Below are 50,295 nucleotides of genomic sequence, written 5' to 3' on the forward strand. Positions count from 1 at the left end.
TTTGTTATCGCTTGAGCCCGGGTTTTACAGCCTTTCTGTTACGGATGCAAATGGTTGTTTGGCCAACTTCAGCTTTGAGGTAGAATTGGCGAGTGGGCTGAACGATAGCTCAACTATACCATGGAGGCTTTTTCCGAACCCCACGGCTCAAAAAGTTTACGTTGAGCTCCCTGCAGGCGAGCCTGCGTTATTGAGGTTCTTTGATGGGACCGGGCGGTTAGTTTTTGCCCAAAAATCATCTGGAGGAGCCGGGCGTTATGCTATTAACCTGGAGCAGCTTGCACCGGGTATGTACTGGGTGCAGGTGATAACAGAGGATGGAGTGCATAAGGGCGTGAAGCGTTTGATCGTCCGTTGATCCTGCTCAAACCCTACTTGTACCGGGGGGAGGAATGGCCTCCTACCGGCTATACTCCGGGCAGCGCACATCCCCAAAGTAATAGAGCAAGCCAATGCCCAGCGTGATGAAAGTGTCGTTGTTGTTGCTGTTGCCCCGCTGCGTGCCTTCCCGCCCGATTTGACTGTTGGGAGCGCCTTCTATTTCGATGGAGCGGTCGGACAGAGCCACCGCCAGCTCACTCCGGAGCTGCCGGATGTCGTCTTTGTCGGCATAGACGGTGCTGACATCATCCAGGTAGTCGGTGAAGAGGGAGCGGGCGTTAATCTCAAAATTCAGGCTCCACTCGTAGCTCAGGTCTATTTTAAAGCCAAACCCATAGGACAAGCCACCGTTTACGCTGTAGTATTCCTCGCCTTTGAATTGCCCTTCGGTACCCAGGGGGCGGAGCTCTACCATTTCTCCCTGATACTCCGTCATGGGGTTAAAATGGAAGATATTGAAACCCGCAAACAGGTAAGGGGTGAAAAACTCATCCGGGTCGCCGTGGTTGTAGGGCAGAAAGTTGAATTCAAACTGGAACGTACCATCGATGATGTTACTTTCGAAGCTCAGATTGCGGGCCCGCTCGAAGGTATTGGGAGAGTCCGCATCGGAGGCGGAGACTTGTGCAAAGTTAGCCGAGGCCTTAAAGCACAAGCGTTTGTTGAAATTATAGCGGGCAATCAGGCCACCCGCCAGTCCTGGCTCACTAAAATCGTAATCCGTATTCAGATCACCCAGGTAAAAGGAGGTGCCTGCCCAGCCACCAGCTTCCCAGCCCTTTTGAGCATGAGCAGTAGTGGTGCAAAGGATGGCGAAGGCCAGTACGGCCCAGGTATATGTTTTCACGATGTTCATGTTATCCAACGCTAAAGTTTGTCTTTCCTGTAAAGGAACGCAAAGGTAGGAAACATGGTATATTTAAATGGAGATTAAATGAATTATCGGCAGAGGGACGCCAGGGATACTCCCAATACCCTGATCTGTTAAAATTAGCGGATCAGGGCATTGGGAGGATAAATTCAGGGGGACTAGATGCTACCGTACGATCGGCAGACGTACCTGCGAGGGGTACTGTGCAGAATGATGCACCTGATTGCGGGCTTTGACACCTTCGGTCTCATCCCAGTTGTTGCCACCGGTGTTGAGGTTGCGGGTGAAGCGGGGGAAGTTGCTGCTCGATACCTCGATGCGGATGCGGTGCCCTTTTTCAAAGTAGTTGCTGGTGGACATAGGCGTAAGGTCAACTTTGTACACCTCGCCCTCTTCCATAAACACTTCCTTGTCGTAGCCCTCCCGGTAGCGCACGCGCTGTATGGTCTCGTCCAGGTTGTAAGCCCGCCCGTCCGGATACACATCGATGAGCTTGACCGTGAAGTCGGTGTCTTTGGCATCAGAGGAGACGTAAAGGGTGGTCTCAATAAAGCCGCTGATTTCCATACCTTCTTCCAGGGGCGGGGTGGTATACACCAAAATATCCTGCCGGGCTTCCAGTTCCTGCTGATCGAAGGCACCACCGTCTATAGCACCACCAGTACAGCAAACGTTGCCGCCTACGCTGGGCACCGGGTTCATCGGGTCGTAGGTGAAGGCATCGGGCTGATCAGCTGCGTCGGGCATTTGGGTAGTCAGCACACCGTTGCCGAAAAGGCTGTTGGCTTGCCCCTCACTGTCAAGGTAGTAGGTGGTTGGCTCCGTCGATTGGGGCGGCCAGGTCTCGGCGGTCTGCCATTGGTTGCTACCCATAGTGTAGTAGCGTACTCTTGGCATTTGGGCCGGGTCCTTGCTTTTATCATCCTTCAGCCAGTAATCGAACCAGCCGTAGATCAGCTCATCGTAATTGAGGCGGGCGTCGCCTACACTGCGCTCTCCCACAATCGTGTTTTCGGTGGCTCGGGTGTAGGCACAGTGGAGCACCGGGGCGATCACCAGATATTGATCCTCACCGACTTCCGGGTTTTCGCGTACGTGGTTGAACAGGGCGAGGTTGGGGCTGATGGACACATCATACCAGGAGGTAAACCAAAAACTGGGCACCCCAAAGTCCATGGTATCGTGGTACAAGCCGCCTTCAAACCAGGCCGGGTCGTTGGGTTTGCGCTGTATCATATCGGTGTAGACGCCCTTTGGGCCGTCCACATTTTCGATGATGTCTTTCACCGGGAGGTGCCTGAAGGCCTCCTTCCAGTCTACATCAGGCGGATCGGGTACGAGGTCGAAGAAGCGCGACATACGGATGAGTTCTTCCTGCGTTGCGTCTTTGGGGAAGGTGGGGCGCACTCGGCCATTCTGCACCCAGTACAGCCAGGAAGTAAAGAGCATCTGCTGGGCGCCGCCCCGGTACCAGTTGCCCTGCTCGTAGTAGTCGCCCACCGTGCCAATACCGGCACCATAACCCTGTGGCACCATAGCGGCATGGGAAGGATGGTCGAGGGCAGCCACCGCCATTTGCCACTCCGCCGTGGAGGAACAGCCGAGGGTGCCAATTTTCCCATTGCACCAATCCTGATCGGCCATCCAGCTAAAGGCATCGTAGCCATCAGTCAGAGGGACGCCAAGGATGTCCCACTCCCCTTCTGAAAAATAGCGGCCGCGCTCGTTTTGGACCACGTAGGCGTAACCGCGTTTGACCGCTTCCATCGCGCGTTGTACCTGGCGCTTATTCAGCTTGCCCTCTGAGTAGAGGTTGAAATTATAAGGCGTGCGGGAAAAGATAACCGGTACGGGCTCGTCGGTTTTGGGCCGGTAGATATCGGTGGCCAGGCGGATGCCATCGCGCATAGGCATCATGACTTTTTGCTCCACGATGGCGATTTCCTGCACTTCTGCCCAGAGGGCATCAGCTTCGTCCTGGCTAAAGGCAGGCAGGGCAATGGCAAGCAGGCTCAGGAAGAACCAAGCCTGTAGGATGTGTTTTTTCATACTAATCAATGGTGTTGTTGGTCAAAAGGAAAAGGTACGGAATCTACAGGATTTCGTACTTCAGGGCATTAAAGTCCTCAATATACGCCAGTACATTCGGCAGGTGGCTAAACTCGGCGGGCTTGTGCGTTGTGGTGACGACAATTACCGGGCTCCCGGCATTGTGGGCCGCCTCGGCACCCGTGGGGCTGTCTTCAAAAATAACGCAGTCTTTAACAGGGATGTCCAGCCCGGCAGCGACTAACTGATAGATTTCCGGGTCGGGTTTGCCCTTGGTGACATCACCGGCGTGTTTCACTGTGGCGAAGTAGTCGCGCAGCTCCAGGTTGTCCAGTACAAAGTCCACGTTCTCCTGGGGCGCAGCCGTACCGATGCCCATAGGCAGTTCCGCCTCCCAGGCCTCTTCCAGAAAATCCGACAGCCCCTCGATCAGTTGCAACTGCTCCTGAAAGACGCGGCGGTATTCAGCTTCCTTGTCCTGCGCGTGGTAGTGGCGCTCTTCGTCATTGAAGCGGTCTCCAAACAGGCGCAGCAGGATTTCCTCGTTCACTCCGTGGATTTCCCGGCGGACCTGCTCCAGCTCCATTTCCATACCAAGGCTACGGAGTTTGCGCTGCCAGGCTTCGTGGTGCGCCATCATGTTGTCGACCATCGTGCCGTCCATATCGAAAATGAGGCCCTGAGCAGTGGTTTGATATAAAGTAATTGGCATGCTTGGTTTTTGTGGTGAAGGTAGTGTTTTCTTAGAGCAAAGGTTTAGTATCCAAAATTGAGCTTTTGCGCTTGTTCAGCTAAGGCATCCAACGCTTCTGATTGTAATTCTTTTTGGTGTTGCTGGTACGCTATAATAGCACTCAGGCTGACCCTTCTATGAGTACCCACCTTCTTAAAAGGCATTGCTCCATCCTCTAATAGTTTAATGAGGTGCGGTCTTGATATCTGCAGTAAATCAGCCGCTTCCTGAGTGCTAAGCTCTACATCTGATGGCAAAAGAGAAAAAGGCTTGCCTTCAGAAATCAGGGAAAGCACCTCCTGAAGTACCTGCAAAGCTTGTTTGGGTAGCTTCAGTTGTAGGGATGGCAGGCCCTGTGCATCAACTGATAAGTCAGTCGGAGAATCTGCTTTTTTTTCCAGTGCTGATGTGATTGCTTTCGCAGAAAACGCTGCCATCTGACGTTCTTCCTTGGATAATACCGGATAGGTTTTACTCATATTGGAATCATTTCTTCAATATAAACGAAATAATCGAAACATAGTTCCATTTCCATGACCGGACACTACTTTTTTGACTGAAAAACCGTATTTTTAAAAAGCCAACCAAAACTCAAATTATGAACCGCCGCGACACCAAATACCTGATCGCTTATCTGCTGCCCCTGTCCGCCTACACTGCCATCTACGTGGGGGGCATCTGGTCTTTTGCCGCCATCTACCTGGGCTTTATTGTGATTCCTGTGGTGGAGTTGTTTGTGCCAAAGTCGCCCGAAAACCACCCGCAGGCCACAGAGCCGGAGCGTGCCCGGGCGCGGTTGTTTGACTACCTGCTGTATTTCAACGTGCCTTTGGTGTATGGGCTCGTGGGCTACTACCTCTACACGCTGTCGCAGGGCGGGCTTGCCGGCTATGAAATCACGGGCATGACCTGTAGTGTCGGTTTGATTTTGGGCACAGCGGGCATCAACGTGGCGCATGAACTGGGCCATCGTGCCGACCGTTTCGAGCGTTTTTTGGCGAAAGCCCTCCTGCTACCCGCTTTGTACACTCATTTTATCATTGAGCATAACCTGGGCCACCACAAACATGTGGCAACGCCCGAAGACCCGGCTACGTCCCGGCAGGGCGAGCTGATTTACATCTTTTGGTTCCGATCGGTCATCGGAGGTTACTTCAGTGCGTGGCGGCTGGAAGCAGCACGCCTGGAAAGGAAAGGGAGGCCCGCTCTAAGCCTGCAAAACGAGATGATCCGGTTTACAGGACTACAGCTGGCTTATCTGACCGGTGTCGGCTGGGCTTTTGGCTGGGCGCTGGTGCCTTTTGCCATCGCTACGGCAGTATTTGGCTTCCTCATGCTGGAGTCGGTCAACTATATTGAACACTACGGCCTGCAACGCCGGCAGCTCGACAGTGGGCGGTACGAACGGGTAGGGCCACATCACTCCTGGAATTCTGACCACGAGCTGGGGCGCATTTTCCTGTACGAGCTGACCCGCCACTCTGATCATCACTACAAAGCTTCACGTAAATATCAGGTTCTCCGGCATCAGGACAAGAGCCCGCAGCTGCCTACCGGCTATCCGGGGGCGATTCTGCTGTCGCTTGTGCCTCCGCTTTGGTTCCGGGTGATGGACAAGCGGGTAGAGCAGCACAACCGGCAGGTAGGGGGAGAATAGCGGCCTCATTCCTGAGCAGCGCCTTTCAGGGGCAGGCTGACATGGAAGGTCTCGAAGTCCTCCCGCTGAATATCGAAGCCTTTGCGCTCGAAGAGGGTAAGCATGCCTTTGTTAGAAGCGAGTACGGTGGCGTAGATTTCCCGGAGCTTCATGTCCCGCCCAATTTCGATGATGTAGTCGGTCATTTGGCTGCCCAGGCGTTGCCCCTGCCATTCGTCCGCAATAAGAATAGCGTACTCGGCAGCCTCTCCCCAAGGGTCGGCGATGATACGCACCACGCCAATCATCTCTTCTTTCCCTTCTTGCTCTATGAGCGCCACGATGGCCATCTCCCGGTCGTAATCGATTTGCGTAAAGCGGGTCATTAGCTCGTGCGTCATCTTCGGTACATAGCCAAAGAAGCGGAAGTAAAGGGACTCTTTGGAAAGCCGGTTGACCATCTCCAGCTCCATGGGCTCATCCTCAGGGCGGATGGGGCGCAGCAGGACTTCCTGCCCGTTCTTTGCTTTGATGGTGCGTTGGTACCGGCCCGGGTAGGGGGGCAGTACAAGGTGGGCGAAGGGTTTGCGGTCGGCCCGGCTCACATCAGGATCAAGGACCACGTGTGCGTCTAGCATAACCCCCTCCTGGTCATCCATCACAAATGGGTTGATGTCGATCTCCTGGATTTCCGGGAAGTCCATCACCAGATAGGCAAATTTGCACAAAGTGAAGGCCAGCAAGTCCAGGTCCACTCCCTTGCGGTTGCGATAGCCTTTGAGCAGCGGGTAAATCTTGGTGCCTTCAATCATGCGTTGTGCCAGGGCCATATTCATAGGGGGCAGCCCCAGGCGGGTATCCTGGTAAACTTCCACTGCAATACCGCCTTTTCCAACGGCGATCACCGGGCCCAGCAGAGGGTCCTTACGCGAACCGATCAGCAGCTCAAAGGGTTTGTTGACCATGCGCTCCACGACTACGCCGCGGATATCCGCTTTCGGGGCCTGCTTGCGTATATTATCCAGCGTTTGCCGATAGGCCTCCCGGACTGCTGCTTCATCTGTAAGGTTGAGCTGTACCCCGCCAAGATCAGATTTGTGATAGATATCAGGGCTGGCTACTTTTAAGGCCACCGGGTAGCCGCATTGCTTTGCGAATGCCACCGCTTCTTCTACGGAATGCGCGAGCTGATAATTCGTGACCGGCATTTCGTAATAGGACAGGAGTTCTTTGGCTTCGCTTTCCATAAGCTGTTGCCGGCCCTCTGCCAGGACTTTCTTAATCAGGGCCAGCGCCTTTTCCCGGTCAGGCTTGAACTCCATAGGCTCTTCCGGAGGTGTTTCGTACAGCAGTTCCAGGTTGCGGTTGTACTCGTGAATACGCAGGAAGACATCCACGGCGCTTTCCGGGTAGCGATAGTGAGGGACTTTGCCCTTTTCCAGGATTTCCCGCCCTTCGGCCACCGCCTGCTCGCCCATCCAGGTGGCCAGCACCGGCTTGCGCGAACGCTTACCGGCCTTTGTGACCGCCTCGGCAATGGCTTCGGGGTCGGTATTGGTCTGATAGGTGAGAATGACGAGCACGCCATCGGTGTTTTTGTCCTTTAGCATGATTTCCAGGGCCGTCTGGTATACTGATGCGGAGGCATTGCCCCGTACATTAACCGGATTGTTGTGGCTCCAGTTTACCGGCAGGCTTTCGCTCAGCTTTTCGTAAGTCTTTTCAGTAAGCTGGGCCAGTTCGCCCCCTTTTGCCACCAGGTAGTCGGTGGCTAAAATGGCAGGCCCCCCGGCATTGGTCAGAATAGCCATGCGGTTGCCATTAGGCCGGGGCTGCATCGCGAGCGACTGAGCACTGTTGAACAACTGCGCAATGGTGGAAACGCGGATAATGCCTGAGCGCTGAAAGGCCGCAGAAAAGACCCGGTCGTTGCCCGCCAGGGCGCCAGTATGCGAACGCGCAACCCGGCGCCCTTCCCGGCTGCGCCCGGCCTTCAGTACGATGATCGGTTTGTGCCGGGCAAAGGCCCGGGCAGCACTCATAAACCGGCGGGCTTCCTTGATGGTCTCCATATACACCAAAATACAGGTGGTATGGTTGTCGGTCCCGAAAAAGTCGATCAGGTCAGCAAAGCCTACGTCGGCCATTGCGCCTACGGAGACAAAGTAACTGAACCCGACATTCTGCTCCATGGCCCAGTCGAGCGTAGACATGCCCAGGGCCCCACTCTGGGAAATGAAAGCAATATTGCCCGGGTTCGCGATACGGGAAGAGAAACTGGCATTCAGGCCCAAATAAGGATTGATAAAGCCCATGCAGTTGGGGCCTAGTACCCGTATGTGGTGCTCACGGGCAATTTTTTTGATGCGCTCCAGACGGTGCAGCCCTTCTTCATCGGTTTCATTGAAGCCGGCAGAGAGTATAGCAATACCTCCCACGCCCGCCTTCCCACACTCTCGCACAATGCGCAGGACTGCATAGGCAGGGGCGGTAATGATGGCCAGGTCCGGCGCTTCAGGCACATCACCAATATGGTAGTAGCTCTTCAACCCGAAGACCTCCCGGTGCCGGATATTGACCGGTGTAATTACACCTTTGAAGTCACCTTCCAGGAGGTTGCGCATGACCGTAAAGCCGATGGAGGTAGATTTATCAGAAGCACCAATAACAGCGATGGAGCGGGGTTGGAATAGCTTTTTGAGTTGCTTGCGCATGCATTAAAATTTCCAGTAAGAACGTAAATTGCCCATAACGGCGTGCACATAAATTTCAAAGGTTTCCCAAACCCGCATACCTGAGAGGGTCTCTTCTTCCTGATAGGGCATATCAAGCCCGTTCATGCCAGCAAGAAAGTTGAACAGGCAGCGGGGCATCTCATCGGTATTGTAACCGCCTTCCAGAGTAGCAAACATATTGCTGAAACGCTTGCGCAGCCGATGCCCGAGCTTGTAATAAAACCCTGCGGAGGCTTTCAGGTCCAGCAGCATATCGCGTTGGTGCATATCGAAGCCTGCGGAAAGCGCCAGCACATCGGGCTGGAACTGCTCCAGGATGGGGAAGAAATAGTCCAGCGTCTCGCTCAGGATATCGTCTGCAGAGCCGGGCGGCAGGGGTACGTTGATGTTGAAACCTTTGCCCTTGCCTACGCCAATTTCTTCCACGAAGCCGTGGCCCGGATAAGCCGGGTATTGGTGCATCGACCAGTAGAGCACCTGATCGGTGTTGTAAAAAATTTCCGAGGTGCCGTCTCCGAGGTGGCCGTCGAAATCAAAAATGGCCACGCGCTTGCCTTCTTCGACCAGCCGCTGCGCTGCGATAGCTACGTTGTTGAATAGGCAAAAGCCACTGCCCCGGTTGGGGTAGGCATGGTGCCCGGGTGGGCGTACCAGCGCAAAGCCATTCGTATCGGCGGCCATGACAGTAGCGCCTACCGCAAACCGGGCGGCTTCAAAACTCCCGGGAGAAGTGGGGGTGTCCCCATCCAGAGCCTGCCCGTATTCGCAGGCAGATTTGATGCGCTGAATGTGGTCTCTGGTGTGCACCAGCGACAAAAAAGGCGCCCCGTCAATGAGTTCCGTTTCCGGTAGCTCGCCCATCACCTCAAACCGTTTTTTGTTTTCCGGGTGTAGCCCGGTATCGTGCTCCAGGACCACAGGGTGGTAAATCAGCTGCATAGGCTTTGTATCGGGTTGCGGTGAGTGCGCGAAAGCGCCGGAGGTGCCATTCATAGGGGCTTGGTTGTCTTGATTTGAGCTGCCGCCAGGTTCAATCCTTTAAAGTAGTGGATTTACCACTGGTTGCCAAATAATTCCCGAAAATCTGAGTCTGTTAGTAAACCGATGATCTGTTCCTCACGAACGATAGGCATACAGCCTATTTTGTGCTGTTTCATCAATTGGGCGGCTTCCTCCAGAGGGGTCTGTTGTGAAACGGTGATCAGCGTTTTGGTCATAATATCACTGACCGGGTCGTGGTCATCTCGGCTGGCAGCGGCTTCTATATTAGTGCGTGTGACCAGTCCCTTCAAATTGCCATGATCGTCTTCAATGGGTAAATGGCGCACCTCCTTCCATTCCATGATGGCCTTTGCCAGTCCGATAGGCTCTTGCTCATGAAGGGTGTAAAGGTCAGTCTTCATCACCCGGCCAATCGTGGTGGCTTCTTTTTTGACTACGTAGACCTGACCGGCATCAATATCGGGCCAGTCGTGGATCGGGATATCGGCTTCCTGACCCTGTATCATGGCATCTGTGACTTCCCGTACGGCTACGCCCGCACCGAAACGTTCGGCGATATTGCGGAAGTTTTTGATGGTCCAGCAGGCCCCATTGGCATAGGCGGATACCCGGCGCTCAATAGTGGACAGATAATACCGGGACTGCTCATCGGAGAAACCGGATTTCTGCAGCCCTTCTGCGGCCAGGGGCAGCAGCTCTTCGAGTATAATCCTTCTTACCGGACGGTGCTTGCCATTCCACCCTAAGGAGGCATGCAGGCTCGACCGTGCAGCCCGGTAGAAATTGCTTTTGGCATGCTGGAAAGGCACCGACTCGTGCAGGTTAAGGTAACGGGGCGGCATCCCTTTCATCAATCCAATCCAAAATGCGAAGTTGGCCATCTGGTCTTTTACCGTAGGCCCGGCAGGAATATAGCGATTTTCCAGCCTCAGGTGAGCTTGTTCATCGTCCCCCACACCATAGCAGGGCCGGTTCCAGCTGTAAATGGTGCCGTTGTGGAGCCGCAGGGCTTTTAGTTGTGGCGTGCCCCCGGCATCAAGGGTGGCCAGAGCATCCTCCTGTATGTCACCGGTAAGGATGAGCGGAAAGCGGGTAATGTTGTCCTGGAAGAGCTGAACGGGGGAGTCATCCAGCCAGCCCCGCCCAAAGTTGACCCGGTTATGCCGGTCGCGGATCTGATTGGCAGAGCGTCGGGTATCAATGCTCTGCTGAAAAAGAGCGATCCTGGTTTCGTGCCAGAGCTCCCGCCCAAACAGGAGCGGTGAGTTGGCCGTAACTGCCAGTACCGGAGCAGCGATGTACTGCGCCCAGTTGTAGGCTTCTGAGAAGGATCGGGGGTCTAGCTGCAAGTGCAACTGCCAGCTGGTGTTGGCGGCTTCGTACATCACGGAGGGCATTGACGTGGTCAGTTCATCGGCGCCGTGGATGTTGATTTCGAAAGCCCCGCCCCGCAATTGGGTCAGCCCCTGATTGAGCACATCAAACCGCTGTAGGGGCGTCATATGCTCAAGGTCGAGATGGTGCCGCTTTATGGTGGGCAGTATGCCTGTGAGGATGTGCTGAATGCCCTGCGGTGCGGCGACTTCTTTGAGTTGTGCGAGGAGGTAGCGTAGTTGAGCTTCTGTCTTTTGCAGCGCACTGCCATTGAGTTCGAATGGCGATAAATTGGCCTCCAGGTTAAATTGTCCGATTTCAAAAGTGAAATCTTTAGGCAAATCGGGCAGCAGGCTGAAGGCCAGCGAAGAAGGGTGGCGGGCAGCATCGACCATACAGAGCTCCTGCTCTGCGCCAATGCGTTGATGCCCTTTTTCGAAACGATCTTCTTTGATCATACGCTCGAGGGCCTGCACATCTTTGATGAGGTTTTGCAAATAGGCGGCCCGGTTTTCGGTGGCGGGCCTAACGGCTAGGTCTCCCATAATACGGGGGTTTGTATGCGCAGGAAAAGAGCTGGCATGATTAAGGTTTCAGGTGTAGTGGGGCTAATGCTTAAGCATCAACAGTGGGACTTTGGTGTGCAGCGCCATGTTTTTGGTCTCGCTGCGGCGGAAAAGGCGATCCCACCAGGAATGTTGAGGTACATACATGGCCAGTACATCAATTTCAAACGACTCGATGAAGGCTTCGAGCCCATCGGTTACGTTTTGGCCTTCCAGCGAGTGGAAACTGATTTGCAAGGCCGGGGCATGGTTGTCGAAAAACTTGGAAAGCCCCGCGATGTCAAGGGTTTTCTCAACGGCGTTGTCGAGGTTGATGTGCGCGCAGCGTACAATTGGCTGGAACGGTGCCATTAGTTTACCGTATTCCCAGATATGGAAGGGATCCGCGTCACCCAGGTTGGTAGCAAAGCCGGCGACGTTGATGTCATGATAGGAAGCATGCTCGGGGACAACCCAAACGTGGCAGTGGGTATGCTCTACCACCGCAGTCGTCACACTGCCCCAAAACCGGTCTAAGGCGTTGTGCTCTCCCCGGGTGCCCATCACGATGAGGTCCACTTCGTCCCGCCGGGCTACATGGGCAATCATGCTGGCCGGGGTCCCTATCTCGACGTCAGAATTGATAGTTGGGATGCCGGACAACTGACCGGTGGCGTGCATCTGAGTCAGGCCGATTTCTACAAATTCTTTTATGGCTTCCCCGGCGGCGGCGGCTTTCTCCTTGGTGGCTTGTGCAGCCATTACGGGCAGGTCCAGTGCTTCGTATTCGGGGTAAATCACGTGCAATAACTCAATGTCTGCCTCGAATTTATCCGCCAGCATGAGTGCATAACGGAAGGCATTCTGAGCGGTGTCAGAAAAATCAGTTGGGACTAGGATTTTATTGATGGTATCCATGGCTTTTGGTTTTGGTCAGTAAGGGCAGTAGTCTATCCGTAGTACAGTATGAAACCAAGCAAACCGAAGACAAAGACCATGCTGAGGCTCAGTGCAAGGCGTGCCGGCCAGTAGCGGCCCCGCTCCGGTGCGATAAGCTGCGTGCCGGCGGCAATGAAACCGGAAAAAGCAAGGATCCACCCAATCGCAAAAAAGCCGAGAAGAAAAGCCAGGACACCCGTGGCTGACAGCCAAAGTGCGGCTTGCCCCTTAAGCTCCAAATCCTCCGGTGTATCATTTAAAATGGATGGTGCGCCGGGCTGAATGCCCGAAGGCGGTGCTAAGTTGGCGTGTTCATGGACTGGGCGCGCTTGCTCAGCCGCCAACAACATACTGTGGAAAGACAAACCCTGTTGCATAATATCAGGTTTTAGTATTGTCTTTCAAAACAGCATTTTTTCTACCGCATCCCTGATGAGAAATATCAAGCCTGCCCCCTGATTTTTGTCACAGCTGGGCTCAGCGTTTGTTGGGGGCTTTTGGAGCGAACGCAGCCCGAAGTGTAAAATCCAAGCATAGTCTTACTCTCCAATACTGAACGTCCCCCCACCTATATTGGAAGCGATACCAATCAGGATGCCCCAGTCACGGTAGCCCTGATTATCAAAACCAACGACAGCCTCTACCCGGAAGAGGCGCAGGATATTATCGAGGGAATACCCAAACTCGTAGTAGGTGCCCGAGGCGGGCGTAGCCAGGATGTTGGCAAAGAGGTTTTCTTTTATGCCCATGAGGCGGACTTCCGGGAGCTGTGTGACGAGGAGCTTGCGGAACTGATAATGGGCAGAGGCCCCTGCAAAACGGTCCATAGTGCTGAACTCGTAGTAGGGCAGGCGGCGGTAGCTCCCGGCCGGCGAAGCGGTCGTGAGCGTTAGCTGGTTGCCGGTAAAGTGCTGGTAGTCTGCAAAGCCGACATAGTTGTTGTTGAGGAACAGGCCGGCTTCTGCCCGGAGGTCCAGCCGCCCCCGCACACCAATTTCCAATTGATGCTTCACACCGAATTCAAGGTAGGTAAAGTCGGTCTGACTGCCTTCAATGCCCTCCAGCCCCTGCCGGTAAGTGAGGTGCAGCGTTGGGGAGGAGTGCTCAATAGGCTCCCGCTCCCCGTTGTAGATTTTGTACCGCTGCCAGGGGCGGGCAGTGAGGGTGGCCCGCAGGACGAATGCGCGCTCCTCCTCAGGCAGGCTGTTGCCAAGCTCCCGGCTCAGGGGGAAGTTGGAAGCGTAAGACCGGTCGTCAAAATTAACCCAGACCTGCCGGGTTTGATTGTACAGCTGGTAGCGGTTGGCCCATTCGGCAGAGAGGTCCAGGCTGATATTTTCCCTGAACTGATGCCGATGAGAAAGCCGCAGGTAGTCTTTCTCGTACAGCCGGATGAAGTTACGGTCGGTAAACAGGTTGACATAGGTGTTGAAGAAGAAGCCAATGGGTTGGTCGCCGTTGTAGCGATGAATGTACCGGCCGCCTTCCAATCCGGTATAGTGGGCTCCGTAAGAATAGCCGACTGTCGCCTTGCCGGTCAGTTTCTCCCGTGCAAAGGCATAGCGGGGCGTGACAGTAGCCGAGAAACGCCGGTCGTCTTTTTTGTAGGCATAGCCCAGGTCGCTGTGCAGGCTGAAGCCCTCTACCGGGTTGAAATAGGCACGGGGCAATAGGGCCGTATGCGAAAAGGTCTGATGTTTACCGATCTTATAGGAGTTGCCAAGGAAAATATCACCCAGGAACCCAAACTTGCCACTATTGCTTATGGAGGCCATGGAGTCGGCTTCTTCTTCAGCTTTTTCAGCCTTCGCCAGGCTATCGAGTTTTTCGTAACTGCGGGCCTCGATCTCAGTGAGAGGCACCGGCCGGATCGTAGCCCAGTAGACGGAGTCTTTTTTGTAAGCCGTGGAATCGATGATGTATTCCCGGTTTTCGACCACTTCGGGTTCTTCTTCCTCTTGCTGTTCCTGCCGTTCGTACTCCCGCATCAGTTTTCGGAGCTCTTTTCGGGTCAGCTCTTCTCCACTGCTTAGCCGTTCCTCAGGGGTAGCGGCGGTTGCTTCCTGCTTGCGGCTTTCTTTTAGCTGTTGGGCCAGTTCCTTATTGAGTTTTTCATCAATGACTGTAAAGTCGCTGTCCAGGTCCGGGTTGAGGGTGATCGCATAATTGCTTACCGTAGCCAGGTAGCGGTATTCGAAACGAAAGCCCAGAAACTGCCCCTCTACATTAAACTGATGGCTGACCGGGAGCCAGGCTTTTTCGTCAATGGGGGCGTAGATTTGCTCGATTTGGAAGGTAATGCCCTGTTGCAAGGTGCTAAGGTTAAGGCTGTAGATGCTCCACCAGTCTTCCACGATGTAGAGATAGCCTTCAAAAACACCATCCCCGTTACTGCGTGGCGTGACTTTTATTTTGTTGATGCCATAGCCACGGTCCATAAAGAAGCCCTCCAGCTCAAAACGGTAGTAGGCAAATGCGCGGGGCGAAAGGGGCGAAATGGCACCGGAGATCTCTGGTTCGTAGAAACTGCCGTTGATGTAGTTGGTAGGGGAAGTGGAGCGGTCGTCCCCGTTGCTGTACACGGAGATTACGCGTTCGCGGAAGGTAGAGGGGCGTTCGTACTCAATAATGCTAACGGATTCAGAGGTGAAAGCAGTCGCGGTATCCAGGCCCTCTTTCTCTAGCGTGTTCCGGAGGAGCCGTGGCACCTTTTTGATCCGCCCGGTGCCCTTGATGTAGACCTCAGCGGAGTAGGCGTCAAGCTGTTGCCGGTGATAGCTTGCCTTGGCAATAGCCCGCCGCATGATGGTATAGGCCGGGTTTTCTGAGCCCTCGAGCACATCCACCGCCTCAAGTTGCAGCGGCTGCTCCTGTAGGGTGACGTTGAGCAGCTCGAAGCGGGTGCCCACCGCAACAGACCGGGCTAAAGTCTTATACCCCAGAAATTGAAAAATAAGCTGATAATTGCCTTTGGGGAGCCGGACTTCGTACTGCCCGTTTTCATTGGTGGTGGTGCCGGTGCCGGTCTCTTTAACAAAAATACTGGCGTAAGCCAAGGGAGCACCATCGGGCCCGGTCACTTTGCCGGAAATGCCTCCGGTTTGTGCAGACATCAGAGCAGCAGAGCAAGCCAAAAGTAGCGTAGTCAGTAATAGCTTCATAAATCAGGGTTTGTTCAATCAATGAGGGTGCAAATAACGTACAGTAAAGATGAAAGCTCATTTCTTTTAGCCTAAACTGTTCATTCTTACGATGAGCCGGCCCGCCAAAAAAGGGCAGCTCTGCATCCATGTACCAGATAACTATTCCGGGAATCGTTTTGTTAGTAACAATATCGTATTTTACCAGAAGCATTAGTGTGGGTAAACGACGTGTTTCATGCTTCGATGCCTTAGGTTTGCTGAACGTTTGCGCGCAAGTTCTTCCGGAACAATCCACCAGTGCTTAATGAATACCTTGAATTATGGCGTTTATCAAATTTTCAAAACTGCCAAAACACCAGCAGTACCAATACAAGCCCCGCTTCTGGAACCCTGAAAAGGAGGACCTGGAGGAACGGCTGAAACAGGTGGAAGAAGTAAAATCGGGAGATGCAGAAGGCGTGAAAGCGCGGTTGTCTGGCAGCTTCCGGCGAGGATATCAGAAAGCAGAAGATATGCGCTTCCGTAAGCGGCAAGTGCAGCGCTCTAATTTCGTCCTACTGGGTGTAATTGCTTTGTTATTACTTTTTTCTTACCTGTTTATCAGTGTATATTTGCCAGAAATAGCAGCAGCTGTGGGAGAATAGCTAGCTGATTAGTGACCAAAACGAGGAGTTTCCGATATGGCTGATCTTATTCAGCTCTTGCCCGATGCTATCGCCAATCAGATTGCGGCTGGAGAAGTTATACAGCGGCCTGCTTCAGCAGTGAAGGAGCTGATGGAAAATGCAATTGACGCAGGCGCTACGGAATTGAAATTGGTGATCAAAGACGCAGGTAAAGGGCTTATACAGGTCATTGACAACGGCTGTGGTATGTCTGAAACGGATGCCCGAATGGCTTTTGAGCGCCATGCGACCTCCAAAATCCGGGCCGCACAGGACCTGTTCGCTATCCGGACGATGGGCTTCCGGGGTGAAGCTCTGGCGTCTATTGCGGCCATTGCTCAGGTGGAAATTAAAACCCGCCGGCATTCAGACGAACTGGGGACCCGTATCCTCATTGAAGGCTCGGAAGTGAAGACGCAGGAGCCTTGTCAGTGCCCGCAAGGCACCACGATCTCGATAAAAAACCTCTTTTTTAATGTGCCTGCCCGCCGCAACTTCCTCAAGTCCAATCCGGTGGAAATGCGGCACATCAATGATGAATTCCAGCGCATCGCTATCGCCAACTCCGATATCTTTTTCTCCCTCCACCACAACAACAACGAAGTCTTTCATCTGCCCGCCGGCAAACTCCGGCAGCGGCTGATCGGCGTGTTTGGCAACCCTTCCAATAAAAAGCTGGTGCCCGTAGCTGAAGAGACCGAAGTGCTGCGGCTGAATGGCTACGTGGGCAAGCCGGAATTTGCCAAGAAAACCCGGGGCGAACAATACTTCTTCGTCAACAACCGGTACATCAAGAGCAACTACCTGAACCACGCCGTGGTGTCGGCTTACGAAGAGCTGCTACCGAATGGGACTTACCCTCTATACGTCATCTTCATCGATATTGACCCCAGGCGTATTGACATCAACGTGCACCCGACCAAGCAGGAAATCAAATTTGAAGATGAACGCCTGGTATACAACTACCTCCGGGTGGCGGTACGGCATGCGTTGGGGCAATACAATATCATGCCGAGCCTTGATTTTGAACAAGACCCCACATTTTCGCAGTCGGCTCCTATCCGCCCCCGGCCCCAGCAAGAATCAACGGTCAACAGAACTGATGCGGGAGGAGGTAGCCAAAAATCAGCAGCAAGTGGCAACCCTGATGAAACCAGCCGGCATTCGAGCAACCTCAGGCACTGGCAGGATGTGTACGAGGGGCTGGATGAATTCGATACCGAATCCTCAGCACCGGCATTGACAGAGGGCAGAAATGACGAGCCACTTACTCTGGAGAGCGACTGGCAGGAGGAACAGGCCCCGGCATCCGGAGAACAGCCCCAGAAGAAAAAATCGCCTACGCAGCTGCACAATAACTATATCATCACTCAAATTAAGTCGGGCCTGATGCTGCTGGATCAGCAAGCGGCCCACGAACGCATTCTCTACGAGCAATACCTGAATGTGCTGGCTCAGCAGAAAAGTACGACACAGAAGCAGTTGTTTCCCCGTACTCTTTCACTACCCCCGGCAGATGCCGCCTTGCTGAAGGAGCTCCTGGAGCCTGTCAATCAGCTGGGCTTTGATATTCAGGAGTTTGGGGCCAACACTTTTGTCATTAATGGCGTGCCCGCAGAGCTTGCCGGTAAGCAAGACGACCTGCAGACGATCGAATCGCTGCTCGAGCAATACAAAAGCAATCAGGAGCTTAATTTGGGCACCCATGAAAATATTGCAAGGGCAATGGCGCGCAGTGCAGCGATTAAAAAAGGGAAAGTACTGGAAACGAACGAAATGCAAACCCTTATTGATCAGCTCTTTGGGTGTCAGATACCTTACCTGAGCCCTTCTGGCAGGCGGTGTTTTATTACAATGGAATTGGACGAGCTTGCCAAACGATTTGAGCAATAAAGCGTTGTTTAGTTGCTTACAGCCTAATCATTATCTACTCCAAAGCCTATGTTCAGAGTTACGGAAGTCGTCAAACACCTGCTCGTCATCAATATACTGATGTACCTGGGTACTATGCTGCTGGGAGACCCCTCTCACGGGACCTCCCTCGATTTGGTCAATGAAAAGGTAACCGATTTCTCCCTGTGGGGGCGGTACCGGTTGGCGATGTTCTTTCCTACATCGGATTATTTTCGCCCTTTCCAGATTGTAACGCATATGTTTATGCATGCGGATATCGGGCACCTGTTCTTCAATATGTTTGCGGTGTTCATGTTTGGCCCGCCACTGGAAGCCACCTGGGGCCCCAAGCGTTTTTTATTCTATTACCTGGTTGCAGGCTTTGGTTCTGTATTGCTCCATACCCTGGTTCGGGGCATAGAGATATATTGGTTTGGTGAATCCATTTTTGCGGCTAATGTTCCTTCCCTTGGAGCGTCAGGTGCTGTTTTTGGACTGTTGGTAGGTTACGGAATGCTATTTCCGGAGAACCGCATTATGTTGTTGATCCCACCTATTCCACTTAAGGCAAAGTACTTTGTGCTCATTTACGCCGGCGTTGAACTATTCATGGGGCTGGGCAATTTAAATACCGGTGTAGCCCATTATGCACACCTGGGAGGAGCATTATTTGGTTTTTTGCTGATACTGTATTGGCGTAAATTTGGATCAAGGCTGTGACTTTGGCCTAATGCTAAAAGACATTGGTCCTGAAGACTGGATAAAATGAACAGAAGCTAGTACCTTGTGAATCCCCGGGCAGGACATTTTAGCCCGTCCATAACATTAATAAATTTTAGAACCGATAAATGCATGCTACAGTCAATCTGGGACGATGCTAAGCGAGAACTCAGCCGGGGGAATATGATCACCCAGCTGATCATCATAAATGTTGCGGTATTTGTTATCATCAATTTAGTCCGCCTCTTTCTTTTTCTGGGCAACGGTGGTTCTGTACCGGAGTTGTACAGCACTATTCTGCACTTCTTTTGTATGTCTTCCGACTGGAAATTCTTCCTCACCCACCCGTGGGGCATGTTCACCAGTATGTTCCTCCACGAGGGCTTCTGGCACTTGCTTTGGAATATGCTCTTCCTGTACTGGTTTGGGCGTATCGTAGGCGACTTCATCGGCGATCAGCGTATTCTGCCGCTCTACCTGCTGGGGGGGCTGCTGGGGGCCATTGTTTTCTTTATCTCTGCCAATTTGCTGCCCTATGGTATGGGCGGGCGTTTTGCGCTGGGGGCATCAGCGGGGGTGATGGCGATCGTTGTAGCAGCGGGTACGATATCCCCGGACTACATTATGCGTTTGTTGTTCCTGGGGGATGTCAAGCTGAAGTATATCGTGGCAGTCCTGGTATTCCTGGACCTCATCCTGATCCCCAATGGGGGTAATACCGGCGGGCACTTTGCGCACCTTGGTGGTGCTTTCTTTGGTTGGTTTTTTGTGGCACAGCTCCGCAATGGGAACGATTTCTCCGAACCAGTCAACAACGTACTGGATAAAATCCGGGATTTATACACCCGTGTGACTTCCGGCAAGAGCAGTAGCCGCGGCCCCAAAGTGGTCTATCGCAACCCCAACCGGAAAAAGAGTGCCACCACACGCCGTGGGCAGGCAGCCTCAGATACCAACAACGGCAACAGCAGTGCCTATCAGGAAAAGCTGGATGCCATCCTTGATAAGATTAAAGACTCCGGTTACGATAGCCTGACCAAGGAAGAAAAGGAATTCCTTTTTAATGCAAGTAAGCGCTAGTGGATGGAGGCGTAAATATTTGACAGTCAAAGACCGGGCACCAGAAAGGGCTCAAGCGTGAAAATACTATCAAATAATTCGGTCTAGTCGCACTAGTGCTTTGTCAGAGCTCCAAACATGCTCTGATACTAAAGTATATGCACCAAACACCCTGAAATCCTTATGCTAAAGCTACTAAGATGGTTGAATATCCTATTGGTATTGCTTACACTGGCTAGCTTTTTGGCATCATGGGTGAGCCCCAAAGTGTTTTGGCCCTTATCTTTTTTCTCGCTGCCCTTCCCCTGGCTGTTACTTGCCAATCTGCTCTTTATTATTTTCTGGGCGTTGATGCGCAAATATCAGGCTTTCCTCTCTCTGGGTTGTATACTGCTGGGCTGGTCCCATCTTACTGGCTTTGTGGGGCTTAATCTCCCCGGAGATCCGGAAGGCGCTGCACTAGTGGTCAAAACCTTCAACGCCTACGGGTTCCGAAAGGAAGCAAAAACCGGAAAGCGGTATCAGGCAGAAGAGCTGCCTGACTTATTCCCCACAGAAGGGGTCGATGTATTGTGCCTTCAGGAATTCCCCACCTTCTACCCTAAGAACTACTTCATCGACTACTTTAAAAACAAAGCAGGCTTTAAGTACGCTTACGCCATTCCAAACGGCGCATTGGCTATTTTTAGCCGCTACCCGATCGTGGAAACCCACACCCACTACTTTGTTAAGCATTTCAACGGCTTTCAGTGGGCGGATATCAAAGTAGAAGGTGAATTGGTACGGGTCTTCAACCTTCACTTACAATCCAACGGTGTATCCGGGATGGCCAATGAGGTTGCCGAAAAGGGCAATCTGAATGAGAAAAAAACATGGGGTAAAATCCGGGATATGGCCGCCCGGTTCAAACGGGCCGAACAACGCCGCGTGGAGCAAACCGAGGCCGTAGTCGAATCCATCAGAAAGAGCCCGCATCCGGTCCTGCTTTGTGGCGATTTCAATGCCACCCCGCAGTCTTACTCTTATCGTCAGTTGTCTGAAGGCCTTAAAGATGCATTCCGGGAGGCGGGAACAGGCTTTGGCACCACCTATGCGGGCAAGATACCGGCCCTGCGCATCGACTACCAACTCTACAGCCCTGCGCTGAATGCGATAGACCATGATATTTGTACCGAGCGCCTTTCCGATCATCATTCTGTCGTGGTGCATTATGAGTGGCGTTCCACCAACTGACTCAATCAATAGCCCTATTCACACGACCAAAGGGTAGACTGAAGAAAAAAAACAGTTTGCCACCCAACGTTCCACTAACTTTATACGTGAAGGTTCACAGTGCCGCTTAATGAACAGCTGCCCTAATGGTCAGGTGATCGTTTTTCAATGCTCTAAAACATCACCATAGAATGAAAAAGAAAAGTATAATCTTCCGGATAGCTTGGCTTGCATGCCTGCTTAGTTCCAATGCGCTTATGGCGCAGTCTGTCTTCTTCGAGCCGAGCCCGTCTGTCTGTGGCCTCGACTGCTATATTATGTATGCTGAAGCTGAAGGGCTGCAGCAACCATTAACCTACCAGTGGAATACCGGCGAAAATTCGAATAATATCACTATCTGTCAGCCGGGCTGCTACACAGTCACTATTACCGGAGAGAGTGGAATTTCAGTCGATAGTACACTATGCCTCGACCTGGTGTTTGATCCCTTCCCTACTATACAGGCTACACCTGACTGCCCCGCCTCCCAGGAGCCTATTCTGGTGGACAGCAGCTACGTGGTTTGCCAGCAGGCGTGCGTGGGAAGTACCATTCGCTACTCCTCAAGTATTAGTGGAATAGACAGCCTGAGTTCCAACTGGTCCGTTTTCAATGAAAACTCCGGGCAGCCGGCAGATTATACCACTATTGAAGATAATATCATTGAAGTGACCTGGGAACAGCCGGGCATCTATTCCATCTATCAGAGTGGCCTGGTCAATGAGCCACCTTTCTTTTGTGATGCGCAGGGCTACACTTGCGTCAATGTAGTGTCTCCTCCGGAAAGTGCAGTCAGCAGTGTGCCGGAGGCGGTAGATGGTACGGTAACGCTGTGTCAGGGGCAGCCCCTATACCTGGAGTATACCGGCGAAGACGCGGATACTTTACTTTGGAACTTTGGCAATGGGGTGACTGCTACCGGCGGGGAAATCGATTATACCTACCCGGAGGCGGGCACCTACGAGCTGATGCTGATCGCTTCCCGCTTTTGCGCCTGCAACGACACCACGCTGCTTACCATAAACGTCGAGGAAACAGAAACCCCGATTGTCGATTGTGTGGGTACGGTCTGCGAAGGCATGCTGGGTACCTACACGGCACAGAGTGACTGTGGCACTTTCCTTTGGTCGGTCAGTGAAGGAGGCGTAATTATTGACGGAGGCGGCCCCACCGATGATTTTATTAGTGTGCTGTGGGAAACGGGCCCCGAAGGTACGGTAGAGCTGCTAACGGAGGATTGCCCGGGTACCAATTGCCCGGTACCGGCAATACTGGTTGTACCGGTTATTTCTGATCAGGCAGAGGTGGAAGGGCCGGCTCTGGTCTGCCCCGGTAGCCGGGCAGTTTATAGTGTACCCGCCTACGAGGGTGTTAGCTTTGTATGGGATGTGACCAACTTCGGTAGCATCGTCTCCGGGCAAGGCACGCATGAGATTGAAGTCGAATGGCTGAATACCGTCCCGGCACCTACGCAAACCGTTAGCGTTACTTTCGATAACTGCTACCTGGGCTGTGGCGGCAGTGCGGAGCTGGAGGTGGAGATTCAGCCGGCTTTTTACCTGAGTGGCCCTATTGAGGTATGCCCCAATACCCCTGCAACTTACGATGCCGTACAAGCTAACACCGGCAATCCCGTTCCTGCGCTATGGCGGTTAACCGATGCAGCGGGTGCTGTTGTGTGGCAATCTTCGGGCAGTGCAGTTTCCGTGAACATCCCTATGAGTGTTGCGCCTGGGTTCTATGTCTTAACTGCAGAACAGGCTGCGCCCAATGCAGCCTGTATACCTGAAGCCACCCGAAGAGTGCAGGTTTTGTACCCCCCTGAGCCCGTGGATGCCATTGTGGGCAATACAGTGATTTGCCCGGGGTCAACGACCACCTATAGCGCCACCCCGGTAGGCGATAATATCGTGCTGGAGTGGACCGTCAATAACGGGGGTACGCTTACTACCCGTATGGGCGAAACGATCAACGTGACCTGGGGCCCTGCACCACCCTACGATCTTAGCGTGGTACAGGTCAATACGGTAGGCCCGCCTTGTACTTCTTCTCCGGTTAGCTTATCTGCCGAAGCTTTCGACAATTTAGAGGTGAGCGGTGACCCGAATGCCTGCTTTGACGGCATTAGTACTTTCACGGCGACTGACGCGGAGCACCTCGACTATGAATGGACCATCATTCCTGCCACGGCCGGGACCATCGTTTCGGAATCGGATGAAAGCACGGTCGACATCCTTTGGCACGAAGTGGGCAACGTACAGGTACAGGCAGCAGTTTGCGCCGAAACAGCTGTTTTTGACGTGGAAGTACACGCCCTGCCGCAGCCCACCCTTACCGCGCCCGACTTTTTCTGCCCCAACGAGGAAGCCACCGTCACCGCCGCACCGGGCTTTGCCTCCTACACCTGGTACAACGCTGAGGACACGCAGGTCGCTACCGGCATACAGCCGCAACTGGGCCCCGGCAGCTACGCCCTCGTGGTGACCGACGAGTTTGGTTGTGCCGGTACGGCTACGTTCAGGATAAGGCCTTATCCCACTTCGGAAGTGAGTATTTCCACCCCCGACCCCTGGTTATTCTGTAACCTCCTTCCTTCTACCAAGCTGGTGGCGCAAACCACTACGGCCGGCTTCTCTTATCAGTGGTATCAGGATGGGATGCCAATTGGAACAGACGCACCTGAATACACCGCTACTGCGTTTGGCGTTTATACCGTTGGTATTACCGACCAAAATGGCTGCACCTTTCTAAGCAACCCTTTTGAAGTAAGGGAAAACTGTGGGGACGCAGAGCCCGGCAACCCTCCGGGGCCTACTTGCAGTGGTGTAGTCATGGGACTGGATATCATGGATGGGCCGGAATGCGAGTCCAAAATCTATACGGATCTGTCGCAGGGCATGTTGCCCGGCACCGGTGCCTGGTCGTTTTTCTTCCGGGATGGGGTCATAACGGCCACTTCCACTGCACCCAATCCTACCATCGAGCACGAAGAAGTGGGGTACTACCGCGTCCTCCGCTCCGGCAGTTTCCCGGCAGCGGGTGCACCGGGTAATGTTCAGTGTTATTTCCTGGCCGTGGATTCTGTTGTGGCCCTGGCCGACTTCCATATCGAATCCGCTTGTGCTAATAGCCCGGTCGCTTTTGAAGACCTTTCTACCTTTTTGCCCTCTTCGGGTATTGCGAGTTGGTCCTGGGACTTTGGAGACCCTGGCAGCGGCGCTGATAACACTTCTGCGCTGACCAACCCTGCTCACACCTACAGCACTACCGGCGATTATCCGGTTACGCTGACGATCACGACAGTGAGTGGTTGTACCAGCAGCACCACCAAGACGGTATCTGTTGTCGCGCCACCACCGGTCACCTTTGACCTGCCCGAAGCTACCTGTGCCAGCAGCCCGACTTACTTTGAGGTACCGCCCGGTGGCTTTGCGATGTACAATTGGGACTTTGGCGATCCGGGTACAGGCGCCGCTAATACCTCGCAGCGGCGGGAAGCTTACCATCAGTATGCCGCCCCCGGCACTTATGAGGTGACCCTTTCTGCCACTAATATTGAAGGCTGCACCCAGGCTTTCTCACAGAATATCACGATCAGCCCCAATACACTGAGTGGTACGATCGCCATGGCTCCTGCACCTCCGGTTTGTGAAGGCGTGGAAGTGATGGCAGATGCGCCCGGTGGTGGCATCAGCTGGCAGTGGAGCACCGGCGAAGCCACTGAATCCGTAGTGCTCACCGAAGAAGGCATTTACGAACTTACCGTCACCGATGCCAATGGCTGTACCTACGAACCGCCGGCCGCTAATGTCGGTATCACCCCCGCCCCGTTGGTGGACATTCGCGCCACAGACTACGACGAGTACGGGCAGGCCACCGCCTACCACTACGAAAGTTACAGTACCTGTCAGGGGGAGAATGTTTTCCTCGAAGTACCCAATAGTGAACTTTACCCGGCTTATACTTACACCTGGAGTACCAGTCAGAACGGCCCGGCTATTGAATTCTCCGAAGACAAGGACAACCTGCTTGATGCGGGCAATTATACCTTTGAAGTCACTGCGGTGGATGGGGCCACGGGCTGTTCGGCGGTTGCCATACTCGAAGTCATTGTGCACCCACTGCCCGATGTGCCGGTCATCCTGGCGGATCAGCCTGCGCCCATTTGTGAGGGCACCATGGCGACCTTATCCGTGGATGCTCCACTGCCCGGGCTGACTTATGTTTGGAGTACGGGGGAAACAGGTACGGCTATTGAGGTCTCCGAAGGGGGCGAATACACCGTTACCGCCACCAATGCAGAAGGCTGCACACAGGTAAGCGAGGCTTTTGAATTGCTCCCTGGGCCGGATATTGCCCGTGTACCGAATGGCTGCTACACCCGCTGCCGCCCGGACACGATCTGCCTGCCTGATATTCCCAACGTAGCCAGCTATCAATGGTACTTCAATGGCAGCCCCGTAGCCCCGCCGGATGGGACGATGCCGGAACTAATCATTGAGGAAAGCGGTGCCTATTACCTCGAAATGGTGGCAACCAATGGCTGTGTGCTGCAGTCTGACCCGCTTACGCTGGAGCTGCTTGACGGCTACGGCAGCTTTGCCGGCGAGGTCTACTTTGATGTGAATGATAACGGTATCATTGATGCACCGGATACCCTCCTGAGCGGAATTGATATCCTGCTCTTACAGAATGGGAATACGCTGGCGCAAAGCACCTCCACTCAGGATGGAGGCTATGGTTTTATCGACTTGCCTTCCAATCAGGATTATACCCTGCAAGTGGATACAGCCAACCTGGAAGGTAATCTGGAAGCCATTTGGGTGCACACAGACACAAGCCTCGTGGGTTGCGATCAGGTGGTGGTCACCGACTGGCTGATCCGGCTCGATTGCCCCACGGCAAGCGATACCACCCTCACCTTTAGCGCCTGTGAGGGCAGCAGCATTACTTATGGGGGTGTTGAAATTGAAGCGGGGACACAAGCCGCTTTCTCCTTTACCAACGCAGAAGGCTGCGACTCTACGGTCAATGTAATGGTGGAAGAACTACAGGTGTTTACCAATGCCTTTGAGCTGTCTTTCTGCGAGGGCGAGACACTTGAGCACGATGGCATAGCGCTGAATGAAGGCCAAAACGAAATCACCCTTAGCAGTACAGCAGGCTGCGACTCTGTGCTGCAGATACAAGTTACCGTGCTCGAGCCTGTCACGACTGACCAAACGGTGCAAATTTGCGAAGGGGAGACCTATTTCTTCCACGGAGACGAGCTGCTGCCGGGCGAGTCCGGCACCGTCATGCTGATCAGTGAGGCTGGGTGCGATTCCGTAGTCAATCTAAGCGTGGAGTTGTCGCCCGAGCTGTCCGCAAGTGTGGAAGCCGGAGCGACCTGCCCCAATGAGGAAACCGGCACGCTGACCGTCAATCTGACGGCTGCGCCCAATCCTCCTTACAGCTATGCAGTTGATCCGGCTGCGCCACAATCATCCCCTGGCTTTGAGGGGCTTCCCGCCGGTATCTACACCGTCGCCGTTACGGATGGCAGTGGCTGCGAAACCGTCTTGGAGAGTATCAGCATTGAAACCCTTGACCCCCTGCAGGTCACCGTAGACTGGGATACACTGAGTTGCGAAAACCCGCAATCGGTAGTAACGGTAGACATCACCTCCGGAGAGACTCCTGATTTGGCTTTCAACTGGTCAGATGGGGCTTCTGCACTAAACCGGACGATTGGTACGCCAGGTACCTATGATTTACAGATAGACAACGGCTGCGAGACCTTTACCGAAAGCATTGCCCTGACCCCTCCGGAAATGGAAAGTCAGGACTGGATGTACGTGCCCAATGCCTTCTCCCCCAACGGTGACAACAATAACGATACCTTCCGCGCCTTCACCAGCGATGAGGTGTCGGGCATACTCGATTACCGCTTGCAGGTTTTCGACCGCTGGGGCGTCAAGGTTTTTGAAAGTACAGACCCCGGTAATGGCTGGGATGGCATCATGAATGGTGCTTTGCGCAATGGCGGGGTATTCGCCTGGATGATACAGGCCCGGATTGTGAATTGTCTGCAGGAAGAAGTGACAGTAGAGCGGCGCGGAGAAGTCCTGCTGCTACGCTAAGACAGGCTCCCTGAAGGGGTTGGTATTACCAACCTGTTTCAGGGCAGGCTATGATCGGAGTATGGGTTTGATCCGTTTGGTCAAACCCATACTTATGTTATCCTGGACGTAGGAAAGGGAGTGTTCTTACGCCATTAGAACGGCAGGTCGTCATCTGCCTGACTTGCAGGCTCATCGTTGGCAGAAGGGAACTCCGTATCCGGGAATCCGGACTCTGCTGCCGGTGGCGCGGTAGGCGCAGCATTAGCACCTCCTTGCTCCAGGCGCCAGGCATTCAGGTTCGTGAAGTATTTACCGTTCCACTCCCGGCCGCGCAGGTCGAAGTGTACCTTGATCATTTGCCCTTCTTCGAAGGGGTCGAGCAAGGCGCAGCGGTCTTGTACCAACTGGAATTTCACAAACTGCGGGTAGTTGCCCTCGGTCTCGATGACGAACTCCCGGGCCTGGAATGAGTCGGTCTTTTGTTCCGTTTCGTATTTCTTATGGAGCTTTCCTTCTACTTCAAATGACATAGGATGGCGTTGTTAAGTGGTTTAATATTGGATAGGCAAAGGTAAGAAATCTTGAGGGCTATGCCGCAGCAAAATCGGATGGATTGCGAATATAGGCCGGGTCTGTTCCTATGATGATATCATTTTGATCTACTCCCATTTCGACTAGTTCATCAGCTATAAGTAAGTCTGAGTTATTCTGTTGGAGCCAGATTTTCCCATCAATAATATCCAGATGAATCGTACAATGATGAATGTAAGCATCCTCAGTCCACCCAAGCCTAAGTAGGAGATAATGGTGGCGTTTCAGGTCACAAACAACCTGATAGCCAACCTCTTCTTGATTAGCGACTGGTTCCTGTGCGTAGTGATTGAGCAGAGTAGTGATATAATGGCTGTATTGGGCTATTTTATCCATTTTTTGATCTTTTTCTTATTAACGTCTACTACTACAAGATTGATCTTGTATCGGTTGACGGTCTTTTGAACAATTGGTTCCTGGAACAAGCCACCAAAAATATAGGATGGTATAGCTAAATATAATTTTCGGTCAGGTTCTACTTCTTCAAGAGCAACAACATAGTTGTTGAATTGCCCTATTGCGTTATGTAATTCATAGGTCTTGGATTGACCTATGAAGCTTTTTATTTCAACGGCAATTTTTTCATTCCCTTTACTAGCTCCAATGACTCGCTCTGCACCAAGGTCAATTCTATATTCAATGCTTCCTATTCCAATTTTAAATGGATCATGGGTTATTTCCCACTCCTCAATTTCAAGTGCATCGATAACAACTTGGTGAAAAATATCCTTTGCAGACATCCTATAAAAATAAGGTTTATTTACTGATTTATCAACCTTTACCCTTGAACGTATACCACATACTTCTCAATGTAATAATCCATCTTAAAGTAATCTGTAATTGGGAACAGCTCCACATAGTGTCCTTTGCCAAGGGCTTTGATCTCGCTTTTGAGGTCGCCCCCCTTGAGGGTGAGCAAGCCGTTGGGCAGGGCATGGCGTTCTTCCCGTTTGAGCAGACGCTGTGTCCAGGGCACGAGCTTATCGAGGCTGGCCACGGCGCGGCAGACCACAAAGTCGAAGCGGTCTTTGAGCTCCTCTGCCCGGATGTGTTTGGCTTCGGCATTCTCCAGCCCGATAGCGTCGATGATTTCCTGCACCACTTTGATCTTCTTGCGCGTACCATCGATGAGCGTAAACTGCACATTGGGATAGAGAATCGCAAGTGGGATGCCCGGCAGCCCGCCGCCGGTGCCCAGGTCCAGTATTTTGGCGCCGGTCCGGAACTTCACCACCTGTGTGATGGCCAGAGCGTGCAGGATGTGGTGGGGGTACAACTGGTCGATATCCTTGCGGGAAATGACGTTGATTTTGTCATTCCATTCCTGGTATAAGGGGCCGAGTTGCTCAAACTGAGCGATCTGCTGTTCGGTCAGCTTCGGGAAATATTTGAGTAAGGCTTCCATATTATGGATTGAGGTTAAAAGCCGCCCATACCGGATCGTTCGGTGGCAGTGGTGCCGTGATGGTCTCCGCTTGTCTCGATACCGGGTGTTGGAACGACAATTGCCAGGCATGCAGATGAATAGACCGGTCGGGGTTGCTGCGCCGGAAACCATACTTTACATCCCCTTTGACCGGGCAGCCAATATGTGCCAGTTGCGCCCGGATTTGGTGGTGCCGCCCGGTATACAACCGGACCTCCAGCAGATGGTAGCGGTCGCTGCTCTGCAGGTAGCGGTAAGACAACTCGGCCTTTTTAGCATCCTTGCCGGGGCCTTCTACCACGATGGCCTTGTTTTGGCGGCCGTCCCGCCTCAGGTAGTGTACCAATGTGCCGGATTCCTCTGCCGGTTTTTCAGCTACGGCCACCAGGTAAACTTTTTCTACCTGCCGCTCCCGGAATTGGGCATTGAGGTCTGCCAGGGCATTTTCACTTCTGGCAAAAAGGACGACCCCGCTCGCCGGGCGGTCCAGGCGGTGCACCAGCCCCAGTTTGGATTTGCAGTAGATTTCCCCCAGCTGCTCCATGGCTTTGTCACCGGTTTTGTCGGTCGTGACCGGTAGCCCGGCAGGCTTATTGAAGGCGATAAGCTGATTGTTCTTGTAGAGCACAAGCTCGCCGATGTCGAATTCAGGTTGTGGCATTAGCCGTTGTTTTTTGTTCCGTGCCACCTTTAGTGACGCGGCGGATTTTGTAAGGGCGTTTTTGCTGGGATTCGTAATAAGTCCGCATCTGTATCTCCACCACGATACCGATGGTGATGAGCTGAATACCGCCCAGCACCAGCATCAGGCCGAGGATGAGCAGGGGCTTGCCCCAAATATCCTGCCCCAGTATTTTCAGTACGCCAAGATAGCCATTTATCAGTACGCCGACGAGCAGCAGTAGTACGCCGGTGTTGCCGAAGAGGTGCATGGGGCGCTGCATGTATTGCTTCAGGAAGAGCATCAGGAGCAGGTCGCTGACCACCTTGAAGGTCCGGCCCAGGCCGTATTTGGACTCCCCGAATTCCCGGGCATGGTGCTTTACCGGTATCTGAATGATGCGGGCACCTTCCAGATGGGCCAACACGGGAATGAAGCGGTGGAGCTCCCCGTAAATACCCATGTCCTTGGCGATTTCCGACCGGAAAACCCGGAGCGCACAACCGTAATCTTTCAGATGCACTCCCGATGAGTTGCGGATGATAAAGTTGGCGATCATGCTCGGGATTTTGCGGAAAATCCAGCCATCTTTGCGCTTGGCCCGCTCCCCGGCTACCATATCGTAATCGCCTTCTTCTGCGAGCTTGAGCATGGCCGGTATGTCAGAAGGGTCGTTTTGCAGGTCGCCGTCCATCGTGGCGATGAACTCGCCCTCAGCGGCCTCAATACCGGCCATGAGCGCGGCACTTTGACCATAGTTTTTCCGGAATTCCACCACCTTTAGGCGGGGGTGGTCAATGCTGTACAGCTCGCGCAGGGTGTTATCCGTTGAGCCATCGTCCACATAGACGATCTCGTACTCCATCCCGTCGAGTGCAGCGGTGATGCGCTCCACCAGGGGTTTGATGTTCAGTTCTTCGTTGTAGACCGTGACGACGGCCGATATTTTTATTGCCATAAAACTAGAATTTCACAATATCGTAGATCTTCCGCCCGTGCCGCATCAGGAGTTCGTCCTGCTTTTTATAAGGCACAAAGGGGTAGGCTTTGGGGTCAATGATGTAGTAGGCCGAGGTATCGGGCGTTTCCCGGTCGATGGGGATGATGTGCCCCATTTTACGGGTCAGGTAAAAGGAGGTCATCGGCTGCCGCTCCGTATCTTTATAAACGCGCAAGTCGTCCGATTGATATTTTTCAGCTACGCGTAAGGCATCTTTTCGCACTACATCGCCAAAATCGTTAGCGTCCCGGTCGGGCAGGGCAAACCAGTTGAAGGCGACGCGCACCACCAGCAACACCGCCGCTGTGGTCAGCAGCCGGGCCTCACGGAACCGCCATGCACCGTAGGCCAGGGCGCTAAGCACCACAAAGAGGCTTAGGCTTTTGGCCCATAGCCAGGGCGTGCCCTGCAGGCGCTCCAGGAATAGAGGCGCTAATGCCGCAGGGGGAATAATGAGGCAGCAAAACAGCAGCAGCTGCATCGTCACCCGATAGGGCCAGGGGCGGTCTTTTTTCTGCTGCTCGTGCAAGTACAGCAGGGTAATGAACAGCAAAGGGATGATCATGAAAACGTACCGGGGGTGCACCTTTGGCGCCGTCCAGTAAACGGTGATATTGACCAGGAAGGTCAGAAAAACAAAAGCGATAAACGGATGCTGCCAGATCTGCGTCCAGGACCGCCGCCGAAACAGGTACAGCGCCAGCAGCCCCCACGGCATAAAATGGTACACCAACAACTCAAAGGGATACGTTAGCAGGTGAAAAAGGGTGAACCAGAGCGGGTAACGCCCGGCAGTGCGCTTGGCAGACTCGTTGAAAAGCACCGCACCCAGTTCTTCAAGGCTGTTGTACTGCAAATAAGCGGCATAGTAGCTGCCCACTACGACCACAAAGACCAGCCCGCCCAGGATGTGCTGCCAGTGAAACAGGCGTCGGAACTGCTTTTGATACACCAGATAGGCCATGAGGGTGAACCCCTGAAAGACGACAGAGGGCAGCCCCTTCATCAGGAATCCAACCGCAGCCAGCAAGTAAGAACCGGCAAAAGCCGCCAGCCACCGTTCCCGCGCCGCCAGGTGATAAAATACCATAAACGACAGGAACGTCACCCAGGAATAGCTGATGTCGATCAGCCCGAGGAAGGAATCGTAGAAAAGGATACGGCCACAGGTCAGGAAAGCCAGGGCGCTCAGAAAAGCCATCTCGTGGCTGAAGTGCTTGCGCACAAAGTAGTAAATCGTACCGCAGTACAGCAACAGGAAGGCTACGGTGGGAATGCGGACCGACCACTCGTCCATACTGCCCGTCAGCTGAAAAACGCCCAGCAGCATCCAGTTGTAGACCGGCGGCTTTTTGTAGTAATACGCCCCGTGCAGCTGCGGGACGATATAGTTGTCAGACAGCCGCATTTCCAAAGCCACCCACGCCCGCAGTGCCTCATCGTCGATGAGGGTAAGCACGCCCAGGTTGATGAGCAGGGCAGGCAGCACCAGTAAAAGGATGAGCCCGTAAAGCCAGCGTTGGTAGCGTTCTGTGTTGCGGTCCAAAAACTTTGGTTTTCAAATTTGGGGGCAAAAGTACGCTAAACCTTTGATTATGTGGGCAAGGGAGTGTGGATTTGTAAGTGCTCCCGCAGCTCCTGCTGAATGATTGAGGCAATAAGGTTCCATTCGCTCCACCATTAGGACATTTTGTCTGGTCCCAGACGCTGTGACTATTTGTCTACCTGCGTAGTGCCTTCTTCCGCCCGATAAACTGTACCCACTGAATGAAATTAAATTCGAGATGGTCAAACATGAGCCGCTCTCCTTTGATGGTCATATGCAGGTTGGGGTAATACCTTAGGTTGGTCCGCAGCAGACTCGACCCGGTCCGGGTAACACGGATATCCCAGCCGAAGGTGATGCCTGCTGCTAGTTTCTGCTCAGTGTAATCGGTTTGATTGACAGACGCCCGGAGGTGCTCGTAGGTCAGTACCGGTCCAATGAACGGAACAAAACCCAGGTAATTAAAAAGGAACTTCACCGATTCCACCCCAACCGAATGCCTGCGGGTTTGGATCATGGCGTCAAACCCTTCGTAGGTATTGCCATAGGTGCGGTAGGTCAGGCTGGCACTCAGGTCTGGCTTGTGAAAATACCGGCCCAGAGAGAGGTCGGGCAATATGGATGCCGCATAGTCATCGTAGAAAAATGGAAAGTTGGCAGCCAGATAGGGCGACTTAGAGCGTTGTAGTGCAGCAGAAGGGCCAATGCCCCAAAACCAGGCGCTTAGGAGGCCTTCCTTCCGGAGTGTTTCATAATTTTCATTGATGCTTTCCACCGCTTTTTCGGTCCTCATATGGCGGTCGGAGTCGATATACCGCAGCAGGCTCAGGTTGAAAGACAGGGGGGTGAGCTCAACCTTTGCCGTGTTCTGGGGCGTGATGTAGTAATCAAAAGTATTCTGAAAGTTGTAATAGCCCGAAGCAGAAATATGCCATCGGTCTGTGGTATAAGTCAGTCCGAACTGCAGGGGATGGATAAAGCGCCCGTAGTTGGGTACTCCATTTTCAAAGGCACTACCTTCAGGCTCCTGTGCAAACCGGATCCGTCGGAAACTGATGCCCAGAAAAGGGCTCAGGCGTTTTGGCTTAAGGCGCAAAGGGTACAGCCTGGCGCCGGTCTCGACACCCTGATACACCTCAAGGCGGTCCAGCCCAGGAGGCACATCCTGCAGGGTAAGGAAGGAAAGCGGGAAAGAAACATAAAAATCGGCATGACCCCAAAAATGTATGCCTCCTATGGTGAGCCTGGGCATCAGGGTGTGCCCAAAATCCGTATTTTGCAGTATGCCTTCTGCGAGTAGCTGCGTGCGCCCTCCGGTCAGGTAGTTGAGATCGCCACCGTAGGTGAACCAGGCAAAGCGTGTGCTTTTATCCAGATAGGACTGCGTGTAAACCTGGTCTGACTGGGCAAACAGCAATAGAGGTACAAACAGGGAAAGTGTTAGGCAAAGAGCTTTCATCTCAGACTGAATTTATTACCTACTAAGATACATCATTATGCGATTAAAACTACTTTTTTACGGCTTGGGAATGCTTGGGCTTACTGCCTGTCAGTCTGCTTCTGATGCCGGGCAGAAAGCCGCTGAAGTGGCCACTGATACCCTTTCTTACATACCCCAGACGGCTGCCCCAAAGCCCCTGCCGCCTCCGCCGCCTGATTACGATACTACCGAGTGGACAGAAGTGGGCCGCCTCGACAGCAGCATCCTCATCGACATGAAGTACGCGACTACGGAGAATTTTGTTGGAGAAAAAATGTACGACTGCAGCCGTTGCTTCCTCCGTCCTGAGGTGGCTCAAGCGGTCGTGCGGGTACACAAGAGCCTTCAGGAACAAGGCCTGGGCCTGAAAATGCTCGACTGCTTCCGGCCCCGCCCCATCCAATGGAAGCTCTGGGAGAAAGTCCCTGACCCGCGCTACGTGGCAGATCCCCGCAAAGGCTCGATGCACAACCGTGGCGCTGCCGTAGACCTGACGCTGGTCAATGCACAGGGGGAAGCGCTCGAAATGGGCACGCCTTACGACTTCTTTGGCCCCGAAGCCCACCCATCCTATACCAATCTACCGGACAGTGTGCTTGCCAACCGGGCTACCCTGCGGGATGCCATGCTCCGGGAAGGCTTTCAACCCATCACCACCGAATGGTGGCACTTTTCCCTAAGCGGCAAAAACTATGCGCTTTCCGACATGTTATGGAAATGTTATTGAGCAGGTAAGCGTTATGAGCAGGCAAAAGAAAGTTTATTTTCGCCTGTTCCGTAACTTGCGCTGCCCGAAAAGCAGGCATGGACGATCAAAACTAATATCAACGAATGGCAAATACAGAATCTCAGTCGGAAGTTAAAGCAATCGACAACCTCGCAGCTTCCTACGAAGAGCTCAGGAAAGAAATCGGAAAAGTGATTATCGGGCAGGAAGAAGTTGTCCGCGCAGTGATTATCTCCCTTTTCAGCAATGGGCACAGCTTACTCGTTGGGGTGCCCGGGCTGGCGAAGACCCTGCTGGTAAGTACGATTGCAGAAGTACTCGACCTCGACTTCAAGCGCATTCAGTTTACGCCCGACCTTATGCCTTCCGATATTACCGGCTCGGAAATCCTGGACGAGGACCGGCACTTTAAGTTTACACCTGGCCCGCTCTTTGCCAATATCGTACTGGCGGATGAGATCAACCGGACACCGCCCAAAACACAGGCTGCCCTGCTGGAGGCTATGCAGGAGCGTTCTGTAACTGTAAGCGGTGTGCGCCACAAGCTGCCTGCACCGTTCTTCGTGCTGGCCACGCAAAACCCGATCGAGCAGGAAGGTACTTATCCGCTACCGGAAGCACAGCTGGACCGTTTTATGTTCAACATCCCACTCGACTATCCTTCTTACGAAGAGGAGATCAATGTCGTGAAAGGTACAACTACGGTGCAGAACTATGACCTGAAGCACGTACTGACGGGCGAGCAAATTCTGCATTATCAGCAGCTCATCCGCAAGGTGCCGATTGCTGATAATGTGCTGGAATATGCGGTGTCATTGGCCACCAAAACCCGCCCCAATACCGAGCGGGCAACAGAAGCAGTGAACAACTATATTTCCTGGGGGGCAGGGCCCCGTGCTTCTCAGTACCTGGTGCTGGGGGCGAAGTGCCACGCGGCCATCCACGGGAAGTACTCTCCGGATATTGAAGACGTACGGGCGATTGCCAAGTACGTACTGCGCCACCGCATTGTGCGCAACTACAAAGCGGAAGCCGAGGGGATCACCGAAGAAAAAGTAATCGAAGGCTTGTTCTAAGAGCGTGTTGGGACTTTAGTAATCGGTCTGTCCCAGTGCACCGGGACACTTTTTTGCTTATACTTCGTCCCGAAAATCCTTCCCGCAAACTGCGGGACAGGCTATTTAACTTAGGCTAAACTCCGGTTTTCGTGCCTCGTATAACCAAAAAATGGTTAGTTTTCGACTAGAAGACAAAAGTCCCAACACGCTCTAAGCCAAACGATTGCGGCAGTCTTGCAGCGCCCCGGTTTTCCGAATGTGGAAAGCCGGGGCGCTGCTGTTAAATTCCTGCATGATCGAAGATTTTTGTGCATAGGGGAACTTCTGCGAGTGTGACGCTGTTTTATGCCTATGTTAACTCAGTGTTAATTCAATGTAAAATCAAAGTTATCATGGCAGATCAATATAAAGAAGTGCAGCGTTTTCGCCGGTGGGAAATCCTCCTGCCACTATTTTTACTCCTGTTGTTTACAATCTACAATATCTATGAGTCGGCCATGCTTTGGGATTTCCGAACAGAGGCTCATTTGTGGAAAGGTGTACTGGCCTTACTGATTTTGGGCGGTGTCCTGACATACCTGCTTTCTATTCGCCTGTTAGTGAAAGTAGATACGGAGAAGATCAAATTTCAGTACTTCCCTCTGCACCGCAAAAAGCAAAAGATTTACTGGGACGAGGTAGCGCACTATGAGGTATTGAACCTGCCGCTTTCTGTACAGCTCAGCGGATGGGGTGTGCATGTAGGAGAGCGGATGTTTTGCGTAAAGCCGGGCTCCGGTATCCGGTTGCATCTGAAAGATGGCCAAAAGATATTCATTAGTTGTAAAGACCCCGAGGCTATTGCTCAGGTATTGCGTACCCGCGAAGCATCGGCATAAGTTTACGGGCAGGTACGCCAAAACTTGCGCCTTCTGCATCTGTTTTACGAATCCAGTAATTAAAATTTTACCTTTATCAGCGATTCCGTAAACACAGATTTTTTATGAAAATATACCTGAGAATTCTGGTCTTTGCTGTGCTGCTCCCTTTTCTTGCTACTTTCCAAAGTTGCTCGGAGGAGGTAAAACGCAGCATGAAAGCCATCCCTACCGCCTTTGGGCAGCTCAACGAGATTGTGGTCATCATGGATTATGAGCTCTGGGAAAGCCCGGTGGGCGATACATTGCGTTACTACTATTCCTCTGCTTATCCGCTGCTGCCTCAGCCTGAGCCGGTATTTGACCTGCGCCACTTCACGCCGATTGAATTGAGGAAGGACCCGCTGCGCAAAGAGCTGCGTACCTACATGATAGTGGGCAACCTGGCAGACGAGGAGTCGCCCGCAGCTAAGATGATCCGCAAGGATATTGGTGAAGAAATGAGCGAAAACGCTCGTGGCGACCTTTCCAAAAATAACGCCGCTGGCCGTGATAAATGGGCTAAAGGGCAGCTCCTGCTTTATCAGTTCGCCTATTCCAATCAGGACCTGATCAATATCCTCAAAGAAAACTACCCGGCAATCAAAAAGCGGGTGAATAAGTTTGATGAGAAAAAGCTGGAATCCTACGCTTACCTCAATGGCGTCAATAACAATCTGGTCAATGAAGTAAAAGAAGCTATGGGGGTGAGTATCCGCATGCCTTCCGATTACTTCATGGCCATCAACGATGGGGAAGCGATTTGGATGCGCAAAGAGACGGATAAAATCTCCAGCAACATCATGCTGCGCAAAGTGAAGTACGAAGATCAGGATCAGCTTAGCAAGGAATACCTGATTGCGATGCGTGATTCCCTGGGCAAGCAGTACATCTCTTCCACCATCGAAAATACCTACATGCAGGTGAATGACGTGGACCTGCCCGTTATTTACAATACCACCAAAGTGAATGGCAACTACGCAGTAGAGGGCCGGGGCGTATGGGAAATTGTCAATGACTTCATGGGGGGCTCCTTTGTGTCTTATCTGATCCTCAACCCGGCTAAGAGCGAGTTGCTGTTTGTAGATGGCTTCCTGCATGCACCGGGAGAAGAGAAGCGCGACTTCATGGAACAGTTAGACTACATCATCCACACGATTAAATTTCAGTAATTTTTGCCTGACGTGTATACTGCGTTAGCGTAGGAGTAGAAAGGCTTTTCAGTGGCTGGCTCCAGCCCAATGCACTGATTATTAATGGTTTGTTTTTGGGAAATACCGCAAATCGGGTAACGATTTTAAAATAGCCCCGTATAACCTTACCGAAAACTAAACCGCAGTGTATGAAAGCCCCAACATTATTCGGTACCGCGTTATTGGCCGGCTGCCTTTTTGGCATTCCGGTAAGTAAAGCAGAAGTCAGCGACTGGCAGCAAGTGGTCACGCATGATATCCCTTACCGCTTGCAATGTGTGCAGGACGATTGGCCCTTTGAAGTGCACTATAATGAACAGGTACAGGAAGAGCTATCCAGCTATCTGCGCACCGGCCGGCGGGAAGCCGAAGCCATGTTGGGCCGTACGCCACAGTACTTTCCGATCATTGAGCACTACCTCAAGGTGAATCACTTGCCTGAAGAGCTCAAGTACATTCCGCTATTGGAGTCCCGACTCCGCCCTGCAGTTGAATCCGCGGCTGGTGCGGTGGGGCTTTGGCAGTTTATGCCCGCTACAGCAAAAGGGCTTGGCTTGCACATCAACGGGCAGGTCGATGAACGCCGCAGCCCTTATCAGTCTACCGAAACGGCTATGCGCTACCTGACCCAGCTGTACCGGCAGTTTGATGATTGGGCGCTGGTATTGGCGGCTTACAATTGTGGCCCCGGCAGAGTCAGGCGCGCCCTGCGCGAAACGGGTTGCTCTTCCTTCTGGGATATTGAGCACCGGCTGCCCCGTCAAACCCGCCGCTACCTGCCCCGCCTTATCGCAACCATTTACGTAGGCAAGTATTTTGATCAGCACGGCCTCCAACCCAAAAAGCACAAGTACCACGCGGACCACTTCCGGGTCTTCCGCATTCACCACAGTGTAGAGCTGGATGAAATCGCGCGCTACTGTGAGGTCAGTTTGTCCTGGCTGCAAGCCCTCAATCCTGGCTACCTGGAGGTATACGCTCCGCGGCAGGAAACCCCGCACTACCTGATCCTGCCCCAACAGGCACTGCCCTATTTTGCGCGCTACATCGATAAGGAAAGCCGCAAGGTGGGTACGGATTATGCCATCGCGGTACTTGATTCCCAGTGGAAAAGCGTAGCTTTAGAGGGGAGCTAGTGTGAAATAATGCGGTGTATTTCACGCCTGAAAGCCCTGGACTTGCTGAACTTTTACATTCAATTGCTTCCGAAACCATCCATCAGGCCCTGGAGCGTATGAACCGGCAACTCATTTTCATCCTTGATTTACTCAGCTTGTCCTGCATTGCCTCAATGCTGGCTACGGGGCTGTTCTACTATGGCGTGCTGCCCGATCAAATACCGGTTCATTTCAATGCCAGCGGTCAGGCTGATGATTACGGTCCTAAAGCCATGATTTTTTTATTGCCTATTATTGCCATAGCGGTTTCGGTACTGGTCTGGCTGATCGGCCGTGAACCTCAAAATTATAATTTCCCGATCCAGATTACGGATCATAACCGGGAAGCTTTGACTGGGCAGGCCCGGCTTTTCGTCTCTGCCACCATATTGGCTACCCATGCGCTTCTGGCCTACATTTACTGGGGGATACTACAAGCAGGTTTTGGGCACCAAAATAACCTGAACCCTGGCGCTATATGGCTGTACCTAGGTATCCTTTCTATTCTCTTCGTCCATAGCTATTATCGTATGAAAAGACGGGCTTAGCTTTTTAGGAGCCCGTCCTTTTCCAGTTGTTGCAGGTGCTCTTGCAGGGTTTCTGAAACCGGGCGGTATTGGAGCCCGAGCTTAGCCCTGCTTTTCCGGTTGTTGAAGCGTAGCGGATAGCCCAGGTTGCGGCCCAGGAACTTCCAGGAAAAACCCTGGAACGGCCCAAACAGGTACAGTAGGAAGTTGGGCAGTAATTTTTTGGGGAAAGGATACCGGTCGCCGAAGGCCTCGCGTAGCATTTCTCCCATCTCCAGCACAGGGTGTTCGGAAGCCGAGACGATATGCCGCCCTTCTGCTTCAGGCAACAAACCAGCCAGCAGGTGGGCGCGCGCTACTTCTCTTACATCCACTACACCAAAGTATAAATCCGGTGCACCAGCTTTGAATTGACCGTTGGCCATTGACTGCATGAAGCTCGTGCTTGTGCCGTCGGTACGTTGACTGAGCGCTGGCCCCATTACAAAGCTCGGATTGATGGTCACCAGGTCCCACTGTGATTGAGTGCCGGCGATTTTCCAGGCCTCCCGTTCGGCTACGGTTTTGGAGTAGGAATAGGGCTGATGTTTAAGGGAACTGCTTTCATTCCACTGCTCCTCAGTAAAAACCTGGCCCGGGGCATCCTTCAATTCTATGGCGTCTCCATAGATGGCCGCCACGCTTGAGGTCAGTACCACCCGCTGTACACTTGGGGTAGACTTTGCGGATTTCAGCACATTGCGGGTGCCTTCCAGGGCCGGGTCAATCAAGCTGCGTTGTGGGTCTTTGGCGTCAAGCTGGAAAGGCGAAGCGGTGTGCAGCACCAGTGCGCAACCCTCCATCGCTTCTGCAAAGGAACCTGGCTTAAGCAAGTCTGCCTCAAAAAGCCGGAGCGTGCCGGATTCGCGGCTGGCGATTTCCGTAAGATGGGCTACTTTCTCCGGCCTGGTCTTATCTCTTACCGTGGCATGTACCTCGTGCCCTTCCTCCAGCAAAAACCGGACAATCCAGGAGGCGATGTAGCCGGAGGCTCCGGTGACGAGTATGGGGCGTTCTTTATCGACGGTAGGCATATAAAAAGGTGTTTTTAGTATTCATTTTGGGAACCCTTCAGCTCCGGAGAGGTTCCAAATTATCAAAAAATTAACCCCTCAGCCCCAAAATTCGGTAAAACATGCCTAATATTGAGTTTCACCGGCAAGTCAATACCTTATGCAAGACCTTTTAGCCTACGTCACCTGGACGGCTTCTCCTGAAATCATTAACCTCGGCCCACTTACGCTGCGCTGGTACGGACTGCTGTTTGCGGCCGGCTTTTTGGCGGGGTTGTACATCGTCAAGGCGATGTTCAAAGCAGAAAATGCACCCGAAGAGTGGCTCGACCGCATCTTCATCTATATGGTGGTAGGTGCAGTAGTGGGCGCGCGTTTGGGGCACGTATTTTTCTACGACTGGGACTACTACGCACAGCACCTTACAGAAATTCCGATGGTTTGGAAAGGCGGTCTGGCCAGCCACGGAGGAGCTATCGGTATTATCATCGCACTTTGGATTTTTTCCAAATTCGAGTCAAAGCGCCCGGTACTTTGGGTGCTGGACAAGGTGGTGGTCCCCACTGCCCTTGCCGGTTGCTTCATTCGCCTGGGCAACCTGATGAACTCCGAGATTGTAGGCAAGCCCACCGATGTAGCCTGGGGCTTTAAATTTCCCCGTAATGAGACCAACCTTTGGGAAAAATGCTCGGCCTGCATAGAGCGTGCCGGTCAGGGCTGTGTGGAAGTGGCTGAAATGGCCAGCGGCAAGTTTTGTGTAGAGCTCAGCGAAGTGCCGGTACGACATCCGGTGCAGCTGTACGAGTCCATCAGTTACCTGCTCACCTTCTTCCTGCTCTACTGGGTGTATTGGAAAACCGATGCGAAGAACCGCCTGGGGCGCATGTTCGGGCTGTTCCTGCTGCTGGTTTTGGGCGTCATCCGCTTTGGGCTGGAGTACTTCAAGACGAGTCAGGGCGGGTTTGAGTCGGCCGTGAACGCGGGGCTGAGCACCGGACAGCTGCTGAGCATTCCTTTTATGCTGGTTGGCTTATTCTTCCTGTTGCGCCCGGCTAAGGAGAGCCCGGCGGCCAAATAACCAAAGCAAAATGCCAACAGCGATTGCACCAGATGCCCACCACAGGTAACCCTTTTGCCCCGGCTGCGGAACAGGTCTTGGCGTACCCAGGTGCACCAGCCCGCCCCATAATGCGGGGTGCGCCCCAATGAGGTCGGTCTCTTCACTCATCAGGTAGGAAAGCTGGGCTTCCTGCAAGGCGGCGTCCTTCGTTTGGCCTGCTCTGAGCAAATCGTAAAATTCAAGAATAATTCCGGAGCTACTGCCTTGAAGTACCGGCCATAAAGTGGCAACGGTACTGGGGCATCCGGCGTACGATAACCCCCTGGCGAGGCTCATCACCCCTTCTCCCCTTGCCAGTTCCCCGGTAGCGGTCTCACAGGCGCTCAGCACAGCCATTTCGGCAGCTAGGTTTAGCGGGTAGAGTTCCGAAAGGTACAGCTTGCTGTCTGGTTGGTCTGGCAGGGTATTGCTGAAGGCAATCCAGCCACCCTCTGCCGCACTGGCATGGGTGGAGAGGTGTAGGATCTGGTAGTTGCCCGCGAGCTCCGTAAACGCCTGCTTGGTTGCTTGCGGCCCGATGAGGACCCTGCCTTTCCAGGATTGTTCTATAGTGTTGACTTCGTGCTGATTGTAGGACAGTGCCGCAAGCCCTGAATTTTTAGCAAAAAGGGGAGCTACGCCCAGAAAAGCGTGGTTACTGGCTGGGATGGGCCGGTTTTCCTGTTGCAGTAGGACCGCAGCTGAATAGGCATAGGTGATTTGGTGCTTGTGGAGGAGGTAAGGCAGTTCCTTCCAATGCCCTCCATCTTTTGAACTCGGCAAAATGCTGATGGGCAGATGGTGGATAGCGCCGGCCGGGCTCACAAAGACCCGCTCTGGCAGGGTTTTGCCAAGGGGTGCCCAAAGCGCGGTATAAAGCGGGTAGGCAATAGATTGGAAAGTTTCCAGCGGAAGGTTGTGTTGTTGCTGGCTGAGTGCCCGGGTCAGTTCAAAAATTAATGGTTCCCACTCTGCCCGCGCAGGAAGGGCCGATAATTGCCAGTCTGCCCCATTCCAAAATAGTGCGTAGGACCGTTTTTCTCCGGCAAAGTAGGAAACCCAACCGGCATTGGCCGCATTCATTAACCGGACGAGATCACCGGTTGAGGCCTTGGTCCGCTGATACTTTTCAAAATAGTAGGTGGGGTATTGTTCCTCCAGGTTTGTAGTGAATAGCTGCAGCTGATGGCGCAAATCGGCTAATGCCCTTTGCAAGGGCGCACGGCGTGTAGTGTCAGCCGAAAGTGCCAGTTTTGACTCCAGGTATCCGATATTGGCTTTCAGGCCCTGCTCCTGAGCCAGGATCTCGGCAGGGATACCAGCTGTGTTTTTGGCCTGGGCATCCCGTAGGGTAGCAGCCAGCAGCGTAGCCCGGCTTTGCTCAATAAAGAAAAAGGCATCTTCAACGTAAGCGTCCTTCCTTGTGATTTGATGGAGCAAAAAGCAAGTTTCCAGGGCCTCTTCATAGACCGGCAGGGCGTTTTCCTGCAGGAATAGCTTCGACTTACGGGTTTCATACTGTTGCTGTAGCTGAGCTACGACCTGTTCGCAGGTGTAATAAGCGGACAGTGCCTGCTCAAGATAAGCCTGGTCTCTGGTCGCTTCATAAACAGCTTTTAGCGTTTTGGCTTTGGAAGCCATCACAATGAGCAGCTTCTGCCAGCTTCCTCTGATGCCGGCATTGGTTATCGTGGGATTGCTGTAACCCAGGGTGTCTGTAAATCCCGGCACCCGGTGGAAAATAGCGCGCTGATACTGTTGCAGGGCTTTATCGAGGAGCCCCATATCTAGGTACAAGTCGCCGATGTTGTCGAGTGTTGCCGCTTTATTGGGGTGAGGCCCTGCAGCCAAAGCCCTGTTTTTGGCTTTGAGGGACTGCTCCAATGCCTTCCGGGATTCTTCGTACCGATCCAGTTTTCGCAGGACGACACCGAGGTTGTTATAAACGAGTCCCAGGGATAAATCGTAACCTTTGTGTTGCTGGTAAATTGATATGGCCTGATTGTACTGTAGCAAAGCTTGTGCTCCTTCGCTCAGGTCGTCGTATATGTTCCCCAGATTGACATGAGTGAGCGCGACATCGGTATCTGTAGTTCCGTAAAGAGCTACAAAAATAGCCTGGGCACGCTGTATCTTTTCGAGTCCAGGGTGGTATTCTCCCAGGTTCCAAAGGGCAATGCCCATTTCATTATAGGTTTGGCCAACTTCGTAGCTGAGTTCGCCATAATGTTTCCGAAAAACAGGTAGTGCGGCATGGAGGTACTCTAAAGCGATATTGTACTCCCCCATGGCGTTGTACACCGCAGCTTGCTCAAAGTAGCTGTCCGCCACGCCTTCCGGGGCTTCCAGCTTTTGCCGGAGCGCCACCGCTTCCTTTAACGGGGGGAGGGCATTGATGAAATCCCCTTTTTCCTTCAGGGCGACCCCAAGGTTGTGGTAAGAACGGGCAACATCAGGGTGGTGAGCGCCCAGTACAGCGATCCGGATTGCTAAAGCCCGCTCGTAGGCCAGCTCTGCCTGACGGTATTGGTCGTTGAGGTACAGAAACACGCCATACTTGTGCCAAAGGTCGCCTAGAAAGGCAGTCTCTGTACAAGCCTTTGACTTGCGCTGCGCAAAAAAATCTTTAAGGAAGTCGATTGCCTGTTCCGCATCCAGCGAATCATAGCGTGCCATAGCCTGATCGTAGGCAAGGCTATCGGCGATAGCACAAGGGGCCTTCTGCTGTAGGTTAGCTCTGAAAGAAGTGGTCGTGTAGGAATGGAAAGGCAAGGCATTTCCGGTGACGGAAAAAGCAAGTGTGGTCAGGAGCGCGCCCCAAAACCATAGTTTTCTCATCATGTTGGGCGTATTTGCCCAATAAAGGTAGGATATCCGGCGCTTAATAGCGCTACAGGTGAGGTTTTTTCCGGGTTTTAAAAGGCCGGTGGGCCGTCATTAGGAGGCCCACCGGCAGGAATTACTGCTTCAAAATTTGCATACCAAAATTATGTTGTTCGGATTTTACCGATAGTACGTACCATCCCGATGCCCAATTGGGGGTATGGAGCTCAACGGTTTGTTCGCCAGGGTATACGTCAAACTGTTGTTGCCAGACGAGCTGGCCTAACACCGAGCGCACCTCAAGCCAAACCATTTGCGAACGGTCACTGTCCAGTCTTATATTCAGGTGCTGGCCAAAGGGCTGTGGCGCAGCTTCCATGCTCAGCCCATGCTGTACCGGCATAGCGAAAGCTGTGGAGCTTACCTCAGCACAACTGCTGTCAACCGGCATGCCCTCCAGCATATCAATGGCAGCCGACAAGTTGAGCTTTCCACCCGATGCCAGGCTATCGAGTTCCGGAAGTTGGGTGGCACTGTTCAGGAGTGCGGCTTTGATATCCAGGTGGGTCGCTTCAGGCTTCGTTTTCCAGAGTAATGCTGCTGCCCTGGAGACGGCTGCTGCGGCCATGGAGGTGCCATCACGGAAATCATAACCACCGCCCGGTACTGTACTGAAAATCCGCGTGCCAGGCGCAGCAATATCAACGGTGTGGATGCCGTAGTTGGAGAAATCAGCAAGAGCGGATTCCGAAATATCTAATGCCGACACCGAAATCAGATTGTCCAGATCAAAGCCCGAGGGGTAGTGAGGGATAATGTCATTGTTCGTGGTATCATTGCCTGCTGATGCCACGAATAGCGTTTTGCAGTTCTCACCAGCTCTGCGAATGGCATTTTCCAGTACAGGAGAAGGCAGCCCCTGGTACCCCCAGCTTAGATTGACCACCTGCGCTTCCTGATCGCGGGCATAGTAAATACCGCAGAGGGCTTCGAATAACAGCCCGAGCCCATCGTCCTGATGGCTTTTTATGCTCAGTAACTCAAGTGTGCCGGGTGGGTCACCGTCCGTAATGATACCCGCAATGTGCGTACCGTGCCCGTTGACCGGGTCTAGTGGCTGATTGTCTTCTTCTGCGAAGTCGTAGCCCTCGAAATCATCAACCAGGCAGTTGCCGTCGTCATCCATGCCATTCTGCATTTCAGCTTCATTTTGAGCCAGCATGCCCGCAAGGTCAGGATGGGTATTGTCAATGCCCACATCTATGACGGCTACTTTGGGAGACCAGTTCCGGCCTCTCCTCCTTCCCGGGCCTGAGGGCGGCGTTGGGGTTGCCGGATGGGTTTGTTGCTGGTCTTGCAGTGGGAGCACGTAATTGTTGTTGAGCTCTTCTACTTTAGACTTCGTCTTCGCAGCTTCCTTGGTTTCTTCAAGGCCCACTACAATATCGCCTTCCGGCAAATAGCTGGTATCGGGTAATTCCCATAGCTCTATGACGCCGCAGAGGCAGCTGTCGAGTAGTTCGGCCTGGAAGTAGGCCCTGAGGGTATCCCGCTCAAAGTCGGAAGCATCATCGGTGAATTCAATGATCATCTGATTGGGGACGAAGGCACCGCCCAGGCTATCAAGATCGTATAGCAACAGGGTTTGTGGCGCACTTTCTAAGGTCAGTGCAGGTAGCAGAGGGTGAGTAACCTGGGCTACGTAGGCTCCTTCATCAATGCCGGAAACACCAACTAGATTTAGGTCAGGAACCGGGCTGGGCAAAGTAAGCAGTGTGGCTTCAAAGAACCAGCTGTAGCTGAGGCCGGTACCAGGCGCATTGACTGTGAAGCTTACATTATCCCCGTCAAACGCATAGACAAAACCCGATTTGCCAAAGGTAGCCTGGGGAGCGTAGGTAAATGTGGTGGTGGATAAGCCGGCTAAAGGCAGCAAGTCGTCAAACTCCAGCCTGTTGTTTTCGCACCGGACACTGTCGAAGATATTGGTTGGGATATTTGGGAGATTTTCCAGCTCGTTGTCCTGCACCTGCAGTTCTTTCAGCAGCGGCATGGCAGACAGGTTGGAAAGGCTGGTAAGGGCATTGCCACTCAGGTCGATGACTTCCAGTGCGATCAGAGTGCTTACGGCGTTGGGAACTGCGCCGGTAAGGTTATTATCCGGAAGCCGGATGGCCTGAATGCGGTTGTCGGTCACCGTGATACCGTTCCATTGACTGACCGGAGCGGTGAGCCAGTTGTCGTCATTGATCCAGTTAGTGCCACCGGTCTCCTCGTAAAGGCTAACCAGTGCGAGGGAATCGTCCGGGCTGACTTGTGCAAAAGCAGAAAGCTGCAAAATCAGCAGCAAGGGTAATAGGATTGTGTTTTTCATGAATTGAAGCAGTTGAAAAACCGGGAGCAATTTGAGTTTGATTGCTCCCGGGTGAAAAAACCGTTTTACTTCTTAAAGCCTGCGGCGTACTTGACAAAGTTAACTTCATTGCCGTTGATCAGGCCTTTCTCATCGTAGCCGCACAGAAAGGTGACGTCGTAGCCATTTGCTCTGGCTTCTCCAAGGGCAACCCCAAGCTGCTGCTCATCAAGATGGTCAAAAGCGTACCAGTCAGAATGAGTGTCCTCATTGAAGATAGGGTTGAAGCGGATATTGGAGGTCGTATTGACCTGGGAAATGTCCATGTATGCCGCCAATCGGCCGTCATTCTTTGCATTCTCCATGTGCGTTTGTACGGTGTAGACATCAAGGTTGGAGAATGGAATAGTAAGTCCCACCTCTTTTTTGTCCATGAGAGCAGTGATGTGCCGCTCATCGTTGAGGTGTACGACCGAGCGGGAAACCAACCGGTAGCCTTCGTCTTTTTTCTGATTTAGAGTTTGCTGGTAGGCGCTGTTCTTCTTGTCAATAATGAAGTACTGATCTGAGGCAGAGCCTTCTACAAAAATGACGGCATACTTAATGCTAGAGCCATCTATGTAGCTTTCCAGCTGTTGAACCTTGTATCCTTGCAGTAGCAGTTCCATCTTACTGTTAAGCTGGCTTTCGCCTAAGCCTACATGCATCTCCCACTCTAAATTGTCTACGTTTTTCTCGAAGACGATGTTATAAAGCGTTTTCTGATACTGGTCTACCGAGTTACCTGCGGTATGTGTGAAGCCGTCTACCCATACAGGGATGTAGCCTTCGTCTTGCATGTCAAAGAGTAAAGTTCGGAATTCTGCTGTGGTGACTTTAGTCTTAGCTATAAAGTCAGAAGGGGTCGCCGGTTGAACAACTATATCAGGGGCGTCAATTTCAGTTATAGGTTCAATGACTTCCTTCTCACAGCTGCTGAACGAAAAGGCGGCAATCAATGCCAGAAGTAAAAGGGGGACAAAAGTCAAACGATCAAAAATTGGGCTTTTCATGGGTAAAGAATTTTTTGTTTAAATGAGTGTGAAAAAATTCACGGGATTATAAATCGCTGTTGTCGCCCCTTAGTACAGCACCGGCTGCGAAACCTAACCGCCGGGTAGGAATTTTTTTATCTTTTTTTAGATTTTGATTTTAAATAGCTGATATACAGTTATTTGTGATTTTTATTTTTTTTGAGAAAAGACATCTTTAAGGATAATACTATATCAGGTAAGGGGTTATAAGCCACCCGAAAAACGACCTGCAGGTTGTCATTTTCTTCTTTAGCTTTGTAGAAAGTATAGATCAGCGGTTAGATTTTATCGATCAACGGGTACTTATGTTTAGAAAGAACATCATTACGGATGAGGCACTGGTGAAAAGCATTAGTGCCGGCGGGCGTTCAGAAGCCCGCGCTCTTGAATACCTTATAGATAAGGAGTATCCAAAAGTCCTGCATTTTGTCCTTCAGCATGGCGGCAACGATGCTGATGCGGACGATGTCTTCCAGGAAGCGCTTACGGCTTTGGTGCTAAATATCAGGCGAAGCCAATATAAAGGCGAAAGCGCATTAGGTACTTACCTGTTTGCGATTGCCAAGGGCGTTTGGTTTAAGCGTATCCGTAAGGTGGGCAGGGACCGGGACCGGGATCAGGAAGTAGGGCGCAGCTCTGAAACCGTGGATTTGTCCACCCCTGAGACCCCTATGATTGCTGCGGATAAGCGGCAGACCCTGCTTGAGGTATTTGAAAACCTGGGCGAAAAGTGCCCTGATGTTTTGTTCCTGTGGGCCTCTGGATACAATATGGAGGAGATCGCCCTCCGGGCGGGCTACAGCAGCGCGCAGGCCGCGATGAACCGCAAGAACAAATGCCTCAAGGCGCTGCATGCCCAAATGGATGACAACCCCATTTTAGTTGATCTGTTAAAAAACCTGCGATGAAGAATCAGTACACTTTTGAAGATATTGAAGCCTACCTGGCTGAGGAACAGACAGAAGAGGAGCGTCGGTCCTTTGAAGCCGACCTGGAAGAGGATGTGAGGCTACAGGAGGCGGTCAAAAAACACCGTTTGGCGCACCAATTGACTTCGGCCTATGTGGCAGAGCGTACGCGGGGGCAGGTTGCTGAGGTCTTCAATGCGCACCGCAGGCAAAAGTCAGGCAGGGTGATCCCGATGGGAAGATGGGCGGCAGCCGCAGCAGCTGTGCTCGTGTTGCTGGTAGCCGGTTATTGGATGATTAGCAGCCCGCAGCAGTCGGCTCCTGCGCTGGTCACATCCTATTTTGAACCTTACCCCGACCGGGTTACGACGATGGGCAGTGAGGCCGATGCGCTCACAGAGGCCATGGCAGCCTATAATGCCGGGCGTTACGAGGAAGCGCTTACGCTCTTTGGTGCGCTGCCACAAGGGAGCCTGCAGATGGAGTTGTTGAACCTTTATACCGGCACCGCTGCTCTTCAAGCCGGACAAATGGATCTGGCTGAGCAGGCCTTGGCGCAGACCGCCCGTTCAGCAACCGCTTATGCTCCGGCTGGTCAATGGTACCTGGCGCTCACCTACCTCCAGCAGGAAAAAACAGCCTTGGCCAAACCACTACTGGAGGAACTCCGGCAGGGAGGTGCTTACAAGCAAAAGAGTGCTGCTGAACTGCTAGACCAGTTACCTTAACTGAAGAGCAACTACTACCCAATGCTCCCCCCACGGGTCGGTATACTCGTGTATGTTTTGGAACCCCACCTTCTCATGCGCCCGTATCGACCGGGGGTTACGAGTAGAGATTTCAGTAACGATAAAATCAAAATCCCCGGACAGGCGCTCCTGCATATCCCGGTACAATCCGGCAAAAACGCCACTGCCCCGGTAGGGCTTGGCCACACACACCTGCCCCATCACAAAGTAAGCCCACTCCTTCAGGGGTTTACCCTCGCAAATAATCCCGTCGAGCAGTTCAAACATGGGGAATAAGATCGGGATCCGCTCCCGAAAACGAGTCTCCATCACCAGGGCGTAACCTGCCAGAGTGTTTTCATCCCAAGCTGTGCTGTGCCCATAGGGCGTGTTCATATCCCCCAGCGTCTCCATGTCGTGGTCTACAGTGACGAAGCCCTGCTCCTTCAGCTCTTCTACCGTAATTTTTGCCGAAAGGTTGACCTTTTGCAGTTGCATAATGGCTTGCAAGTCATTATCGCTAGAGGCAGCACGGTAAGTTATGGCATTGGGCATAAGCGTAAATGCTGGTACCTCGTAAAAATAGGAAACCTGGGGTGATTTTGAGAAAGGGGTCCACAAAAGTACACTGATGGCACTGATCTGACTGATGCCACTGATCTTGCAACCTAGTGCCGCGGTAGAAGCCTGCCCCGCTCTTATGCCCCCGCTCGCAATCCGTGAAAATCCGCGTAATCCGTCCAATCCGTGTTCCCTCACGCCACACACGACAATAGTACACTGATGCCGCTGATCTGCCTGATGCCACTGATCCTGTCAACCCAGTGCCGCCGTAGAAGCCTGCCCCGCTCTTATGCCCCTTCTCGCAATCCGTGAGATCGGAAGAGCACACGTCTG

40 protein-coding genes are annotated in these 50,295 nt (G+C 52.8%); 17 read left to right on the forward strand and 23 right to left on the reverse strand.

All coding sequences use genetic code 11. The features are described from left to right. The coding region (locus RIC19_RS14065; protein WP_350178965.1) for a T9SS type A sorting domain-containing protein at nt 1–358 on the forward strand (358 nt) is incomplete at its 5' end. Nucleotides 359–400: 42 nt separating this feature from the next. Here the strand turns inward: RIC19_RS14065 and porG are convergent. The 4 genes from porG to RIC19_RS14085 form a co-directional block, all read right to left on the reverse strand. Further along, complete coding sequence (gene porG, locus RIC19_RS14070) at nt 401–1,228, reverse strand: type IX secretion system protein PorG (protein ID WP_350178966.1); 828 nt, start codon at nt 1,226–1,228, stop codon at nt 401–403. Between the two features lie 189 nt (nt 1,229–1,417). Then, on the reverse strand, nt 1,418–3,301 hold the full coding sequence (locus RIC19_RS14075; RefSeq protein WP_350178967.1) for a CocE/NonD family hydrolase: 1,884 nt from the start codon (nt 3,299–3,301) through the stop codon (nt 1,418–1,420). Nucleotides 3,302–3,344: 43 nt separating this feature from the next. Beyond that, nucleotides 3,345–4,013: an HAD family hydrolase gene (locus RIC19_RS14080; RefSeq protein ID WP_350178968.1), complete on the reverse strand. Its 669-nt coding sequence runs from the start codon at nt 4,011–4,013 to the stop codon at nt 3,345–3,347. Between the two features lie 44 nt (nt 4,014–4,057). After that, the gene (locus RIC19_RS14085) at nt 4,058–4,513 is read right to left on the reverse strand and encodes an excisionase family DNA-binding protein (protein WP_350178969.1); all 456 of its coding nucleotides are present in this window, start codon (nt 4,511–4,513) and stop codon (nt 4,058–4,060) included. Nucleotides 4,514–4,632: 119 nt separating this feature from the next. On the opposite strand from RIC19_RS14085, the gene RIC19_RS14090 reads away from it, so the two are divergent. Then, nucleotides 4,633–5,691 (forward strand): alkane 1-monooxygenase, encoded by a 1,059-nt coding sequence (locus RIC19_RS14090; protein WP_350178970.1) that lies wholly within the window; start codon nt 4,633–4,635, stop codon nt 5,689–5,691. Between the two features lie 5 nt (nt 5,692–5,696). On the opposite strand, the gene RIC19_RS14095 is transcribed toward RIC19_RS14090, so the two are convergent. The 6 genes from RIC19_RS14095 to RIC19_RS14120 form a co-directional block, all read right to left on the reverse strand. Continuing rightward, the gene (locus RIC19_RS14095; RefSeq protein WP_350178971.1) at nt 5,697–8,384 is read right to left on the reverse strand and encodes a bifunctional acetate--CoA ligase family protein/GNAT family N-acetyltransferase; all 2,688 of its coding nucleotides are present in this window, start codon (nt 8,382–8,384) and stop codon (nt 5,697–5,699) included. Nucleotides 8,385–8,387: 3 nt separating this feature from the next. After that, on the reverse strand, nt 8,388–9,398 hold the full coding sequence (locus RIC19_RS14100) for a histone deacetylase family protein (protein ID WP_350178972.1): 1,011 nt from the start codon (nt 9,396–9,398) through the stop codon (nt 8,388–8,390). A gap of 59 nt (nt 9,399–9,457) precedes the next feature. Next, a complete protein-coding gene (locus tag RIC19_RS14105; protein ID WP_350178973.1) occupies nt 9,458–11,326 on the reverse strand; it encodes a CBS domain-containing protein in 1,869 nt (622 codons plus the stop codon). Between the two features lie 63 nt (nt 11,327–11,389). Next, nucleotides 11,390–12,244 (reverse strand): universal stress protein, encoded by an 855-nt coding sequence (locus RIC19_RS14110; protein ID WP_350178974.1) that lies wholly within the window; start codon nt 12,242–12,244, stop codon nt 11,390–11,392. Nucleotides 12,245–12,276: 32 nt separating this feature from the next. Continuing rightward, nucleotides 12,277–12,642: a hypothetical protein gene (locus RIC19_RS14115; RefSeq protein WP_350178975.1), complete on the reverse strand. Its 366-nt coding sequence runs from the start codon at nt 12,640–12,642 to the stop codon at nt 12,277–12,279. Between the two features lie 162 nt (nt 12,643–12,804). After that, the gene (locus RIC19_RS14120; protein ID WP_350178976.1) at nt 12,805–15,426 is read right to left on the reverse strand and encodes a DUF5686 family protein; all 2,622 of its coding nucleotides are present in this window, start codon (nt 15,424–15,426) and stop codon (nt 12,805–12,807) included. Between the two features lie 302 nt (nt 15,427–15,728). On the opposite strand from RIC19_RS14120, the gene RIC19_RS14125 reads away from it, so the two are divergent. The 6 genes from RIC19_RS14125 (at nt 15,729) to RIC19_RS14150 (ending at nt 27,118) form a co-directional block, all read left to right on the forward strand. Then, on the forward strand, nt 15,729–16,052 hold the full coding sequence (locus RIC19_RS14125; RefSeq protein WP_350178977.1) for a hypothetical protein: 324 nt from the start codon (nt 15,729–15,731) through the stop codon (nt 16,050–16,052). A gap of 36 nt (nt 16,053–16,088) precedes the next feature. After that, entirely contained in the window at nt 16,089–17,966 is a 1,878-nt protein-coding gene (mutL, locus tag RIC19_RS14130) for a DNA mismatch repair endonuclease MutL (protein WP_350178978.1), read from the forward strand. A gap of 48 nt (nt 17,967–18,014) precedes the next feature. After that, nucleotides 18,015–18,686: a rhomboid family intramembrane serine protease gene (locus tag RIC19_RS14135; protein ID WP_350178979.1), complete on the forward strand. Its 672-nt coding sequence runs from the start codon at nt 18,015–18,017 to the stop codon at nt 18,684–18,686. Between the two features lie 132 nt (nt 18,687–18,818). Further along, a complete protein-coding gene (locus RIC19_RS14140) occupies nt 18,819–19,766 on the forward strand; it encodes a rhomboid family intramembrane serine protease (protein ID WP_350178980.1) in 948 nt (315 codons plus the stop codon). A 162-nt stretch (nt 19,767–19,928) separates the two neighbouring features. Next, the gene (locus RIC19_RS14145) at nt 19,929–20,978 is read left to right on the forward strand and encodes an endonuclease/exonuclease/phosphatase family protein (RefSeq protein WP_350178981.1); all 1,050 of its coding nucleotides are present in this window, start codon (nt 19,929–19,931) and stop codon (nt 20,976–20,978) included. 170 nt (nt 20,979–21,148) lie between these two features. Beyond that, nucleotides 21,149–27,118 carry a PKD domain-containing protein gene (locus RIC19_RS14150; protein ID WP_350178982.1) on the forward strand — a complete coding sequence of 1,990 codons (5,970 nt, stop codon included), beginning with the start codon at nt 21,149–21,151 and terminating at the stop codon, nt 27,116–27,118. Nucleotides 27,119–27,252: 134 nt separating this feature from the next. On the opposite strand, the gene RIC19_RS14155 is transcribed toward RIC19_RS14150, so the two are convergent. From RIC19_RS14155 to RIC19_RS14190, 8 genes are all read right to left on the reverse strand, one after another. Then, nucleotides 27,253–27,630, reverse strand: a complete 378-nt coding sequence (locus RIC19_RS14155; protein ID WP_350178983.1) for a DUF3127 domain-containing protein — start codon at nt 27,628–27,630, stop codon at nt 27,253–27,255. 58 nt (nt 27,631–27,688) lie between these two features. After that, nucleotides 27,689–28,027 (reverse strand): XisI protein, encoded by a 339-nt coding sequence (locus tag RIC19_RS14160; protein ID WP_350178984.1) that lies wholly within the window; start codon nt 28,025–28,027, stop codon nt 27,689–27,691. Then, on the reverse strand, nt 28,015–28,431 hold the full coding sequence (locus RIC19_RS14165; RefSeq protein ID WP_350178985.1) for a XisH family protein: 417 nt from the start codon (nt 28,429–28,431) through the stop codon (nt 28,015–28,017). The genes RIC19_RS14160 and RIC19_RS14165 overlap by 13 nt, the downstream gene beginning before the upstream one ends. Before the next feature lie 38 nt (nt 28,432–28,469). Beyond that, a complete protein-coding gene (rsmG, locus tag RIC19_RS14170; protein ID WP_350178986.1) occupies nt 28,470–29,096 on the reverse strand; it encodes a 16S rRNA (guanine(527)-N(7))-methyltransferase RsmG in 627 nt (208 codons plus the stop codon). Between the two features lies 1 nt (nt 29,097). Continuing rightward, complete coding sequence (locus tag RIC19_RS14175) at nt 29,098–29,778, reverse strand: RluA family pseudouridine synthase (protein WP_350178987.1); 681 nt, start codon at nt 29,776–29,778, stop codon at nt 29,098–29,100. Next, nucleotides 29,765–30,736 (reverse strand): glycosyltransferase family 2 protein, encoded by a 972-nt coding sequence (locus RIC19_RS14180; RefSeq protein WP_350178988.1) that lies wholly within the window; start codon nt 30,734–30,736, stop codon nt 29,765–29,767. The genes RIC19_RS14175 and RIC19_RS14180 overlap by 14 nt, the downstream gene beginning before the upstream one ends. A 4-nt stretch (nt 30,737–30,740) precedes the next feature. Beyond that, on the reverse strand, nt 30,741–32,324 hold the full coding sequence (locus tag RIC19_RS14185; protein ID WP_350178989.1) for a glycosyltransferase family 39 protein: 1,584 nt from the start codon (nt 32,322–32,324) through the stop codon (nt 30,741–30,743). Between the two features lie 175 nt (nt 32,325–32,499). Continuing rightward, nucleotides 32,500–33,783, reverse strand: coding sequence for a hypothetical protein (locus RIC19_RS14190; protein ID WP_350178990.1), 1,284 nt, complete (start codon nt 33,781–33,783; stop codon nt 32,500–32,502). Between the two features lie 37 nt (nt 33,784–33,820). Between RIC19_RS14190 and RIC19_RS14195 the strand changes: the two genes are divergently transcribed. The 6 genes from RIC19_RS14195 (at nt 33,821) to RIC19_RS14220 (ending at nt 39,383) form a co-directional block, all read left to right on the forward strand. Further along, a complete protein-coding gene (locus RIC19_RS14195) occupies nt 33,821–34,531 on the forward strand; it encodes a M15 family metallopeptidase (RefSeq protein ID WP_350178991.1) in 711 nt (236 codons plus the stop codon). A gap of 104 nt (nt 34,532–34,635) precedes the next feature. After that, nucleotides 34,636–35,607 carry an AAA family ATPase gene (locus RIC19_RS14200; RefSeq protein ID WP_350178992.1) on the forward strand — a complete coding sequence of 324 codons (972 nt, stop codon included), beginning with the start codon at nt 34,636–34,638 and terminating at the stop codon, nt 35,605–35,607. Between the two features lie 374 nt (nt 35,608–35,981). Next, nucleotides 35,982–36,467, forward strand: coding sequence for a hypothetical protein (locus RIC19_RS14205; protein WP_350178993.1), 486 nt, complete (start codon nt 35,982–35,984; stop codon nt 36,465–36,467). A 104-nt stretch (nt 36,468–36,571) separates the two neighbouring features. After that, nucleotides 36,572–37,657, forward strand: coding sequence for a DUF4837 family protein (locus RIC19_RS14210; RefSeq protein WP_350178994.1), 1,086 nt, complete (start codon nt 36,572–36,574; stop codon nt 37,655–37,657). Nucleotides 37,658–37,827: 170 nt separating this feature from the next. Beyond that, on the forward strand, nt 37,828–38,814 hold the full coding sequence (locus RIC19_RS14215) for a lytic transglycosylase domain-containing protein (protein WP_350178995.1): 987 nt from the start codon (nt 37,828–37,830) through the stop codon (nt 38,812–38,814). Nucleotides 38,815–38,912: 98 nt separating this feature from the next. After that, nucleotides 38,913–39,383 carry a DUF1648 domain-containing protein gene (locus RIC19_RS14220; protein WP_350178996.1) on the forward strand — a complete coding sequence of 157 codons (471 nt, stop codon included), beginning with the start codon at nt 38,913–38,915 and terminating at the stop codon, nt 39,381–39,383. Here RIC19_RS14220 and RIC19_RS14225 read toward each other — a convergent pair. After that, on the reverse strand, nt 39,380–40,435 hold the full coding sequence (locus tag RIC19_RS14225) for an SDR family oxidoreductase (protein ID WP_350178997.1): 1,056 nt from the start codon (nt 40,433–40,435) through the stop codon (nt 39,380–39,382). The genes RIC19_RS14220 and RIC19_RS14225 overlap by 4 nt on opposite strands. A gap of 139 nt (nt 40,436–40,574) precedes the next feature. On the opposite strand from RIC19_RS14225, the gene lgt reads away from it, so the two are divergent. Next, nucleotides 40,575–41,492, forward strand: coding sequence for a prolipoprotein diacylglyceryl transferase (gene lgt, locus RIC19_RS14230; protein WP_350178998.1), 918 nt, complete (start codon nt 40,575–40,577; stop codon nt 41,490–41,492). On the opposite strand, the gene RIC19_RS14235 is transcribed toward lgt, so the two are convergent. The 3 genes from RIC19_RS14235 to RIC19_RS14245 all read right to left on the reverse strand — a co-directional run bounded on the left by RIC19_RS14235 (nt 41,445) and on the right by RIC19_RS14245 (nt 47,741). After that, the gene (locus RIC19_RS14235) at nt 41,445–44,354 is read right to left on the reverse strand and encodes a CHAT domain-containing protein (RefSeq protein ID WP_350178999.1); all 2,910 of its coding nucleotides are present in this window, start codon (nt 44,352–44,354) and stop codon (nt 41,445–41,447) included. The genes lgt and RIC19_RS14235 overlap by 48 nt on opposite strands. 118 nt (nt 44,355–44,472) lie before the next feature. After that, entirely contained in the window at nt 44,473–46,710 is a 2,238-nt protein-coding gene (locus tag RIC19_RS14240) for a S8 family serine peptidase (RefSeq protein WP_350179000.1), read from the reverse strand. A gap of 65 nt (nt 46,711–46,775) precedes the next feature. Continuing rightward, entirely contained in the window at nt 46,776–47,741 is a 966-nt protein-coding gene (locus RIC19_RS14245) for a hypothetical protein (RefSeq protein ID WP_350179001.1), read from the reverse strand. A 326-nt stretch (nt 47,742–48,067) separates the two neighbouring features. Between RIC19_RS14245 and RIC19_RS14250 the strand changes: the two genes are divergently transcribed. After that, nucleotides 48,068–48,670 carry an RNA polymerase sigma factor gene (locus tag RIC19_RS14250; RefSeq protein ID WP_350179002.1) on the forward strand — a complete coding sequence of 201 codons (603 nt, stop codon included), beginning with the start codon at nt 48,068–48,070 and terminating at the stop codon, nt 48,668–48,670. Beyond that, entirely contained in the window at nt 48,667–49,398 is a 732-nt protein-coding gene (locus RIC19_RS14255; RefSeq protein ID WP_350179003.1) for a tetratricopeptide repeat protein, read from the forward strand. The genes RIC19_RS14250 and RIC19_RS14255 overlap by 4 nt, the downstream gene beginning before the upstream one ends. On the opposite strand, the gene RIC19_RS14260 is transcribed toward RIC19_RS14255, so the two are convergent. Continuing rightward, nucleotides 49,390–49,953, reverse strand: coding sequence for a GNAT family N-acetyltransferase (locus RIC19_RS14260; protein WP_350179004.1), 564 nt, complete (start codon nt 49,951–49,953; stop codon nt 49,390–49,392). The genes RIC19_RS14255 and RIC19_RS14260 overlap by 9 nt on opposite strands. Nucleotides 49,954–50,295: the final 342 nt, after the last annotated feature.

Origin of the sequence: Phaeodactylibacter sp. (assembly GCF_040219495.1) — a bacterium.
Lineage (GTDB): Bacteria > Bacteroidota > Bacteroidia > Chitinophagales > Saprospiraceae > Phaeodactylibacter.

Bases quoted from the DNA above. Each gene is read 5' to 3' on its own strand.
- RIC19_RS14115 (WP_350178975.1), bottom strand. From the start codon at position 12,642: ATGCAACAGGGTTTGTCTTTCCACAGTATGTTGTTGGCGGCTGAGCAA.
- RIC19_RS14160 (WP_350178984.1), bottom strand. From the start codon at position 28,027: ATGGATAAAATAGCCCAATACAGCCATTATATCACTACTCTGCTCAAT.
- RIC19_RS14090 (WP_350178970.1), top strand. From the start codon at position 4,633: ATGAACCGCCGCGACACCAAATACCTGATCGCTTATCTGCTGCCCCTG.
- RIC19_RS14190 (WP_350178990.1), bottom strand. From the start codon at position 33,783: ATGAAAGCTCTTTGCCTAACACTTTCCCTGTTTGTACCTCTATTGCTG.
- RIC19_RS14140 (WP_350178980.1), top strand. From the start codon at position 18,819: ATGCTACAGTCAATCTGGGACGATGCTAAGCGAGAACTCAGCCGGGGG.
- RIC19_RS14245 (WP_350179001.1), bottom strand. From the start codon at position 47,741: ATGAAAAGCCCAATTTTTGATCGTTTGACTTTTGTCCCCCTTTTACTT.
- RIC19_RS14110 (WP_350178974.1), bottom strand. From the start codon at position 12,244: ATGGATACCATCAATAAAATCCTAGTCCCAACTGATTTTTCTGACACC.
- RIC19_RS14105 (WP_350178973.1), bottom strand. From the start codon at position 11,326: ATGGGAGACCTAGCCGTTAGGCCCGCCACCGAAAACCGGGCCGCCTAT.
- RIC19_RS14220 (WP_350178996.1), top strand. From the start codon at position 38,913: ATGAACCGGCAACTCATTTTCATCCTTGATTTACTCAGCTTGTCCTGC.
- RIC19_RS14200 (WP_350178992.1), top strand. From the start codon at position 34,636: ATGGCAAATACAGAATCTCAGTCGGAAGTTAAAGCAATCGACAACCTC.
- RIC19_RS14250 (WP_350179002.1), top strand. From the start codon at position 48,068: ATGTTTAGAAAGAACATCATTACGGATGAGGCACTGGTGAAAAGCATT.
- RIC19_RS14195 (WP_350178991.1), top strand. From the start codon at position 33,821: ATGCGATTAAAACTACTTTTTTACGGCTTGGGAATGCTTGGGCTTACT.
- RIC19_RS14205 (WP_350178993.1), top strand. From the start codon at position 35,982: ATGGCAGATCAATATAAAGAAGTGCAGCGTTTTCGCCGGTGGGAAATC.
- RIC19_RS14180 (WP_350178988.1), bottom strand. From the start codon at position 30,736: ATGGCAATAAAAATATCGGCCGTCGTCACGGTCTACAACGAAGAACTG.
- RIC19_RS14135 (WP_350178979.1), top strand. From the start codon at position 18,015: ATGTTCAGAGTTACGGAAGTCGTCAAACACCTGCTCGTCATCAATATA.
- RIC19_RS14215 (WP_350178995.1), top strand. From the start codon at position 37,828: ATGAAAGCCCCAACATTATTCGGTACCGCGTTATTGGCCGGCTGCCTT.
- RIC19_RS14095 (WP_350178971.1), bottom strand. From the start codon at position 8,384: ATGCGCAAGCAACTCAAAAAGCTATTCCAACCCCGCTCCATCGCTGTT.
- RIC19_RS14150 (WP_350178982.1), top strand. From the start codon at position 21,149: ATGAAAAAGAAAAGTATAATCTTCCGGATAGCTTGGCTTGCATGCCTG.
- RIC19_RS14260 (WP_350179004.1), bottom strand. From the start codon at position 49,953: ATGCCCAATGCCATAACTTACCGTGCTGCCTCTAGCGATAATGACTTG.
- rsmG (WP_350178986.1), bottom strand. From the start codon at position 29,096: ATGGAAGCCTTACTCAAATATTTCCCGAAGCTGACCGAACAGCAGATC.
- RIC19_RS14125 (WP_350178977.1), top strand. From the start codon at position 15,729: ATGGCGTTTATCAAATTTTCAAAACTGCCAAAACACCAGCAGTACCAA.
- mutL (WP_350178978.1), top strand. From the start codon at position 16,089: ATGGCTGATCTTATTCAGCTCTTGCCCGATGCTATCGCCAATCAGATT.
- RIC19_RS14085 (WP_350178969.1), bottom strand. From the start codon at position 4,513: ATGAGTAAAACCTATCCGGTATTATCCAAGGAAGAACGTCAGATGGCA.
- RIC19_RS14235 (WP_350178999.1), bottom strand. From the start codon at position 44,354: ATGATGAGAAAACTATGGTTTTGGGGCGCGCTCCTGACCACACTTGCT.
- RIC19_RS14210 (WP_350178994.1), top strand. From the start codon at position 36,572: ATGAAAATATACCTGAGAATTCTGGTCTTTGCTGTGCTGCTCCCTTTT.
- RIC19_RS14165 (WP_350178985.1), bottom strand. From the start codon at position 28,431: ATGTCTGCAAAGGATATTTTTCACCAAGTTGTTATCGATGCACTTGAA.
- RIC19_RS14100 (WP_350178972.1), bottom strand. From the start codon at position 9,398: ATGAATGGCACCTCCGGCGCTTTCGCGCACTCACCGCAACCCGATACA.
- RIC19_RS14225 (WP_350178997.1), bottom strand. From the start codon at position 40,435: ATGCCTACCGTCGATAAAGAACGCCCCATACTCGTCACCGGAGCCTCC.
- RIC19_RS14075 (WP_350178967.1), bottom strand. From the start codon at position 3,301: ATGAAAAAACACATCCTACAGGCTTGGTTCTTCCTGAGCCTGCTTGCC.
- RIC19_RS14240 (WP_350179000.1), bottom strand. From the start codon at position 46,710: ATGAAAAACACAATCCTATTACCCTTGCTGCTGATTTTGCAGCTTTCT.
- RIC19_RS14145 (WP_350178981.1), top strand. From the start codon at position 19,929: ATGCTAAAGCTACTAAGATGGTTGAATATCCTATTGGTATTGCTTACA.
- RIC19_RS14120 (WP_350178976.1), bottom strand. From the start codon at position 15,426: ATGAAGCTATTACTGACTACGCTACTTTTGGCTTGCTCTGCTGCTCTG.
- lgt (WP_350178998.1), top strand. From the start codon at position 40,575: ATGCAAGACCTTTTAGCCTACGTCACCTGGACGGCTTCTCCTGAAATC.
- RIC19_RS14255 (WP_350179003.1), top strand. From the start codon at position 48,667: ATGAAGAATCAGTACACTTTTGAAGATATTGAAGCCTACCTGGCTGAG.
- RIC19_RS14175 (WP_350178987.1), bottom strand. From the start codon at position 29,778: ATGCCACAACCTGAATTCGACATCGGCGAGCTTGTGCTCTACAAGAAC.
- RIC19_RS14080 (WP_350178968.1), bottom strand. From the start codon at position 4,013: ATGCCAATTACTTTATATCAAACCACTGCTCAGGGCCTCATTTTCGAT.
- RIC19_RS14155 (WP_350178983.1), bottom strand. From the start codon at position 27,630: ATGTCATTTGAAGTAGAAGGAAAGCTCCATAAGAAATACGAAACGGAA.